The sequence below is a fragment of the Roseixanthobacter liquoris genome (assembly GCF_043195135.2).
In the GTDB taxonomy this organism is placed as follows: Bacteria; Pseudomonadota; Alphaproteobacteria; order Rhizobiales; family Xanthobacteraceae; genus NCEH01.
On sequence record NZ_CM195537.1, the window covers coordinates 2,812,628 to 2,870,298 of the forward strand.

Consider the following 57,671-nt stretch of genomic DNA (forward strand, 5'->3'; position numbering starts at 1 on the left):
CCGGAGCCGTGTCCCCGGTGGGAGCCTGCTACGGCGCGCGATGCCCCCGCGCCATGCCGCCGACGCCCTCGAATGCGCCGGGATGCAGTTCCGCCACCAGAAGCCGTCCGGGATCCACCGGGCCGGGCAGGGTGACACGACCGCTCGCCACCGGCTTGAAGCCGAACCGCTCGTAATAAGGGGCATCGCCGACGAGCAGGATCAGCCCGTGGCCCGCCTCTCGCGCGGCGGCCATGGACACCTGCATGAGCCGCGCGCCGATGCCGACCGATTGGAACGGCGGCTCGACCGTCAGCGGCCCCAGCAGCAAGGCGGCATGCCCGCCGATCTCGATGGGCGTCAATCGCACCGATCCCACCATCATGGTGCCGAGATAGGCGACGAAGGACAGGGCGGGGTCGTGCGCCGCCTGTTCCCGCAGGCGGAACGCGGTGCGGGCGAAACGGCCGGGCCCGAAGGTGCGCCGGTGCAACTTTTCAATGGCAGGGGCGTCGGCGGGGGATTCAAGCGCAACGGTGACGGGAAGTTCGGTCATGTGAGGGAAACCAGGCAGGAAGCAGGGGCCGCGCCGGCCGGGGGCCGGTCGCGCGGGCAGGCGTCAACGATCACGCGCCGGTCTGGCGCGCACCCTCAGATCGTCGTCGCTGCTGCATCTGCCTCATAAACCGTCTGGCCCGAACGAAAGGAGGCCGGCGGATAGCACGGGCGCGCCGCCCGGTCCAGCGCTCCGTCCGCACGCGTGTAAGGTTGCGACGATGCAAGGGTCCTGCGGGCAAAGCCGGATTGCATGAATGCAATGAAGTGAACGTTGAATAGAAAGCGGCTTGCTCTATTTCAAGGGAGACAGAATTTTTGCTCACAGGAGCCAGTCATGACCAACAATGGAATTCACCACGTCACCGCGATTTCCGGCCCCGCCCAGCGGAACAAGACCTTCTACACCGACACGCTCGGGCTGCGGCTTGTGAAGAAGACCGTCAATTTCGACGATCCGGGCACCTACCATTTTTATTACGGCGACGAGGCGGGTCGGCCCGGCAGCATTCTCACCTTCTTCCCGTGGGAACATGCCGCGCCCGGCCGCCTCGGCGTCGGCGAGACGCAGGAGACCGTGCTCCGCGTGCCGGAAGGCGCCATCGGCTATTGGGCGCATCGCTTCGTGGAAAAGGGCGTGGCCCATGACGCGCCGACAAAGCGCTTCGGCGAAAGCGTGCTGAGCTTCCGCGACCCGGACGGCACGCGCCTTGCCCTCGTCGGGGTGCCGGGCGCCGAAAAGGAGCCCGCCTGGAGCGCCGGCGACATCCCGGCCGAGGTTGCCATTCGCGGCTTTCACAGCGTCAGCCTGATGGTCGCCGATGCCGCGCCGACCGGGGCGATCCTGACCGATGTGCTCGGCTTTGCGGAAGCCGCCCGCGAAGGCAGCCTCGTGCGCTATTCCACCGGTGCTGCCATGGGCGGCATCGTTGACCTGCGCGTGGCGGGCGATTTCCTGCGGGGCCGGTCGGGCGCCGGATCCGTGCACCATGTGGCTTTCCGCGCCGCCGATGATGCGGTGGAGGCGGAAATGGTGAAGCGTCTGGCGGAGAACCACGGCATCCACACCACCGAGCAGAAGGACCGCAATTATTTCCGCTCGGTCTATTTCCGCGAGCCCGGCCACGTCCTGTTCGAGATCGCCACCGACATTCCCGGCTTCGCCGTGGATGAGCCGGCGGCCCAGCTGGGACAGGCGCTGAAGCTGCCGTCCTTCCTCGAACCGCGCCGCGCGATCATCGAGCAGGTGCTCCCCGCCCTGGTCTGATGCTGAAAACCATCCCGCGCCCAACCCCGTGCCCCCGCCCAGCGTCCCCACCGGCGCCAGGCATCGGCACGGGGGCAAGCCACACGAGGTCTGTCATGACCCATTCCCTTTTGAACGCAGAGTTCGAACTCGCCTTCACCCATCGCTTCGAGCCCGCCCTCCGTCCCGGTGCGGCGCCACTCCTGTTGCTTCACGGAACGGGGGGAGATGAAAGCGACCTGCTGTCGCTCGGCCGGGCGCTTTCGCCCGATGCGGCGCTGCTTTCCCCACGCGGGAAAGTGCTGGAAGGCGGCATGCCCCGCTTCTTCCGCCGGCTTGCGGAAGGCGTTTTCGACCAGGAGGACGTCAGGCGCCGCGCCAATGAGCTCGCCGATTTCGTCGGCGAAGCCCGCGCGCGCTACGGCCTCGCCGCGCCGGTGGCGGTCGGCTTCTCCAACGGCGCGAACATCGCCGCCGCGATGCTTCTGCTTCGGCCGGAAGCCTTGGCGGGTGCCGTGCTGATGCGCGCCATGGTGCCGCTCGACGCGGCGCCGGCAGGCGATCTTACGGGAACGCCGGTGCTGCTCCTCTCGGGGGCGATGGACCCGATCGTGCCGCGCGACAATGCCGGCGCGCTCGCACGAATGCTGTCGGCGGCGGGCGCCGGGGTGGAGCATGTCACGGTTCCCGCCGGGCACGGGCTGACCCAGGCGGACCTCAACACGGCGCGCGCCTGGATCGGCGCGCTGCCCGCGGGCCGCTGATCCGCGCCGATCCCCTAGGTGTTCAGTCCCACAGTGTGATGGCGTATCGTTATCTCCGTTGGAGAGGGACACGCTATGGGCCAGGTTCTTCACGGGAGCGCCAAGACCACGCACGCCGTTCGAGCGGAGCTACAGCGATCGCAAGCTTCATCCGCGGAACTCGCGCGACGCTTCGGGATCAACGAGAAGACGGTGAGGAAGTGGCGATCCCGCCGGACAGTGGCAGACGAGCCGATGGGCCCGAAGGAGCGGCACAGTTCGACCCTCTCAGCCATTGAGGAGGCGGCGATCGTCGCTCTGCGCGTGCAGGCTCGCCTGCCGCTCGACGATGTCTTCGTCGCCTTGAAGGACGTCATCCCGCGCCTGACGCGCTCATCGCTGCACCGCTGCCTTCAACGGCACGGCATCTCTCGCCTGCCTAAGGCCGATCGCGAAAAACCCAAGCGGTTCAAAGCCTACGAGATCGGCTACTTCCACCTCGACATCGCCGAACTGCGCTACGAGGGCGGCAAGGCCTATCTGTTCGTGGCCGTCGACCGCACATCCAAGCTGGTCTTCGCCAGGATCTACCGGAAGGCGACGAAGCTGGTCGCGGCGGGCTTCCTCAAGGCTCTTCTCATGGCGGTCCCCTACAAGATCCACACGGTGCTGACCGACAACGGCGTTCAGTTCGTCCAGCACGACAAGAGGGCCAAGGGCGGCTCCGTCGCCCACGTCTTCGGAAGCGTCTGTGCCGAACACGATATAGAGCACAGGCTCACCAAGCCGTATCACCCTTGGACCAACGGGCAGGCCGAACGGATGGTTCGCACCATCAAGGACGCGACCGTCCGCGCCTTCCACTACGCCTCGATCAACGATCTGAGGCGCCACGTTCGGGACTGGCTGTTGGCCTACAACTACGCCAAGCAGCTCAAGGCCCTCCGCTTCAAGACCCCGCTTGAGGCCATCAAACAAATCAGCTCCGAAAAGCCGGAACTGTTCGTCCGTCAACCAAGCCATGACATGCTGGGACTCAACACCTAGGTTCAGGCCCTGATGTCGGAGCCGCACCCGGTGTGCGGCGAAGGCGGGATCAACGGGGGGCGGCCGATCGTGTCCGCTTCCGCCTGCGGGCGCGCCTCTATTTCGGCCAAGGCGTCACGTCCGCTGCTCATCAGTACCGAGAAGGCAGCGGCGAAGAAATCCTCTATTCCGGCATGCAGCGCGGAGGTCGCCGCGATTCCGCCGTCCGGCCCCGGAAGACGGCGCAGCAGCCCTTCCGCCTCCGCCTCGCGCGCCAGTTTCAGGATGTGCGCGCGCGACACATGGCACCCGCGCGCCAGCGCCGAGATGGACACGGCGACCGGTGCTTCGCTGCCGGCGGCCTGCGCATCGCTTGCGGCCATCGCGAGGAAGAACGCCATCATCAGCCCGCCGTCCCGGTCCGCGAACAGGGCCAGCGCGGGGGCGGCTTCGAGCAGGCGAATGCCCGCCAGGTAGCGCCGGCCCAACTGGCGGACCAGCGCGCCGAAGAAGCCTGGATTTTCCAGCCCGGCGAGGATTCCGCCGCCCAGCGGATCGAGGCGCGCGAGCGCGCTGCTCAGCACCACCCAGCGCCGGGTCTGCTCGTCCACGAGGCGCTGAGTCGGCACCAGCGGACGCGTGCGCCCGCTCGGCACGCGGGTATCGGGTGCCCGTCCGACTTCCAGGAACCCCGCCCATCGCATCAGCAGGATCATCGCCTTGGCGCGCCCGCGGCTGCAAATGCCGGTGTCCTGGCACAGGTTGGTGAGCCGCGTGACGGTGAGCCCCACGCCGTTCCGGTCCGGCTCGTGATGCAGATAGAGCGTGCCCAGGGCGAGCGCCAAACGTCCGCGATCGTTGAGAATGCGGTTCGGCAGCAGATGGCCGCGATACATGCCCAGCAGGCCGCGCGCGGCCTGATCGACGGCTGCCGCGAAGCCGGGCTGCTGGCGCAGCGCCGCCATGTACATAAAAGCGTCATCAAACGTCGCGGAAGAGGCCGCTTCGCGTGATGCTCCCACAGAGGATCGCTGGTTTTCGTCCATTCCGCGCCTCGGTCTCCCGCCAGCCGCAAGTTTGAGACAAGCAGTCAGAAATACCGTCGTTTAGCACGCCTGCGTCAGGTGGCGAGGCATATCCGGGAAGATCTTCCCCCTTTATTGCCCTGAAGGGTCAAGAATCGCCATTGAGAACCTCCGTTCGCACGCCTAACCCTTAACGCCGATTTCTCTGGGAGTTGAGCCATGTCTCGCCTCGCTGTCACGCTTTCCGCAGCCGTTTTGGCATTGGCTGCCGGTGCCGCCATGCCCACTCCAAGCCAGGCCGTGGTCTATTGCACCGGCCCGGGCGTTCCCGTCGGTTGCGTGGTGCGCCCTGCACCCCGCGTGGTCCATTGCACCCGGCCCGGTTATCCGGCTGGGTGTGTCGCCAACGGCACCGGGGTTGGGGTCCGGCCCGGGGTCGGTGCTGGCGCCGCGGGTGTCGGCGTTGCACCTGGTGTTGGTGTCGGCGCGCCAGGATATGGCGTAAATGCCGGGGGACCTGTGAACCGAGTCGGCGTCCGCTGAAGCGGCCTAACGCCATCACGATGGAGAAGCCTGTGACCTTTAAAATGATCGCGGCCCTGAGCCTTTGCCTTGTCTCCACCTCGGTGTTCGCGGATCGTCCCGCCGCCAACAAATGCGCCGCCGGCCTCGGCGCCGATTCGCAGGCGATCTACGCCGCCGCGGCGCCGCAGATCAAGCCTGGCGTCGATGCGCGCGCCATCATCACCGCCCAGACCAAGAGCCTTGCCATGTCCGGCCAGATCAACGGGGGCACCGCGCGCGCCTCGGCGGAGGCTGCGGCCACCTGCCTGAAGATGATCAACTCCTGATCCTCGCGACCAAGCCCCCGCCGCTGCCGGTTTCGGCGGCGGCGGGGGAAGCGGGCACGCATTGCCAGCGCCTTCGCGCCACGCTAGAAGCATCCCAACTTACCAATTTTCGGCGGCGCGGCCTGTCGGGGGGCGCACCTCCGGCTTCGGGCCGGCGAGACATCGGGGCAAGCGAGCAATGGTGGCACGCATCTTCAAGCCGGCGCGCAATGCAATGCAGTCCGGTGTCGGCAAGACCAAGCATTGGGTGCTCGAATACGAACCCGAGCGGGCCCGTTCCGTCGAGCCGCTGATGGGCTACACCAGCTCCGCCGATATGAAGAGCCAGATTCACTTGCGTTTCGAGACCAAGGAAGAAGCGGTGGCCTATGCCGAGCGCCGCGCCATTCCTTACCAGGTGTTCGAGCCGCACGAGCCGGTGCGCCGCAAGATCGCCTATTCGGACAATTTCTCCTTCCGCCGCCTGGGCCAGTGGACGCACTGAGCATTTCGCGATCGGTGGATGAGGCCGCGCCGTGGGGCGAAACCGCCGCGCGTTCATGTTAGAACGGCTGCGCCGGCCCCGTAGCTCAGCTGGATAGAGCAGCCGCCTTCTAAGCGGCAGGTCGCAGGTTCGAGCCCTGCCGGGGTCGCCATGCGACGCCCGCGGACCCTCGCCGCCGCGCCGCGAGGCGGTCATCGGGCCGCGAATTTCGCGTGCAAATCATGCGCCCTTCCCGCCAGAGTCTATGTGGCCGGCGCATGAATAAGGGGTGCGAGCCGGCCCTGAGCGGAGAGCGCGATCGTGATCCAGCGAACCGGCAGCATCGTCCATATCGGCTTTCACAAGACCGGCACGAACTCCATTCAGCATGTGCTGGGGCACGGGCGCGAGGCGCTTCTGCGGGCGGGGTGCGCGTATTTCAGCGGGCGCCACCTCGTCGACAATCATGTGGAATTGCATGCGGCCGCCATGCGCCCGCATCGCCCGTCCACGTTTCGGCTCGGCAGCGGCCTGGTCTTTGACGAATCCTACCGCGCAAGCGTGGCGCAGGAGCTTGCTGCCTTCGGCGCGTCCCATGCCGGCCGCATCTGCCTGTTCTCCGCCGAGGGCTTGTGCCTGCTGCGCCATGAGGACGAAATCGTCTGGCTGCGGGATGTGCTCCCCCAACCGGTGCGGATCATCGCCTGCCTGCGGGAAAAGACGGCCTATATGGCCTCCTATCGCGCCCAGCTCGAAAGGGTCCGGTCTCTGTGGGGCGGCGTCATCCAGCGCGAGGAATATAATTATACCGAAGATGATTCCTGGCTCTGGGATTATGAGGCGCGCCTCGCCCCGTTCCGGCAGGTGTTTGGGACCGATTCGGTGATGGTGTTGGATTATGATTCTATCACCGAGACGCAGGGATCGATCGTGCCCGGGTTTCTCGATTGCCTCGGGCTGCGCGATGCGTTGCCGCCGGAGGCCTGGGCCGGCCTCTTCCTCAATGCCCGCGTGCCGCGCGGAACGCTATGATCACCAGCCCATTTGGCGCTAGAGTGCAGAATGATCTGTGCTGAATGCCCAAGATGCCGCCGCCGCTCCATCATTTCCTCTGAATCGCCACGGCTTCAGCCGTCGGAAGCGGAACAGGAGGGGGTGGCGCAGAGCGTGAACCTGCGCTGCGATCTCTGCGGCAGCAAGAAAGTGCGCATCTACAATTTCACATCGCCCATCGAAGCGGTGCGTTTCATGGCGAATCGCGGCTGACCGCCGATCCGCACAGGCCTCAGGCCGCCGCGATGGCCTTCGCCGTCGCCGGGCGCGGCCACACCAGGGCGACGGGCTGCGGCGGGGAAACGTGCACGCCCTTGCTCAGCAAGGGAAAGCGGCTCAGCAACTGCCCGTCCGCATCCAGCGCGAACACCGCCACGCCCGCGACAAAGGGAAGGTCGTCGCCCGCGATCTGCAAGGCCAGATCCAGATCGAAACAAACGGTATCGGGTTCCAACACGGTGGCGCCCGATGCGGTACGCAAGCACGCCCGGACCAGAAAGGCATGGGCAGCGAAATCTGACGGCATGGGTCGTATCCATCTTCGGCTGATCTGCCGCGGCACGTCTTGTTGGCCTCAGCGTCACATGGGGTTTTTATACGCCCAGCGCCGCAATCGGGCTACAGGCAAGCGCTCCCGGCCCGAGGGACTCAGACGAATGCAGGGATTCAGGCACGGATGGAAGTGATCGGCCTCTCGAATCTGGTGCTTCTGGTGTGCGCGGCCCTGGTCGTGGTCGGCACGCTGTCGAGCCTGCTGGCCGCCCGCTTCGGTGCTCCGCTGCTGCTGATCTTTCTTCTGATCGGCGTGCTCGCCGGAGAGGACGGCCCGGGCGGAATTCATTTCAGCGATTATGGGGCCACTTACATCGTGGGCTCGGCCGCGCTGGCGGTGATCCTGTTCGACGGCGGCCTGCGCATGCGGGCGACCAGCATGCGCGGCGCGCTCGGCCCGGCCTTCCTCCTGTCCACCGTCGGTGTGTTCATGACGGCGGCGCTCGTCGCCGGTGCGGCCATGCTGCTGCTGGGGCTGGGCTTTCTCGAGGGCCTGCTGGTGGGCGCCATCGTCGCGTCGACCGATGCGGCGGCCGTGCTGTTCCTGGTTCGCGCCCAAGGCCTGCGCCTCGGCCGCAGGGTGGGCGCGGTCATCGAGATCGAATCGGCCACGAACGATCCCGCTGCCGTCTTCCTGACCATCATCCTGGTGGAACTGCTGATGGCGGGCACCGCCCATGCGGGATGGGACATCCTGGCCGGCGCGGGACAGGAACTCGCCCTCGGCATCGTGTTCGGCGTCGCAGGGGGCTTCCTGCTGACCTTCATGATCAACCGCGTGGACCTCCCGGCGGGCCTGCATCCGGTGTTCGTGGTGGCCTCGGCAATCGTGATCTTCGCCTTCACCTCGGTGCTGCACGGCTCCGGCTTTCTCGCCGTCTACCTCGCCGGCCTCGTGGTGGGGAACCGACCGGTGCGGGCGCTGGCGGCGATTACCAGCTTCCACGATACGGTGACCTGGCTGTGCCAGATCGTCATGTTCGTGATGCTCGGCCTCCTGGTCTCGCCTCATAGCCTGATCGGGGCAATTCTGCCGGGGCTCGGCGTCGCCGCGTTCCTGATCCTTCTCGGGCGGCCGGCGACGGTGTTCCTGTGCTTGTGGCCGTTCGGATTTTCGCTGCGGGAAAAGCTTTTCGTCTCCTGGGCGGGCCTGCGCGGCGCGGTGTCCATCTTCCTCGCCACCATTCCCATGCTCGCAGGCCTGCCCGGGGCGCACACCTATTTCAACATCGCCTTCATCGTGGTGGTGGCCTCGCTGCTGCTCCACGGCTGGACGCTCGCCCTCGCCGCGCGGCGGCTGGATGTGGCGCTGGCCGATCCGCTGCGCGAGCCCCAGCGCTTCGAGATCGACCTTCCGGGGCAGAGCGAGCATGAGCTGGTGGCCTATCCCGTCGCGGCCGGAACCGTCGGCATCCGGGCCGATCTGCTGCCGGAATGGGCGCGCATGGTCCTGGTGGTGCGCGAGGGCAAGGTCCTCGGCCCGGAGGAGGCCGGCCTTCTGCGGGCCCGCGATTATGTCTACCTGCTGACCCCGCCGCAGCGGGTCCACCAATTGGACCGTCTGTTCATGCTGGAGGAACTGGTCTGGGGGCAGGATGCCGCATTCCCGTTCGCGGGTGACATCCGGCTGGGCGACATCGGCGAACTTTACGGCCTGCCCATCCCGCCCAAGGATCGCAACTTCACCGTGGCGGCCGCGTTCGCCGACCGCACGGACGATCGGCCCGCGCCCGGCATGCGGATCGTGTTCGGCCACGCGGCCATCGAAGTACGGCAGGTGGAAAACGGCCGCGTGACGCTGGCGGCCCTGCGCCTGGAGCGCTCGGATGCCGGACGCGGCACGCAATTCATCCAGGGATTTCTGCGCCTGGCGCGCAAAGGCCGCAATCAGTCGGACACATTTTGAGCGTCAGGTGTGCGGCGCGGCACGGCCACGGCGCAGCCAGGGAGGGACCTGATGGTGCGATTGTTCATGCGGGGACGGGGCGAGGGGGCCGGCGCGCGCGATGCGGGCCGCACGCTCGCCGAAAGCGTCCGGCGCATTCTGGGTCTCGACGATGACGCGTCGGTTTCGGTCAGCGAGATCGCCTGTGGCGATCCCGCCTGTGGTGGCGCCGAGACCGTGATCCTCGTCATGCGCGCCGGCGAGCGCACCCGCGCGGCCAAGCTGCTGAAGCCCATGTCCACCGTGACCGACGAGGAACTCGCGGCCGCGCTGGTCCCGCTTTCCGCCCCCGAGGTGAAAACCGCCTGAGCAAAGGTATCCGGCGAAAATCGCGCATGCGCCTTGACGGGCGCGGGAATTCCCGCTCTGCCACTCGCCGGTTTGAATGCCCACCCTTCAAAGAACGAACGCGTGCGTCCCATGTCCCAGCCAGCCGCCGCCCCGCTCCGTCCCGGGCGAAGCCTCAATCCGGTCTATTCCGCGCTGCCGACCACCATTTTCGAGGTGATGTCCGGTCTCGCCCGCACGCACGAGGCGGTGAATCTCGGCCAGGGATTTCCCGATGATCCGGGTCCCCTCGATGTCCGCCAGGCGGCGGCCGATGCGGTGCTGAACGGCTGGAACCAATATCCGCCCATGATGGGCCTGCCGCAATTGCGCCAGGCGGCGGCGGCGCATTATCGCCATTGGCAGGGGCTCGACCTCGATCCCGAAAGCGAGATCATGGTGACCTCGGGCGCCACCGAGGCGCTGGCGGGGGCTCTGCTCGCGCTGATCGAGCCGGGCGACGAGGTGGTGCTGTTTCAGCCCCTCTATGACGCCTATCTGCCGCTGGTGCTGCGCGCCGGCGGCGTGCCGCGCCTGGTCCGCCTGGAGCCGCCCGCCTGGCGGATCACGGCCGAGCAGCTGGCGCAGGTGTTCAGCCCTCGCACCAAGCTGGTGCTGTTCAACAATCCCCACAATCCGACGGGGGTCGTGCACAGCCGCGCTGAACTTCAGCTGCTGGCCGATCATTGCATCGCCTTCGACGCGCTCGCGGTCTGCGACGACGTGTGGGAGCACGTGGTGTTCGACGGCCGCCGGCATCTCCCGCTCATGGCGCTGCCGGGCATGCGGGAACGCACCGTCAAGATCGGGTCCGCGGGCAAGATCTTCGGCATGACCGGCTGGAAGGTCGGCATGGTCTGCGCCCCGCCGGATCTGATGCGCGTTCTGTCCAAGGCCCACCAATTTCTCACCTTCACCACCCCGCCGAACCTCCAGGCGGCGGTCGCCTATGGGCTCGGCAAGGAGGACCGCTATTTCGAGGACATGCGCGCGCAACTCCAACGCGCGCGCGATCGCCTCGCCGGCGGCCTGTCCGCGCTCGGCTTTCCGGTGCTGCCGAGCGCCGGGACCTATTTTCTGTCCATCGACCTTGCCGCCCTCGATCCGGGGCTGGACGACGAGGCCTTCTGCCTGGATCTCGTGCGCACCTATGGCGTCGCCGCAATCCCGGTCTCGGCTTTCTATGCGCAGGATGCGGTGCGCTCGGTGGTGCGCTTCTGCTTCGCCAAACGCGACGAGACGCTGGATGCCGCCCTGGAGCGGCTGGAAAAGGCGATAGCGGTATACGGGTGAGCGCCGGCTTTTCCGCGGACGCCGTGCCCGCTCGATTATCACGGATGCGTTAATGGGCGCGACGCGGGCAAAAGTCGCTTTCCTTAACGTCCATTCAGGGTCAAATGGAGGTAGGCTTACGGAAGGTCGGGTCGCATTCGCTCGATCCGGTCAGGTGCGGCTTCTGCGGTTGAGGTGTTCATGGGTGCGGGACACAGTGCGAACGGGCGCCGAGTGCTCATTCTCGTTCTCGGCTTTGCCGCGATCGGCGTGGCAGCCTATGCATGGACCCACGGTCTGATCGGCAAGACGGGCGGCACAGCGAACGCCCAGGCGCAGCAGGAACGGCGCGTGCCGGTGCTGGTGGCGCCGGCGATCCAGAAGGACATGCCGTTGCGCCTCGAGGCATTGGGGACGGTGGAGCCTCTGGTGACGGTGGCGATCCGCGCCCGCGTGACCAGCCGGGTGGAGCAGGTGCTGTTCGAGGACGGCGCGGCGGTCAAGAAGGGCGATGTCCTGCTGGTGCTTGACGCGCGCGAGGTGGATGCGCAGATCCGCCAGGCCGAAGCGACCCTCGCCAAGGACAAGGTGCAGCTTGAGAAAGCGCAGCGGGATGTGGAGCGCTACAGCGGGCTGCTCGCCCGCAGCGCGGTGTCCCAGGTGCAGCTCGACGACGCGAAGACCACCGCCGACATGCAACGGGCGACGGTGGAGCAGGACGAGGCCAATCTTCAGAACCTGCGCGTCCAGCGCACCTATTATGAGATTGCCTCTCCGGTGACGGGCCGGATCGGCATTTCCGGCGTGCGGCCGGGGGCGGTGATCCGGGTGGACGACACGCTCGCAACGGTCCGCCAGTTCAAGCCCATCTACGTCACCTTCGGCGTCCCGGAGCGCTATGTGGGCGAAGTGCGGGCCGCCATGGGCAAGGCGGACGTGGACCTGCGCCTCCAGGGCAGCAACGACCGCATCAGCGGCGGACGGGTGGTGGCGATCGACAATACGATTGACCCGCAGACCGGCACGCTGATGGTGCGAGCCCTGTTCGCCAATGATGATGAGCGCCTGTGGCCGGGCACTCTCGGCGACGTTTCCGTGACCTTGCGCATGGAGCCGGACGTGATCGCCGTTCCCGCGGAGGCGGTGCAGAACGGGCAGAATGGTGCGTTCGTGTTCGTGATCGAAAAGGGGGCGGCGGAAGTCCGCCCGGTCACGGTCGCCCGTACGGTGGACGGCGAGGCCGTGATCACCAAAGGCCTCTCCGATGGCGAGACGGTGGTGACGGAGGGCCAGCTTTCCCTTCGGGCGGGCAGTCGGGTGGACGTGAAGACCGTTCCGCCCCAGCGGCCGGCCGGGAGCTGAGCCGATGTTCGCGGAACTCTGCATCCGCCGGCCCGTCCTGACGACGCTGATGATGTTGTCGCTGATCGTGGCCGGCCTGTTCGCCTATCGCCTGTTGCCGGTGGCGGCCTTGCCGCGGGTGGACTTTCCCACCATCAACATCACCGCGACCCTCCCCGGCGCCAGCCCGGAAACCATGGCCTCCGCGGTGGCGACGCCGATCGAGCGCCAGCTTTCGACCATTTCCGGCATCACCTCGCTGACCTCGTCGAGCACCCAGGGCTCGACCTCGATCACCATCCAGTTCGACCTGTCCCGCAATATCGATGCGGCCGCCCTCGACGTGCAATCGGCGCTCTCGGTGGCGCAGCGGCAATTGCCCGACGAAATGACCACCCCGCCCAGCTTTCGGAAGGTGAATCCCGCCGACGCTCCGGTGATCCTGCTCGCCATTTCCTCCGACACGCTGCCCCTGTCATCGGTGAATGAATACGCCGATACCATCATCGGCCAGCAGATCTCCCAATTGCCCGGCGTGGCGCAGGTGCAGATTTTCGGCACCCAGAAATATGCCGTGCGCATCCGCGTCGATCCCGCCGCGGCGGCCACGCGCAACATTTCCGCCGCCGACATTCAAGGCGCGATCCAGGCTGCCGCGTCCAACACGCCCATCGGGCAATTGTCCGGCCCCAAGCAGTCGATCACCATCGACATGGGCATTCCCAAGGCCGATGCGGACGTCTATCGCCGTCTCGTGGTGGCGTGGCGCAATGGCGCGCCGGTGCGGCTGGACGAGATCGCCCGCATCACCAACGGCGTCGAGAACGAGCGCATCGCCTCCTGGTTCAATGACGAGCGCTCGATCGTGCTCGCCGTCGTGCGCCAGCCCGAAGCCAATACGGTGGCGGTGGTGGACGAAGTGCGCGCCCATCTGGAGCAATACCGCGCCCAGCTTCCGGCCTCGGTCAACATTCAGGTGCTGAACGACCGTTCTGTGTCCATCCGCGATGCCGTGGCGGACGTGCAGAAGACGCTGATGGAAGCCATCGTGCTGGTGGTCCTGGTGATCTTCCTGTTCCTGCGCAACGTGCGCGCGACCATCATCCCGGCCCTGGCGCTGCCGATCTCCATCATCGCCACCTTCGCGGCCATGTGGGTGCTGAATTTCTCCATCAACAACATGACGCTGCTGGCGCTCACCTTGTGCGTGGGCTTCGTGGTGGATGATGCCATCGTGGTGCTGGAGAATATCTACCGCCACATCGAGAACGGCATGAAGCCGTTCGCGGCGGCGATCCTCGGCGCGCGGGAAATCGGCTTCACCATCATCTCCATGACCATCTCCCTGGTGGCGGTGTTCATCCCGGTGCTGTTCATGGGCGGCGTCGTCGGGCGCGTGTTCCGCGAGTTCGCGGTGACCATCTCGATCGCCATCCTGGTGTCGGGCTTCGTCTCCCTCACCCTGACGCCGATGCTCTGCGCCCGCGTCCTCAAGCCCGTGGACCATCACAAGAAGCCCAACGCCTTCTTCCGCGTGACCGAGGCCATGTTCGAAGCCTGGCTCGGCGGCTATCGCCGCAGCCTGGATTTCGTGCTGCGCCACCGCCCGTTCATGCTGGGCGTGACGTTCGCGACCCTGTTTGCCTCCGTGGCGCTTTATATCGCGATCCCCAAGGGCTTTTTTCCAACCGAGGACACCGGCTTCATCACCGGCACGGTGGAAGCGGCGACCGACACCTCGTTCGAAGCCATGGTGGAGCGGCAGAAGCGGGTCGCGGACGTGGTGCGCGAAGATCCGAGCGTCGCCTATCTGGTCTCCACCGCCGGCGCCACGGGGGTGAGCCGCACCACCAATACCGGCCGCCTGTTCGTGGCGCTGAAGCCGCGTGCGGAGCGCAGCAAGAATGCGACGCAGGTGATCCAGGACCTGCGCAAGCGGGTCGCCGCGATCCCCGGCGTCAATGTGTTCTTCCAGCCGGTCCAGAACATCAATATCGGCGGGGTCGCGTCAAAGAGCCAATATCAATACACGTTGCAAAGCTCCGACACCGCCGCGCTCTATGCCACCGCCCCGGCGTTGCTGGACCGGCTTTCTGAACTGCCCGGCCTGCGCGACGTGACCTCTGACCTGCAGATCTCGAACCCGCAGCTCACCATCGACCTCGACAAGGACAAGGCAGCGGCCCTCGGCATCACCGAAGCCCAGCTGCGCGATGCACTCTATACCCAGTTCGGCACCCGCCAGGTGGCGACGCTCTACACCTCGACCAACCAATATGCGATCATCGCCGAGGTGCAGCCGCGCTTCCAGCGGGACGCCAATGATCTCAGCAAAGTGTACCTGCGCACCTCGAAGGGGGGCGTGGTGCCGCTGGAATCGGTGGCCGAGATCCGCCGCACGGTCGGCCCGCTCCAGATTGCCCACCAGCAGCAGCAGCCGGCGGTGACCATCTCCTTCAACCTCGCGCCGGGCACCTCGCTCGGCCAGGCGGTGGAGCAGATTCGGACGGCCGAGCAGGCGGCCAACCTGCCGGCGACGGTCACCACCGGCTTCCAGGGCACCGCGCAGGTGTTCCAGGATTCGCTCTCCAACCAGCCGCTGCTGATCCTCGCCGCGGTGGTGGTGATCTACATCGTGCTCGGGATCCTGTACGAAAGCTTCATCCACCCGCTGACGATCCTCTCCGGCCTTCCCTCGGCCGGCATCGGGGCGATTCTGACGCTGATGGTGTTCGACATGGAATTGTCGGTCATCGCCATCATTGGCATCGTGATGCTGGTCGGCATCGTGAAAAAGAACGCGATCATGATGATCGACTTCGCCCTCGGCCGGCGGCGCGAGGGTGTGGATGCGCAGGACGCCATCCGGGAAGCCTGCCTGATGCGGTTCCGCCCGATTATGATGACCACGCTGGCGGCGATCTTCGGCGTGCTGCCGATCGCGCTCGGGGCCGGGGCGGGCTCCGAATTGCGCCAGCCGCTCGGCATCGCGGTGGTGGGCGGTCTGCTGGTGTCCCAGCTGCTCACCCTCTACATCACCCCGGTGATCTATCTCTATCTCGACCGCTTCGACCGCATCGTGACCCGCGCGGTCTCCGGCGGCGAGGACCCGCAGCCGGCGCCTCCGCCCGCGCCGGCGGAATAAAGCGCCCGGGCCGCAGCACAGTTTGGTGCTGTTCCAAAGCCGGGCCGCATCGGCCCGGCGGCGTTGATTTTCCAGACCTCTCGCAAGCTCTCTTGGCCCCCTCTCGCCGCTACGCCGCGTGCGTTGCGAAACGCCTTGACGCGCCTGCGTTGATTTGCGCCACTTAATGTATTACTGAGAATTCATGTGGGGATGATCTAATATTGAATGGTTCTAAGGAGCGCATAAACTTGCTCTAAGCCGTTCATTTTGAGAATTCGATTTGGAGTAATTCAAAATGGCGAAACATGAACATGGTGGCGCGGCCTGGGGGGCGGATAGCAAGGCCCGGGCTTTGCCGATGATCGGATTGCAGCTGGACAGCCGCGACCTGTTTGCTGCCGGGCGCGTCATCACGATCGCGCATGGAGAGCAAGTGTACCAGCTGCGGCTCACCTCACAGGGCAAGCTCATTCTGACGAAATAGTGCAACGCAATAAAACAGGCGAGATGAATTCCATCCAGGCTGGATGCAATAAGCGTTAAGTCGGCTTCCGTTATCTTGGAGTCTTCGGGTAGTGTCGTTGCCTGTTGGCGCGAAAACACTGCCGGACGCTGAGGCTGAGACGGAAGACATGAAAGCCATCGACGCACGGACCCTTCATGCGGGGATAGAGACCGCGGGCGGCATCGATCTGGTGGACGCAGGCCTGCACTTGCCGGATCGCGACGCCCTTGCCGCATCCGCGCGGGATGGCGGGGAACGGTCGCAAGCCCTGGCGCGGCTTCTGATCCGGCGGATGGACCTGACCGGCACCGCGGCCGCCATGATCAGCCTGCCCGCGCCGGCGTTGCTCTGCGATGTCGAATGGGTGGTGACGCGAGCGCCGGCGCGTTTGCGTGCCGTGGTGCCTGGAAATGCCTGGCTCGATGCGGGAAGCCTGGCAGACATGGCCCGGCGCGGTGTCGCCGCGGTTTCGATCGACGGCGCGGACCTCGCCGCCGCAGGACAGACCGCCGTGGGCGCGCTGATGCGGCGGCTCGGCGCCTTTGGATTGCATCTCCAGCTTTGCGGCGCCGAGGCGCACCTCGCCTTGCCGTTCGCACTGGGGCACGCCGTGCCCGTGCTGATGGATTACCGCATCGGTGCCGAGCCGCACAATGAGGCGCCGGCCGAGATCGCGTCTGGTGGCCACGCCGATCTGTGGCTGCGCCTGCGGCTTTGCGAAGACGCCAGCCCGCCGGTCCTGGAGCGCGCGGCTCGCCGGTTGCGGGCCCATTGTCCCCAGCGCATGGTCTGGGGCGGAGGGTCTGCCGGACCGGGCGCCATCCTTGCCGCCCTGCCGATCCTGATTCCCGACGGCGCGGCGCTCGCCGGCGTGCTGGGCGGCAATGCCCGCTGGCTTGCCTTCGGTGCGGCACTCGATTGGGACGAATTCGGCGACGCGGCCTGAGGCGGCCTGAGGCGGCCTGAGGCGGAAGGGGGCGGAACGCCATTCTTCCGCCCATCTGCTCGGTCAGTGCAGGGTCAGGGGAACATGGCCGTGGCCAAGCGGGGAGGTGGCTCTTTCCGGCGCGGGCGTTTCTGCTATGGTCCCGCGCCCTGAACGACCGGACCCGACTGAACGCATGGCCATTTCCGAGCCCGCCGGCACGCGCCGCACCCGGGCCATCGATATTGGGACCTTCCTCAGCGAAGGCCTCGATCGCATGGCTGCAAGCCATGCGCGCGCCGTGCTGGCGCTGGTGGTGGTGGCCTTGCTTGCCTTCGTCCCGGGCATCTCCGGCATCTCGCCCATCGACCGGGACGAAGCGCGCTTCGCCCAGGCCACGAAGCAGATGCTGGAGAGCGGCAATTACGTGGACATCCGATTCCACGATCAGGTGCGCTACAAGAAGCCGGCCGGCATTCATTGGCTCCAGGCCGCGAGTGTGACCATCGCCGAGGCCGTGGTCGGCCCCTCGGCGCGCTCCTCCATCCTGTTTTATCGCCTGCCGTCCCTGTTCGCCGCCATCGGCGCCGTGCTGCTCACCTATTGGGCCGCGCTGAACTTCGTCTCGCGGCGTGGCGCCCTGCTGGCCGGCCTCATGATGGCGAGCTGTGTCCTGCTGGGGGTGGAAGCCCGCCTCGCCAAGACCGACGCGATGCTGCTGTTCACGACGCTCTGCTCCATGGCAGCCCTGGCGCGGGTCTATGTGCGGCCGGATGCCGACCGGAAGCATGATTTCGCCTGGGCGGCGCTTTTCTGGACCGGGCTTGGCGTCGGCATCATGATCAAGGGACCCATGGCGCCCCTGTTCGTGGGCCTGCCGATCCTGGTGCTGGGGATCATCGAGCGATCCGGCGGTTTCCTGCGCCGATTGAAGCCGCTGCCCGGGCTCGTCTGGTGCGCGCTGATCTGCCTGCCGTGGTTCGTCGCCATCTATTTCGTCACCAACGGCACCTTCTACAAGCTCGCGGTCGGCGTGGACATGCTGGGCAAGGTGACGGACGGGCAGGAGGGGCATTGGGGGCCACCGGGCACCTATCTGCTCGCCATGTGGGGCACCTTCTGGCCGGCGATCGCCGTCGTGGCGATGGCGGTGCCGTTCGCGTGGCGCGCCCGCAAGGACCGCGCGGTGCGCTTTCTGCTGGCCTGGGTCGTACCCGCCTGGATCGTGTTCGAGATCACCGCGACCAAGCTGCCGCATTATGTGCTCCCGCTCTATCCGGGCCTCGCCATCCTCGCCGCTCTCGCCATGGAGCGCGGCGCGCTGGTCGGGCAGGGGCGGCGGATGCGGGATTTCGCCAATCTCTGGCCGATCCTCGGCGGCCTGCTGTTCATTGTCCTGGCGGTCGGGTTCCACTATCTCGGCAATGGGCTTGCGCTCGCCGCCTGGCCGCTGCTCGCGGTGGCGGTTGTGCTGCTGGTGGCCGCCGCGCGCAGCATCGCCGTGCCGGGACCGCAGGCGGCCTTCCTGGTCGCGATGCTGGGCGCCCTCGTTCTGTATTGGGGCGTGTTCGGGGTGCTGCTGCCGCAGATGCGCGGCGTGTGGATTTCCCAGCGCCTCGCCGAGATCGTCCGCGAAAGCGGCTGCCCGGCGGCAAATGTCGCGACCGTCCCCTATCAGGAGCCGAGCCTCGTGTTCCTGGTGGGCACGGATATCAAGTTCACCGATCCGCATCAGGCCGGAGATCTGCTCAAGAAGGGCGGATGCGCCATCGCCTTCATCGGGGCGGACATGAAGCCGCTGTTCGAGGCGCATGCCCGGGACATCGGGCTTGCCTACCGCGCCACTGCGACGGTGGACGGCTTCACCTATAATGGCGGCCGCAAGGTGAGCATCACCGCCTATCGGCCGGCGGAGGGCCCGCAATGACCCCCGCTGCGCTGCCGGAAAGCGCGGCCAATGGCCGCCTGTCCCGCATCCTGGCCGATCTTCTGGCGGTATGCGCGAGTCTTCTGGCCGCGTGGCGCTATCTCTGGCATCGCCCCGTGCGCGGGCCGCAGCCGCGGGTCGGGCTCGCCGGGGCCGTGGAGGGGGTGTCGCTCGCCATCCTGGTCGTGAGCCTGATCGCCGCCTTGATGATCCTGGTGGATCCGCTGATTCCGGGCCTGCGGCTGCGCACGCCCATGGGCGTGGTGCATTTTTTCGAGCGCATCACCGCGCTCGGACTCGGCGGCGTGATCCTTTGGCCGCTGGGGCTTGCCCTGCTGGGCGTGCTGGCGCTCAAGCCTCGCCTTGACGACATGGGCCGGCGCATCGCCGCCGCCGTGGCGGCGCGGCTCGGCTTCGTGTTCCTCAATGTCGCCGGCGTCGGTCTGGCGGTGCTGGTGGTGAAATATCTGCTCGGCCGTGCGCGGCCTTATATGGCGCTTCATCTCGCGGGGCCGAACGCGCAGCTCACGTTCGACTGGTTCGCCATGCGGGCGAGCTTCTCCTCGTTTCCGTCCGGCCATAGCACCGTCGTGTTCGCGGTCGCCCTGGCCTTCGCGGCGCTTTATCCCCGGGCGCGCGGCGTGCTGATCGCGGTGGCGACGCTGGTGGGCATATCGCGCGTGGTGCTCGGCTCGCATTATCCCAGCGATGTGCTGGCGGGGGCCGCGCTCGCCAGTGTCTCGACCATCCTGCTGGTGAAGCTGTTCGCGGCCCGCCGTCTGGTCTTCGCCGTGGCTGCGGACGGCGCCATTCGCCCCATGGCGGGGCCGGGCGCACGCCGGCTTGCCCGCCTTATCCCTAAATCCGCACGCATGTCCGCGCTCGAAGAGGCGAGATCTTGAATTCCCCCGCGCCAAATACACCGCAAAACCCGCGCCTTTCGGTCGTCATCTCGGTCAAGGACGAGGCGGAGAACATCGCCCCCCTGGTTGCGGAGATCGACGCCGCGCTCAAGGAGCCGTTCGAGCTGATCTTCGTGGACGACGGGTCCGCCGACGACACGCTGGCACAGCTCAACGCGGTCGCCGCGACACGGCCTTATGTCCGCATCCTGCGCCACGCAAAGGCGTGCGGGAAATCCGCCGGCGTCAACACCGGCGCCTGGGCGGCGACGGGCGAGATCCTGCTGCTGCTGGATGGCGACGGGCAGAACAATCCGATCTATCTGCCGGAACTGCTGCGCGTGCTGGACGCGGGCGGCCCGCGCGTCGGCATGGCGCAGGGCGAACGGCAGGGGCGCAAGGACACCGCCTTCAAACGCGTCCAGTCGCGCATCGCGAATGCGGTGCGGGGGGGATTGCTGCAGGACGGAACCAAGGATACAGGGTGCGGCCTGAAAGTCGTGCGGCGCGAGCTCTATCTGCGCCTGCCGGTATTTGACGGGCTCCACCGCTTCACGCCCGCGCTCGTCGCGCGTGAAGGGTATGGCATCGTGACATATCCGGTGGTGGACCGGCCGCGCTGGCACGGCAAATCCAAATACGGCTTCTTCGACCGCCTTTGGGTCGGCATTGCCGATCTGCTCGGGGTCTGGTGGCTGATCCGGCGCCGTCGCGTGCCGGAACTGGTTGAGGTTGATCCGAATGCTCGTTGAACTGGTCCACGCCGCCGGGGATTATCTGCACGACGTGTTCGTCACGCAGCTTGATTGGTGGGTTGTCCTCGGCTTCGTCGCCCAGATCCTGTTCACCATGCGGTTCGTGGTGCAATGGCTTGCAAGCGAGCGGGCCGGACGATCGGTGATTCCGTTCGCCTTCTGGACCTTCTCGCTGGGCGGCGGCACGCTGCTGCTGGTCTATGCCCTGTATCGCAAGGACCCGGTGTTCATCGCCGGGCAGGCGCTCTCCACCTTCATCTATATACGCAACCTGCAATTCGCGCTGCGCGAGCGCCGGGCGGATCGCGCAGCCACCTGAGCGAATTTGCGGCTCCGTAGCCCGGCCCCCTCCCGCATGCGGGAGAGGGGAATAGAAGAATCGCGCGCTACGCCGTCGCCATCTTCGCGAATGCCTGCTCCAGGTCCGCCATGAGATCGGCCGTGTTTTCCAGGCCGATGTGCAGGCGGATCGCGGGGCCTTCGGCGTGCCATTGGGTGGCGGTGCGATAGCTGCTGCAATCGAAGGCGATGATGAGGCTTTCGTAGCCGCCCCAGGAATAGCCCATGCCGAAATGCACCAGCGCGTCGAAGAAGGCCGCGAGCGCCTGATCCGAAACCGGGTTCAGGATCGCGCTGAACAGGCCCGAGGAGCCCTTGAAGTCGCGCTTCCAGATGGCGTGGCCGGGGTCGCTCTCGAGCGCGGGATGCAGCACGCGGGAAACCTGCGGCAGGCCTTGCATCCAGCGGGCCACCTTCAGCGCCGACTCCTGATGCCGCTCAAGGCGCACCGCGAGCGTGCGCAGGCCGCGGGAGCCGAGCGCCGCATCATCGGGGCTGATACAGATTCCCATGTCGCCGTGGGTGGCGTGGACGCGCTGCCAGCTTGGCCCGACGGCGGAGATGATGCCGAGATTGAGGTCGGCATGCCCCCCGATATATTTCGTCCCCGCCTGGATGGAGATATCCACGCCAAAATCATGCGGCTTGAAAAACAGGGACGTCGCCCAGGTATTGTCGATCAGCGTGGTGATGCCGTGGGCGCGGGCAACGCCGGTGATGGCCGGGATGTCCTGCATCTCGAAGCTCTGGGAGCCGGGCGCTTCGAGGAAGATGGCGCGGGTGTTGGTCCGCAGCAGCAGCGTGCGGATGTCGGCCCCGATCAGGGGATCGTAATAGCTTGTTTCCACGCCCATTTGCTTCAGCACCGTGTCGCAGAAGCGGCGCGTGGGGAAATAGGCGGTGTCCACCATCAACAGATGGTCGCCGGCGGAAAGGGCGCTGAGCAGCGCGATGGAGCACGCCGAGAGACCCGACGGGGTCAGCACCACGCCGTCGGAGCCTTCCAGGGCTTTCAGGGCCGTCTCAAGCGCCTCGGTGGTGGGATTGCCGCGCCGCCCGTAGCTGTAGCGGCCGCGATGGGCGGCGAGATCGGCATAGGTGGGATAGAGCACGGTGGAGCCGCGGACCACCGGCGGGTTGACGAAACCGTCGAAACGAAACGGATCGCGGCCGAGGCGGACCACCTCGGTCTCTGGCGCGAAATTTGCTTTAACATCGGTGGGCGTCATCGGATGCTCCGAAATGCCTAATCCTGCATCTGCCCACGCACGCGGCATGCTATTGACCACCCGGTCGCGAGGGATTGAGATGTATCCCATACGACGTCCCGGACAACGGCGTCGATCCCGAACCGCGGGACGTTGTCCGATTCGCTTCAGGTGCAACAAGAGAAGGGACCTTCCGTGAAACGCATCCTGTGTGCAGTGGCTGGATTGATCGCGCTCGGCGTCGGCGCGGGGCATGCCGCGACGCTTGACGACGTGAAGGCGCGCGGCGCTCTCAACTGCGGCGTGACCCAAGGCTTGCCGGGATTCTCCAATCCCGACGACAAGGGCAATTGGACCGGCATCGACGTGGACTTCTGCCGCGCTGTGGCGGCCGCCATCTTCGGTGATGCCACCAAGGTGAAATTCTCTCCCCTCTCGGCCAAGGACCGCTTCACGGCGCTCCAGTCGGGCGGCATCGACGTGCTCTCGCGCAACACCACCTGGACCATGTCGCGCGACACCACCCTCGGCTTCAACTTCGCCGGCGTGATGTATTACGACGGCCAGGGCTTCCTGGTGCGCAAGTCGCTCAACCTCAAGTCCGTGAAGGACCTGGCGGGCGCCTCGATCTGCGTGCAGACGGGCACCACCAACGAGCTGAACGTCGGCGACTATTTCCGCACCAACAATCTCAAGTATGAGCTGATCGCGTTCGCCACCATCGACGAGACGGTGAAGGCCTATGATTCCGGCCGTTGCGACGCCTTCACCTCCGACCAGTCGCAACTCTATTCGGTGCGGCTGAAGCTGACCAACGCGAACGACCACGTGGTTCTGCCCGAGGTCATCTCCAAGGAGCCGCTCGGCCCCCTGGTGCGCCATGGCGACGATCAATGGTTCGATTTGATCAAGTGGACCTATTACGTCCTGCTGAATGCCGAGGAACTCGGCGTCAACAGCAAGAACGTGGAGGAAATGATCAATTCCCAGAATCCGGAGATCAAGCGTCTGCTGGGGTCTGACGGCAAGTATGGCGAAGCGGTCGGCGTGCCCAATGACTGGGTCGTCAAGATCGTGAAGCAGGTCGGCAATTACGGCGAGATCTTCGACCGCAATCTCGGCCCTGCGACCCCGCTCGCCATCAATCGCGGCCTCAACAAGCTGTGGAACCAGGGCGGCCTTCAATACGGCATGCCCGTCCGCTGATGCGGTGATCCGGCGCCCCTGCGGGCGCCGGATTTCCTTTCGCCGGGCCCGCCGGCCCCGGTACCGTCCGTGGGGCGACGGAACGACCTTTCCGAATTTTTTGCACTTTCCAAAGGGGCCGCAGAGTCCCGGATCTTGAGGGGCTAGATGACAGACGCACGCTGGTCGGAGCCCGCTCCGACGCGCCGAAAATGGTCCTGGACCGATCCGGCGCTCCGTTCCGCAGTGATCCAGATCGCATTGGGCATCGCGCTCATCTGGCTTGCCTGGTCGTTCTTCGCCAATGCCCAGGCCAACCTTGCCCGGCAGGGCATCGCCTCGGGCTTCGGCTTTCTCGACAATTCCGCCGGTTTCGGCATCACGCAGACGCTCATTCCCTATTCGGAATCCATGAGTTACGGCCGCGCCTTCCTGGTGGGCCTGCTCAATACCCTGCTGGTCGCCTTCCTCGGCATTATCCTCGCGACCATCCTCGGCTTTCTCGTGGGCGTCGCCCGCCTTTCCGAGAACGTGGTCATCAAGGCGCTGGCCTCCGCCTATGTGGAAGTCACGCGAAACCTGCCGCCGCTGTTCCAGATCCTGTTCTGGTACCTGGCGGTTCTGGCGGCCATGCCGAATCCGCGGCAGAGCTGGGGCTTCGGCCTCCAGCCGCTGTTCAATTTCCTCGCCGACAGCTTCGCGGGGATCGGCCTTGCGCCCGTCTCCTCCCTGTTCCGGGCACTGGCCGGGGACGTGGCGGGGCCGTCGGTATTCGTGAACAATCGCGGGCTCGTGGTTCCGCGCCCGGTGTTTGAGAGCGGCTTCGTCTGGGTGGTGGTGGCCTTCTTCGTCGCCATCGTCGCGTCGATCCTGATCGGCCGCTGGGCCAAGGCGCGGCAATTGGCGACCGGCCAGCAGTTCCCGGTGTTCTGGACGGGATTCGGCCTCATCGTCGGCCTGCCGATCATCACCTGCTTCGCCCTCGGCGTGCCCGTGACCCTGGAAAAGCCGGCCCTGCAGGGCTTCAACTTCGTCGGCGGCGTACGGGTGATCCCGGAGTTCGTATCGCTCCTGATGGCCTTGTCGATCTATACCGCCGGATTCATCGCCGAGATCGTCCGCGCCGGCATCCTCGCCGTCTCGAAAGGGCAGACCGAGGCGGCAAAATCGCTCGGCCTGCGCTCGGGCCCGACGCTGCGCCTGGTGGTCATCCCGCAGGCGATGCGCGTGATCGTGCCGCCGCTGACCAGCCAGTATCTCAACATCACCAAGAATTCGACCCTGGGCGTCGCGGTCGGCTATCCGGACCTGTTCGCCATCTTCGCCGGCACGACCCTGAACCAGACCGGGCAGGCGATCGAAATCATCGCCATCACCATGGCGGTCTACCTCACCATCTCCATTCTCACCTCGATGCTGATGGGCTGGTACAACAAGCGCGTCGCGCTCGTGGAACGGTGAGGGCGCCATGAACACCGCAACGCGCCCCGCACCCCAGGCGGCCTTCGTCGCCCCCAAGGACCTGCGCCCCCAGGAGCCCGCGCCGGTCTCCAATCGCGGCCTCTATGGCTGGTCCCGCGCCCATCTGTTCGGCTCGGTCGGGCAGGTGCTGCTGACCCTGCTCGGCATTTTCGTCGTCTATGTCACCATCCCCCCACTGCTGAAATTCTTCATCTTCGATGCGGTCTGGAGCGGCGCCGGGCGTGATGCGTGCCTGCCGGAAAAGATCGGCCGGCCGGTGGGAGCCTGCTGGCCCTTCATCTATGCCAAGTTCAACCAGATCCTCTACGGCTTCTATCCGGAGAGCGAGCGCTGGCGGGTGAACGTGGTCTATTTCCTGGGCGCGGCGCTGCTCGCTCCGCTGCTGTTCCCCAAGGTGCCGTACAAGCGACTGAATGCGCTGGCCTTCTTCGGCGTCTATCCGGTGGTGTGCTTCGTACTGCTCACCGGCGGCAATCTCTCGTTCAATAATTTCCTGCTGGGCGGCACCGGGCTTGAGAACATCAAGGGCTCGTTTGCGGGATTGCGCCTGTCCTATTGGGTGCAGTTCATCGTCGTGACGGGGATTGCGTGCGCAATTGCCGCCTTGGCCGCCCCCGTGTTCGGCGGCAGCCGGCGCGGAGCGGTCCAGGGGACGCTGTCCGCCTTCGGGGTGCTCGCTTTGGTGCTGCTGGCGGCGGACCTGGATTTCGGGCTTCAGGAGGTGGAAACCCGCCAATGGGGTGGTCTGCTGGTCACGCTGGTCATCGCCGTCACCGGCATTGTCGTGTCGCTCCCGCTCGGCATTCTCCTGGCGCTCGGGCGGCGATCCCAGCTGCCGCTGGTGAAGATCTCATCCATCGTCTTCATCGAGTTCTGGCGCGGCGTGCCGCTGATCACCGTGCTGTTCTTCGCCACCTACATGCTGCCGCTGTTCCTGCCGGGCCGCTTCACCATCGACGGCCTGTTGCGGGCGCTCGTGGGCGTGGCGCTGTTCGCCTCCGCCTACATGGCGGAGGTGGTGCGCGGCGGGCTCCAGGCGATTCCCAAGGGGCAATATGAGGGCGCGCAGGCGATGGGCCTGCGCTCGGGCCTGATGATGCGCCTCGTCATCCTGCCCCAGGCCCTGAAGCTGGTGATCCCTGGCATCGTCAATAATTTCATCGGCCTGTTCAAGGATACGACCCTGGTCCTGATCGTCTCGATCTTCGATCTGCTGGGCATTCTGCGCGCGTCCTTCACCGACCCATCCTGGGCGACGCCGACCACGCTGTTCACCGGCTTCGGCTTTGCCGGGCTCGTCTATTTCATCTTCTGCTACGGCATGTCCCGGTATTCGATGGCGCTGGAAAAGCGGCTCGACCGGTCCAACCGTCATTGAGGGAGAGTGTCATGTCGTCTTCCGTATCTCCCACCGATCCCCTCATTGCCGCGGCGGAGGCGGATGCGCCGGCGGTGGCCGTGGAGCTCATCGCCGTCAACAAATGGTACGGCGATTTCCACGTGCTGCGGGACATCAACCTCACCGTGAAGCGCGGCGAGCGGATCGTCATCTGCGGACCGTCGGGGTCCGGCAAATCGACCATGATCCGCTGCATCAACCGCCTGGAAGAACACCAGAAGGGCCGCATCGTCGTGGACGGGATCGAATTGACCAACGATCTCAAGCGCATCGACGAGGTGCGCCGCGAGGTCGGCATGGTGTTCCAGCACTTCAACCTGTTTCCGCACCTCACCATCCTGGAGAATTGCACGCTCGCGCCCATGTGGGTTCGCAAAATGCCCAAGAAAGAGGCGGACGAGGTGGCGATGCACTTCCTCAAGAAGGTGAAGATCCCCGAGCAGGCGAATAAATACCCCGGCCAGCTCTCCGGCGGCCAGCAGCAGCGCGTTGCCATCGCGCGCGCGCTCTGCATGCGCCCGCGCATCATGCTGTTCGATGAGCCGACCTCCGCGCTCGACCCGGAAATGGTGAAAGAGGTGCTCGACACCATGGTGAGCCTCGCCGAGGAAGGCATGACCATGCTGTGCGTGACCCATGAAATGGGATTCGCCCGGCAGGTCGCCGACCGGGTCATCTTCATGGACGCCGGCCAGATTATCGAGATGAACGAGCCCAACGCCTTCTTCTCCAATCCCCAGCACGAGCGCACCAAGCTGTTCCTCTCGCAGATCCTGCACTGAGGCATTCCGGGCGCGGCGAACCGAAACCCGCGTCCGGACGTTACATCTCCGAACGGAAAGGGAGATGTGAGATGGAAGACCGGAACGAACGGCGCGAGGAAACTGCCTTCCGCGCGGGCGACCAGCGCGGACCCGAAGGGGAAGTGGTGAAGCCCGCGCCCCAGGCCCGGCAGGGCATTTCCTCGATGCGCATCGTCACCATCCTTGCCGTGGGGCTGGTGCTGGTGGTCATCGGCTTTGCGGCGAGCTATCTGACGTCGGTATAAGAGGCGTCGGTACAAGAGGCGTCCATACAAGAGGCTTGGCACGCGCCCGCGCGCCTCAGCAAGTCGGGGCACGCAGACGAGCATGGTACGCGTCTATCTCGCAGGACCGGACGTGTTCCGGGCTGATGCCGCCCGGCATTATGACTCCCTCGTCGCGCTGTGCTCGCGGCACGGCCTGAAGGCGCTGCATCCGTTCGACGGCGGCGACCAGGACAATGCCGTGACCTCCGCCGAGATTCGCGCCCGCTGCATAGCCCAGCTGGATCGCGCCGATGGCATCATCGCGAACATCACGCCGTTCCGCGGCGCCCACATGGATCCCGGCACGGCTTGGGAATTGGGCTATGGCGAGGCGCGTGGCCTGGCCGTGTTCCTCTGGACCAACGATTCCCGCCCGATGGTCGCGCGGATCGAGGCGCTGCCGGGCGAAGGCGGGCTCCGCGATTCAGACGGCCATCTGGTCGAGGATTTCGGTCATGTGGAAAACCTGATGATCGCCCATCCCGGTGCGCCGGTGGCGGCCACCGCCGAGGAAGCGGTCGCGGCGGCGGCCGAGCATCTTCACCGCCTGGAACGGGCGCGCGGGCTGAAGCTCGGCCTGGTCCCGAAGATCGCCATCGCTCTGGTGGCGTCTTTCGTCCTCAGCTTCATCGTCAACCGCATCGTCGGATGGTAGGCCCCCGCACCGGCTTGGGTGCGGGGGCCGTTGTCTTCAGCCCTCGCGCGAGCCGACCAGGGCGAACATCGCACCCTGCGGATCGAGCGCCTGGAGGATGAAGGCGCCGCCGGGAACCGGCATCGGCCCGTTGATCACCTGTCCGCCGCCCGCGGTCACGCGTCCACCGGCGGCGTCGATATCTCCAACGACGAAATAATACAGCCAGAACGGCACCGGGACGGCCTCGGGCTTGGTGAACATGCCGCCGAGCGCCGTGCCGTCCAGGCCGAACAATTGGTAGGTGCCCATGGCGCCCATATCCACCGCCTGATCCTTCTTCCACCCGAACAACTCGGCATAGAAGGGCAGGGCGGCCTCCCAGTCGCGCGCCATCAGCTCGTGCCAGCCGACATTGCCCTTGGCCATCTGCTCGGGGAGCGGATGGGCGCTCTCGTCTTCCCATTTGAACAGGGAAATGACGGCGCCCTGCGGATCGCCGATCACCGCGAAGCGGCCGACCCCGGGGATATCCCGCGGTTCGACGTGTAGCGCGCCGCCAAGGGCCTTCGCCTTGCCCACGGTGGCATCGACGTCGTCCACGTGAACATAGCCCGTCCAGTGCGGCGGCACGCCCTGGTCGCGCAGGTCCTGCGGCAGGCTCATGAGGCCGGCGACGGGACCCGCGCCGGTCGTGAGCAGGGTGTAAGGCATTCCCGGCATGTCGAGCTTCTGCGCACCCCAGCCCACGACATCGCCATAGAAGGCGACGGCGGCGTCCATGTCGGGGGTCATCAGTTCATACCAGACGAAGCGACCGTGAGACGAAGCCATGGGGTTTCCTCCTATTGGGCATTTCGGGCGGCGGCGACGCGGCTTGCCTGAAGCGGGGTGGCCGGCGCCACAGCGGCCTTATACGCCGCCGGAACGGTGCCTTTGTGACCGGCCGGCGCGGCGCGGGTCACGGCTTGCGGATCCGACACTTGGTGGGTGAATGCTCCAGCTCCACCCCGACAGCCGCCGCGAGCTCATCGAAAGCGCGCCGCACGCCGGGGAAATTCCCATCCACGCGATAATCATCGCCAACGAGAATGCCCTTGGGCTCCAGCAGCGGCCACCATTGCAGGATATCGGTGGACACCGATCGATAATCGTGGCCGCCGTCGATATGCACCATCTGCGGGCGGAGCTTGTGACCGCGCATCAGGACGCTGGCGTTCACGCTATCCAATGGCAACGGCAGCACCAGATCCTGCAAGCCTTCATGGAGGATGTTGGTCATGAAGGTATGATACAGGGTCGGATATCCCTGCTTCAGGTGCAGGTCGGCGAACATGTTCGGAATGGCCCAGTGCTCCGCGCTGCCAAGCCAGGTGTCCACCGCCAGCACCACCCCGGGAATGCCGAGCGCGCGCAGCGTCTTCGCCATGGTGATGACGGACCGGCCCTTCCAGACCCCCACCTCCACGATGAGGATCGGGCGGATCTCATAGACGCTGGTCACAAGATAGGGGTGGGTGGAGCCCCAGCCCTGCTTGTCCACCTTGATGCCCGTGGGATCGAAGCCATCAAACGGGTCGTTGCCGTGCCAAAGTTTGCGCACCAGCTCGGCTCGCATATCGCTCATTTGGGCCTAGATCTCCCTGATTGAGCGCCAACCTATCGCCGATCGTGCCGCCTGGAAATCGGGGATGGCGGATGCGCACCATTCCGTGACCCTCGACGTTGGCGGCCGGCTTGAGGTAAGAGGCAATGGCGTGCCGCGCGTGCAGGGGAAGGGTGGCCGAGTGGTTTAAGGCAGCGGTCTTGAAAACCGCCGTGGGTGCAAGCCCACCGTGGGTTCGAATCCCACCCCTTCCGCCATGCGGCGCTCCAAAATAAGCCTGAGCTAAGCCGCGCCACCTTCCCTGAATAACCGGGCGAAGCCCGCCCTCGTGTGTGAGCCGTCCAAGGACAATGCGCGCCGCGACACCTTGGCTCCTGGATCAGCGCGTTCTGAACGATCTCTCAGACGCACCCGGTTTCGGGCGCCATGGTTGCAGCGGGTCGCAAGGCCACACCGGGGGGCTGGGTGCGGCCGTCCCCGGTCTGGTGCGCCAGTGCGGTTGAATGCGCGTCGGGAATCGATATGAGTCGCCCCATGAAATTTCCTCCGCTGACCGCAGGACGTTCGTTCCGATGACGGCGCCCGCCAAGGTGTCCATCGACCTCGGTACCCGGGCGGGCGGAGGCACGGCGGTGCTCGACCTTGAGGAACTGCTGGCCACCCGCCTGCTGGTGCAGGGGAATTCCGGTTCCGGAAAGTCTCACCTCCTGCGCCGGCTTCTGGAGCAGAGCGCGCCCTGGGTGCAGCAGGCGGTGATTGATCCCGAGGGCGAGTTTACCGCGCTGGCGGAGCGTTTCGGCCATGTGGTGGTGGATGCCCGCAGGGGCGAGGCGGATCTCCAGCGCATCGCGGCGCGGGTGCGCCAGCATCGCGTTTCCGTGGTGCTCAACCTGGAAGGCCTGGATAGCGACCAGCAGATGCGCGCCGCCGCCGCCTTTCTCGGCGGGCTGTTCGATGCCGACCGGGATGTATGGTATCCTATTCTGGTCGTGGTCGATGAGGCGCAGGTGTTCGCACCCGCCGCCGCGGGTGAAGTCTCCGATGATGCCCGCAGGGTATCGCTTGCCGCCATGACCAATCTCATGTGCCGCGGCCGCAAGCGTGGGCTGGCCGGTGTCATCGCCACGCAGCGCCTCGCCAAGCTCGCCAAGAATGTCGCCGCCGAGGCCTCCAATTTTCTCATGGGCCGCACGTTCCTGGATATCGACATGGCCCGTGCGGCCGATCTCCTGGGCATGGAACGGCGGCAGGCCGAGACATTCCGCGACCTGGAAAGCGGCAATTTCGTTGCCCTGGGACCGGCCTTGGCGCGCCGGCCGCTGCCGGTGCGGATCGGCCCCGTGGAGACGGCGGCACACACCACCAGCCCCAAGCTGGTGCCGCTGCCGGACCCGGCCGCAGCCGAGGATGCCCATGACCTGATCTTCACCCCTGGCGCGGATGAGGCGCGGCCCCTGGCGCCGCGTCGGCCGCCGGCGGTGGCGCCCACCGCAGACGTGCTGGCGCAGCTGTCCCGCAGCATCCCTGCCAGCGCCCCTGCGGCCAGCGAGCCGGTGCCGAGCGTTTCGCCCGAGCAACGCCAAGCCGCGATCGACATGGCGCTGCGTGAGATCCTCGGGGAGAGCGAGGCCGGCTTCCGCACCATCGCCGTGCTGTATCAGGATTTCCTGGTGCGCTGCCGGATCCGGCGGGTGGGCGGGGAGCCGCTCAGCCTCTCGGCCTTTCGCCGCCGGCTCGCGGTCGCCCATGCCGGCATCGACTTGGCCGAGGCGGAGGCCGAGGATTCCCCCTGGGCGGAAGTCCTGGGCATGGCGGGCGCCCTGCCGGAGGATATGCAGGGCGTCTTCCTCTCCCTGGCGCGCGCGGCCTTCGATCGCCGTCCGTGCCCGTCGGATGCGGATGTCGCCCATGCCTATGGCAGCCGCTCGCCCGGCCGCGCCCGGCGGCTTCTGGCCTATATGGAAGAGCATCGGGTGATCGTGTGCCGGCTTGACGCTCGCGGACGGCGCATCGTCGCCATTCCCGGCCTTGCCTGGGAAACCGCGCCCGGCGACCCCAATGCGGCCGCCGGCGCGGCGACGATCCCGGAGGCAACGTCTGCGGACTGAAGCGGCGCGCGACTTCCTTCAGGCCGAAGCGAGACGTCAGGTCCTCAGCGCCGTTCCGAGCGGCTGAAATTGCTGAGATGCCCTTCTCGGGCAGCTTGGGCCCGTGCCGATTTGATGATGCCGGCACTCTTGCCCTCGGGGGCGACGCGCGACATCAGCCGTTGCATGTCCGCTCCGCCGCACGAGGGGCAAAGCGGCTTTTCCGAGAAGCCGACGAGCAATTCGACATCCTTGTCGCATTGCGCACAATGGAAGCTGTAAAGCGGCATGTCCGCGCCCCTGCGTGTCGCTCGGCGACGCGGGGTCGCCGATCATTCCTTGCCGATGAGCCCTTGCGCGGTCAGGCGTCGTCGCGGAGGTGTCCGTCCGAGTTGCGTGGCCGCGCGCCCGGATCATTCCGGGCTGCAGCCACGTTGCAGAAAGCACGCCAACTTGCCGGACGGCCCGCCCGGCCGGCGGGATCGCGGCGTCAGAGGATATGATCCTGGCTGCTCTTGATGGCCAGGAAATCGAGCTGAACCACCAGATCGTTAAAGTCGGCGTCGCCGCCGCCGTAGAGATCTTCCCAGCCCCAGGTGTTGAGCCCATAGCTCCACAAATGCGCGACATGCTGCCCGCCCACGACTTCATTGGCATCGGCGAAGGCGTAGAAGGTCGAGCCGCCGGAGGACAGCTTCATGGCGATGAGGTCGTTGGCATTGATGTGGGTGAGGGTGGCTTCGGAATATTTGCCGTAGCCGCCGCCGGACACCCAGGTGCTTCCGGTGTCGGTCCGGTAGGCGTGCGCGTTGGTTGCGGCCTCGTAGCCGGCGTCGCCGGGCTTCAGGCCGTCCACGGTGCCGGCGAAATCATCCACCTTGTAGAACATCACCGAGGAAGCGTTGGCGCCGACCTGACGCATGTGGATGACCGCGCTCTGGTCGTTCGCGGCGCCCGCCGTTTCCGCCACCGCCACCGGGCGGGCGATTTCCACCGCGCTGCCGCCGTCGTCGGAAACGAATTCCCCCGCCTTCGAATCTATGGCGGACTTGGAGGCGATGGTGGCGACGCCATCCAGCTTAACGGAGAGGGCGGCGTCCTTTTCCACGAGGGCCTGGTGAAGCATGGCCTGGGATTGATGATCATACTTCGTCACCTGGTCGTCGAGCACGCCAGCGCTCAGGACCGACTGGGCGAAGGCCTTCGACCAGGCATGCTCGGCCGAGGCGGTTGCGACGAATTTCTGCATCCCGCTTCCGTCGTCGACCTGCACCTCGGTGCTGCTTTTCAGATAGCTCTGGAACAGCAGGCTCTGATCGAGGGCGCTCGTCACGGCGCCTTGCGCGTCCATCTTCGCCAGCGAAGGCGTCTTGAAATAGGTCTGCTCGTTGATGAGCACCGCCAGCGCCTTGGACAAGGCGCCGGTGTCCGGGGTCGCGGCGGTGAGGTCGAGATCGTACCCCGCCGGCGCGTGGTAGCCGCCCTTGGGGATCAGGTCGGCGGCCGTGCCCGTGGCGGAGAAAGCGGCCGGCGCAAGATAGGTCGCCTTCGCGAGCAGATCGTTCAGATTGCTGGGCTTCGACAGGCCGAGATCGCCCAGCACCTTGTCCAGCTCGGTGCCGAAGCTGGCCCAGCTTTCCACCGCCTTCACTTCGCCGATGAGCTGCGCGCTCTGCGTGCCGCCATGGTCGTCGGTGAGCGTATAGGAGAAGCGGGTGGTGCCGGAGAATGTGGCCAACGGGTTGAAGACGAGATTGCCGTCCGCCCCAAGGGAGACCGAGCCGCTGGCGAGCGCGACAGGCGCGTCCTTGGTGATCACCTTGCCGTCCACCGCGAGGACGCGCACGAGATCGCCGTCGATGTCCCGCGTGCCGGCACCGACGTCGATGCGCTGGGATTTCGCACCGGCGGCAACCGCGAAGCTCACGTCCGCCGCCTGCGGCGCATCATTGACCGGGGTCACGGTGCCGGAGGCCCGGCCGGTGACGCGGGCTCCGTGCGCGTCGGTGAACCCATAGGTGAAGGCCACGTCGCCGTTGAAATTCGCGGCCGCCTTGAACTGCAAGGTGCCGTCGGCGTTGCGGCTCAACAGGCCGCCGGCAAGCGCCGCCTGCGCCCCTTCCTTCCAGGCGATGCCGTTGACCTCGACCAGCGTCAGCGGTCCATCGCCGGTGTCGTTGGAGAGAAGGTTGAGCGCCACCGTGCCGTCCTCGGCGACGGTGAAGGTGTCGTCGGTCGCCACCGGGACGACGATGACGGGGGCGACATCGATATTGACCGTGGCGGTGGAGGTGCCGCCGTGCCCATCGGAAACGGAATAGGTGAAGCTGGTCTTGCCGCTGAAATGGGTGTTCGGCGTGAACACGACCGTGCCGTCGGCATTGAGCGCAACGGTGCCGTTGGCGACCTTGAAGGTGCTCGCCTGCGTGGAGCTGGTAGCCGTCGATGCCGCCGGCGTCGAGGTGGAGACGGCGGTGCCGTCGACCGACCTGACCGCGGCCGCATGAGCCTCCGCCTGGGTCTTCACCGGCGTGCCGTCCTGGTTGGGATTGACGGCGACGCCGTCGATGGCGACGATCTGGAGCTTGTCGCCGTCCATATCGGTATCGTTGGCCAGCAGGTTCAGCGTCGTGCCGACATCCCCGGCAACGGCGAAGCTGTCGCCGGCCGCGACGGGGGCATCGTTCACCGCCGCGACGTTCAGATGGACCGTGGCGGTATCCGTGCCGCCCTGGCCGTCCGAGACCGTGTAGGAAAAGCTCGTCGCGCCGTTGAAATTGGCCTTGGGGGTGAAGAACAGGGTGCCGTTTCCGTTCAGCGTGACGGACCCGTCGGCCACTTCGACGGGGGCCGTTGAGACGACCCCGGTGCTTCCCACGACGGCAACCAGGGGCTTGTTATCGATGGCCACCACCCGCAACGGGTCGCCGTCTGCGTCCTTGTCGTTCCCCAGCACATTGATGGTGGAAACGACGTCCTCGGTGACGCTCAAAGTGTCGTCTCCGGCGACCGGGGCTTCGTTGACCGAAACCACCGTGCCGGTGACGGTGCCGGTGCTTAGGCCGCCATGGCCGTCGGAGACGGTGTAGGTGAACGAGACGTTGCCGCCGTAATTCGCGGCTGCGGTGAAGGTGAGGTTCCCGTCGCTTGCGAGGGTCAGCGTGCCGCCGGGGACGGAGACCTTAATGCCCGCGCCGCCCGATGCGGGCAGGCTCATGCCGGCAATGCTGGTGATCCGCAGCGCGTCGTTGTCCGGGTCGCTGTCGTTTGCGAGCAGGTTGAGGACGACCGACTCGCGTTCCGTGACCGTGAACTTGTCGGTGCCGACAATCGGCAGATCGTTGACCGGGGACAGGGCGATATCGATCTGGCCATCGCCGAGGCCGCCCTGTCCGTCGCTGAGGGTATAGGCGAATTTGACCGCGCCGCTATAATTCGCGGCCGGGGTGAAGAGCAGCGCGCCCTGCGGGGTTAGCGTGACGATCCCGCCGGCCACCGCGACGCCTTCCTCGGTCGGGACCTTCCCATCCACCGCGACGACTTTCAGCGCGTCGCCGTCCGCATCCGTGCTCGCCTGGACCACATCGATGGTCAGCGGCTTGTCTTCTACTATGGAATATTTGAGGTTTACGGCTTTGGGCGCGTCGTTTACCGCGACGACATTCACTGTGACCGTCGCGGTCTGCGTGCTGCCGAATTCGTCGGCGACCGTATAGGTGAACGAGGTGGTGCCGCTGAAATCGGCGGCGGGCACGAATGTCAGGTTTCCGTCGGCGTTAACCTGAACGGTCCCGTGGTCGACATTAATGCTTTTGCTTGATGCAGTGGAAGATGACGCGCTCGAAAGCGGTGCTGAAAGGGCGCTTTCGTCAGTTGCCGCCCGTTCGACGGCCTTTTCCTTGACCGCGTCGCCCGGCGGGCTGAGCGTGACCCCGTTGATGGCGCGGATGATCAGTTGCTTGCCATCAACGTCGCTGTCGTTCGACAGCACGTTGAAGGTTCCCGAGGTATCTTCCTGGATCGAGAAGCTGTCGTTCACCGCGTGGGGCGCGTCGTTGACGGCGTGCACCTCGATCTGGCGGAGGAGCGCGCTGCTCGCGTGGGTTCCATCGCTCACGGTGAGGCTGAAGGTCCGCGGCGCGGTGTCAGGCGTATCCGAGGTGTTCTCGAACGCGATGGAGCGAAGCGCCGCCTGCCATTCGGCGAGCGTTGCGCTCGCGCCGCCGGAGGTCAGGGTGAGCGTGCCCGTGTTCGCATCGAAGCTGCTGGCGATATTGCCGATGTTGGCGGACGCCGTCATGGCGAGGGTGTCCTCGCTGGCCTTGAAATTCGCGAACACGATCGTTGCGGAAGCGAGCGAGGCACTGTCCCCGTCGCTCAGCTCCAGGTCGGCGAAGACCGAAACGGGACCGGCCTGTTCCTCATAGGAAATGGCGTCGGCATTGGGCAGGGAGAGCGCCGGCACGGGATCGGGACCGAGGGCGATGTTGCTGCTCGCGGAGAGAGATCCGGTCTCGCCCGGAACAGGGAGCACGAGCGCGACGTCGAGTCCCGTGGTCGCGGAACTGATGCGGGCGCCATTGAGCTCCAGCGCCTTCGGCCCCGCATAGCTCAGGTCCGCGGTCGTGTCGCCCGAAGCCACCGTATAGGTGAACGTCAGGACATTGGTGCCGGACCCTGAAACATATGTGGCGTAATGGTCGGTGTCGCCGGTTTCCATCAGCAGCCGCGGGGCGCCGCCGGTGGCGTCGACACTGACAGGACCCGCGAAATTGACGCTGATCGAAATCGTGCTTCCTGCGGAATAGCGGCCGTCGGCGGTAGGCGAGGAGACGGATACGATGTCCGCGCTTCCGCCGGTGGCGCCGCCGTAGATCACATAAGCCGCGCCGGCGTCCGCCTTTCCGGGCAGGACCGTGCTGTCATCGCTTGTCGTGCCGGGCACGTCCGCGCCATAGGCGCCGACGATCACGTCGGCGAAGCCGTCGCCGTTCACATCCCCGGCGGCGCTGACCGCATATCCGCTCTGATCGTTCGCGTGTGCGCCGGCGATCTTGAATCCCTGGGACGGACCGAGGGCTGCAAGATCGATGCTGGCGACACCACCGGCCCGGCCGTAGACCACATAGCTCGCGCCCGCCTTGTTTCCGCCCGCGCCGTCATAGAAAGCGCCGACGATGACGTCGTCGTAGCCGTCGCCGTTCACATCCCCCGCATCGCTCACGGAAACGCCGGTAAAAGCCTGCACGGCGGCGCCGGAGATGGTGAAGCCCTGGTTTGAGGAGAGATTGGCCAGGTCGATGCTGCCGACCCCGCCGACCTTGCCGTAGATCACATAGGCTTCACCCGCCTGGGGGCGCGCCAGCGGGCTTGCCCAATTGGACCCGACGATCAGGTCGGCGACGCCGTCGCCATTCACATCGCCGGCGCCGCTGACGCTGTAGCCGAAGAAGCCGAAGACTTCGGGGCCGGATATCACGAAGCCCGGATCATTGGCGGCGTCGACATCGTCGAACGCGGACAGATCGATGTTCGCGAGCCCGCCGTCCGCCGCGTTCTTGCCGTAGATGACATAGCTGACGCCGGCGTAGGGGAGCGTGCTGGTGTTCGCCTGCGGCGCGCCCAGGATCAGATCGTCGATTCCATCGCCATTCACGTCTCCTGCGGCGCTCACGGTGTAGCCGCTGAAGCCTTCGGCGCGCGCACCGGCGATCCTGACGCCGGGATCATTCGAGGGGTCCGCATCCTCGAACGCCGCGAGGTCGATATTGTGGAGGCCACCGCTCGCCGACGTGGCGCCAAAAATCACATAGGTGTTTCCGGCGTTTGAAACATTGGCCGGATCGGCATTGTTGGCGCCCACGAGGAGGTCGTCGATTCCGTCGCCATTGACGTCGCCGGCATTGCTCACCGAGACGCCCGTGAGGCTACCGGCGACACCGGAGATCTTGATGCCGGGAAGGTTCGCGGCCGCTTCCCCGTCGAACATCGACAGGTCGATCGTGCCGAGGCCGCCGGCCGCGGCGGTCTTGCCGAAGATCACATAGGCGTGGCCGCCATTATCGTCGTCCGCCGTCCCCACATCCGAATAGGGAACGCCGATGACGAAGTCGCCGACCCCGTCGCCATTCACGTCCCCCGCCTTGCTCACCGACCAGCCGGCGTAGTCCCCATTGTGGGCGCCGACGATCTTGACGCCGGGGTCGTTTGACGCGTCGTCATCGTCGAATGCCGCGAGATCGATGGTTCCGATCCCACCCTTGCGGCCGAAGACGAGATAGGCATTTCCCGGCTCGCTCGAACCGTTCTCGGTGCCATAGACGTTGGGGGCACCCACCAGAATGTCGTCGATGCCGTCGCCGTTCACATCTCCGGCGCCGCTCACCGAATAGCCCGCATAATCGCCCGCCAGCGCGCCAATGATGGCCGCGCCCGCCTCTGGAGCGAGGGTCCCGAGTTCGATCACATGGGTTGGAAAGACCGTCAGCGTCGTGGTCGCCACATTTCCATGCACGTCGCCGTTGGAAAGCGAGATGTCGATGAGGCGCGGTTGGGTGCTCGGGTCATCCGCACCGTTGCTGAATGTGATGCCCAGGAGCAGCGAGTGATAGACGTCAGCGCTCGCCGTTCCTGAAAGGGTCACGACGATCTGGCCTGAATTGCTGGTGTCGGTGGTCGCCGTTATGCCATCCGGCAAGGTGGGAAGGGTCAGGCTGTCGCCCTGCATGCGATTGGTCAGCGTGATGGTCGCGGACGTGAAATGGGCGGGCCCGCCAAGGGTGGCATCCATGTCCAGAATTGCCGCACCAGCGCCGCCCTGCACATAGCGGGTTGCAAAGGCGTTGCCGGTGGCCCCGCTTGAATCGTCCCCGTCCAGGTCGATGTGCGGCGTATAGACGGTCGCGGGATTGGCGATCGCAATATCACCGTCGCCGTCGTGAGAAAAAACGGCATTCTGTGTGAAGTTGTTGCTCGCGAGATTGTAGGTCACAACGAACGAACTGGCGCTCGAAAAGCTAAACCCGGCATAGGAGCTTGAGGGGGGAGGGCTGGCGGTATTGTCCTGGGTGCCGGATGCATCCACCTTGTTGTTGGATGTGTCGAATGAAATCGTCGTATCCGTGTTCGCGACAAAGGATGTCAGCGCGTCCTGAGATACGGACACGCTTTCGCGCGTGTGTGGCGCCCCTCCAATTCCGTCGATATCGCCAATCTGAAAATTGACGTCGCCAGTGATCGGCGCCTTCGAGACGGCGTCCAATACTTCCCATTTTATGGTTACGCTGGAGGCGTTGTTCAAAGCTGAACTTTTATTTCTAACCAGGACGCTAAAATCGTCGCCCGTTCCACCGAACAAAACGACGTCATCCGACTCTCCGAGCGAGATAACGGTGGCGCGCAGGCTGATCTGTTGGCCGTCGAAGCTTCCGGCGTTCGCCCAAAGAGCGGTAACACCAAGATTGTTGTTCGTCGTGCCGTAGAAATTGATCCCGTCGGTCGTCTGAAGGCCGCCAAGCGCACCTCCAGCGGCAGTGCGCACAACCGGAGCCCCGGATACGGAGAGGTTGATGGTGGACATGGGAGCCCCCTGAAAACTCAATGGCGATTGAGTGGATCCGTCCGCACGGCCGGCGGAGACGAACTGATCGAGGGGGATGGCGAAAAGCGTGCGTTCACGCCTTTCGAGCCAGTATCAACACACGGCATGCGTGTCATTGGACATCCCCTTACGCTGCGTACTGATTGCAACGCAGCAAAGAGGTAATCAAGTCCCGAAAATGACGTGAATAGGCACTTCCACAATCGCAGAACGTAAGGTTATCCGGAGAAAACGGTATTGAGATATGTCGGTTTGACGTATTCTTGGTGCAATCTACAGTTCAACCTGCTGCGCTGCATCAAGGGCGTGTAAATCTCTCCGGCTTACGGGTTTGTCTTTCAAATGTCGCGAGATAGGGAATGGCGGTGCGTTCGCTTAGGAAATCGCGACGGCCGACATCCCCATGACAGAAACGCGAGGCGAAACACCCGCACTGATTGCGTCATTTGCGAATGCCCAACAGGCGCGCATTCCCTGGCCGGGCTGCTTGCGCCCCCTGCGCCGGGGGACGGAATATATTTTTTGAAATCCCGCGATCCATGAGTGCGGTCCATGAGCGAGATCCGTGCCCGCGCGATCCATGTCCGTCAGAGATCGTCGCACCGGCCGCCCGTCCGGCGTGAGGGTGACGCTGGGAAGGTCGATGGGGCTTCTCGGGGAGATCCGCGGAGCGCGGCGGAGGCGCCATTCCGCGTCGGCGCCTTCGTCCTGTTCGTTCTGCCGCTCGGGAAGGGCAAAAAATGGCGGGGCCTTCGCCGTCTGCCGCTGAGGAAGCTTGCGGTTTCAAACCCTTGGCACATAACGTTTCATTACAGAACATTAACCATGGCCGCAGCTGCGCCGCATTTTTGCCGTGTTCCCCAGTCCAATTCTGTCATATCGAAGCCTGCCGTGACATAGTTACGGCTATCCATGGGGCGGACGACGAGTCGGGTTCGGCACGTCGGTGAGACAGGGCGCACATGACGACAGAGCAGACGATCGCATCTCGGCTCCGCATCTGGCGCGGCACTTTGAGCCTTGGCGCGGTCTGCCTTCTTCTTGCCGGTTGCAGCAGCGCGAACAAGCTCGGCTCCACCATCGATCCGAAATACGGCGTCTCCGCCAGCCCGCGTGTGGTGGCCGATGGCCAGCCGGTGCCCAAGGGCGGCGGCGCCTATCGCATCGGCAAGCCCTATGTGATCGCCGGGCGCACCTATGTCCCGGCGGAAAACCCCAATTATAAAGCCGAGGGCATCGCCTCCTGGTACGGCGACGATTTCCATGGGCGCCTGACGGCCAACGGCGAAGTCTTCGATCGCGGCTCCATCTCCGCGGCCCATCCCACGCTGCCCATGCCGTGCTATGTGCGCGTGACCAATCTGAACAACAATCACTCGATCATCGTGCGTGTGAACGATCGCGGTCCCTATCACCAGAACCGCGTGATCGACGTGTCTCATCGCACCGCCGATCTGCTCGGCTTCTCCGGCAAGGGCGTCGCGAAGGTGCGGGTGGAATATGTCGCCCGCGCGCCGCTCGACGGCTCGGACGACCGCAAGCTTTCGGCCTCGCTCAGCATCAACGAGCCGGCGCAGGTGCCGGGCGGCTCGGCCGTCATGGTGGCCTCGGCCGCTCCGTTCGTGCCCGCGCTGCCGCGCGCCGTGCCGGAGACCGCCAGTTCCGGCACCATTCCCGAGCCGCTCCAGCGCCCGTTCGATCTCGGGCATGAGGATGGCGAGGACGCCGCCACGCCGGTGCGCCAGGCCGAAGCCGAGCCGGCTCCCACCCCCGCCCCGGTGCGCACTGCCGCGGCGCCTGCGCCCGCACCGGTTCGCACCGCGTCCGCCGCTCCCGCGCCTGTCCCCGTCGCGGCTGCGCAACGTGTTGCGTTCCAGGCCCAGCCTGTGGCACGCACTGCAGCTCCTTCTTCCGGCTGGAGCGTGGGCGCGGCGCCCGTGAGCGGCCTCAGCTACGCAGGTGTGGCAACCGATGGCTCAGGGCGTTAATCTCGGCGGGCGCGACCGTCGCATCCTCACGCGCGCAATCGGCACCCTCGTTCACCTGAGCCTTTCCCTGACATCCATTGCCTCGAAGCCTGTCGCCCTGGCGGCAGGTTTTGTGATTCTCGGCGCGGCGATGATCGCCGGTCCGGCAGGAGCGCAATCCACGTTCCAGACCGTCGTGCCGAGCGCGATCCTGGTGGATTTCTCCACCGGGGCGATTTTGTTCGACAAGGATTCGGAAAAGCGGCTTGCTCCCGGCGGCATCGTCAAGATCATGACCGGCGCCGTCGTCTTCGACGAGATCCGCGCGGGCCGGATCACCCAGGACACGCTGTTCACGGTCAGCGAGAATGCGTGGCGGCGCGGCGGCGGCCCCTCGGGTGGCGCCGCCATGTTCGCGGCGGTGAAGAGCAATGTGCGCGTCGGCGATCTGCTGATCGGCGCGCTCGCCATATCGGGCAATGACGCCGCCATCGCACTGGCCGAGGGCGTGGCGGGTACCGAAGGCGAGTTCACGGCGAAGATGAATGCGAAGGCCGAGGAACTCGGCCTCGCGGGTTCCTCGTTCCGCAATTCCACGGGCTTTGCCGATCCCGGCCAGGTGACCACCGCGCGGGACATGGCCCAGCTCTCGCGCTACATCATCCGCACCTTCCCGACCCTCTATCCGATCTTCGCGGTGCCGGGCATCGAGTGGAGCAAGATCAAGCAGCGCAATCGCAATCCCCTGCTGGACGCGGGCGTGGGGGCGGATGGACTGCATGCGTCCTGGGTGAAGGACGTGGGCTATCACCTCGTCGGCTCGGCGGTGCAGAACAATCAGCGCCTGATCGCCGTAGTGATGGGCGCATCCTCCGAGAAGGTGCGCCTGGAAGAGATGCGCCGGTTGCTGGACTGGGGCTTTCATTCGTTCGAGCATCGCGCCCTGTTCGCCGCCGACGCGGAACTCGCGCGCGCGGCGGTGTTCGGGGGCGAGATCGGTTCGGTCGGCCTTGCGGCGCGCGAACCCATTTCCCTCCTCATGCCGCGCAACAGCCAGGACAAGCTGGTGGCGCGCATCACCTATCGCGGCCCGCTGCGGGCCCCGGTTGCGAAGGGCACGGAGGTGGCGCAGCTGGAGATCACGCGCGGCCAACTCAAGGTGCTCGACGTGCCCCTGGTCACCACGGCCGACGTACCCGTGGGCACCATGTGGCAGCGCGCCATGGACGGGGCCGGCGTCCTGGTCGGCGACACGGCCCGCGACCTCGGCGCCAAGCTCATGGCCAAGATCCAGAAATGACCGCCACGCGCGGCCGGTTCATCTCGCTGGAAGGCGGCGAAGGCACGGGAAAGTCCACGCAGGCCCGCATCCTCGCCGCGGCGCTCGAAAAGCGGGGCCTGCGGGTGCGCGTGACGCGCGAGCCCGGCGGCTCGCCCCTGGCGGAGCAGGTGCGCGAGGTCTTGCTGTCCGGCCTTGCCCAGCCCCTCGGTCCGCAAGGCGAGGCGGCCTTGTTCGCGGCCGCCCGCGCAGATCATGTGCGCGAAACCATCGCACCGGCGCTTGAGGCGGGCGAATGGGTGATCTGCGACCGCTTCACGGATTCAACCCGCGTCTATCAGGGCGCGGTCGGCAAGGCGGATGCCCGTCTGCTGCGCGCCCTTGACCGCATCAGCGTCGGGCCGTGCATGCCGGACCTGACCCTGGTGCTGGACGTGCCGCCGGAGATCGGCCTTGCCCGTGCGGTGGCACGCGGAAAGGGCGCCGCGGCCGACCGGTTCGAGCGCGAAGGCGCGGACTATCACGCCGCCATCCGCGCCGCGTTCCTGTCGCTTGCCGCCGCCGAGCCGGAGCGCTGCGTGGTGATCGACGCGCAGGGCGAGGTGGACAGCGTGGCCGCGCAGGTCCTGGCGAGCGTCACCTCCCGCCTTGCTCTGCCCGCGACCGCCGAAGGCGTGCCGGCATGACCGCGCCGGTCGAAGGCGACCGGCTCGCGGGGGCGCTGCATCCGCGCGAACAGCCGCTTCTTTTCGGCCATGAGGCGGTCGAGGCGGAGCTTCTCGGCGACTGGCGCTCGGGGCGGTTTCCGCATGCCCTGCTGCTCGGCGGCGCCGAAGGCATCGGCAAGGCGACCTTGGCCTATCGCATCGCCCGCTTCGTGCTCTCCGGCGCGCAGGCGGGACCGGACCGCCACGATTTTTCCGTCGATCCGCGCCATCCCGTCGCCCGGCAGGTGGCGGCATTGACCCATCCGGATCTGCTCGCCATCCGCCGCGTGCCGGAAGCGGGGGAAGACAAGATCCCCACCCTGATTCCCGCCGAGATGGTGCGGCGGGTGCGCACCTTCTTCGGCGCAACGGCCTCGTCCGGCGGCTGGCGGGTGTGCATCGTGGATGCGGTGGACGACCTCAACGCCGCCGGCGCCAATGCCTTGTTGAAGACCCTGGAGGAGCCGCCGCCGCGCTCCCTGTTCCTGCTGGTGTCGCACGCGCCGGGGCGGGTGCTGCCCACGATCCGCTCGCGCACCCGCCTCGTGCGGCTGCGGAGCCTCGGGCCGCAAGAGGTTCTGGCCGCGCTCGATCATCTCAAGGAGGAGATCCCAGAGCTTGACGCCGCGCGCCTGCCCCAGGCGGCGGAAGCCAGCGGCGGCAGCGTGCGGCGCGCCTTGATCCTGGCGCGGGGCGAGGGGATGGAGGTGCGGGCCGCGACCTTGCGGCTGCTGGACCAATTGCCGAAGGCGCGGCCCGAGGAAATGCATGCGCTGGGCGCCCGCCTCCAGGGCGACCGGGGTGACGGCTTCGACCTGTTCGTGGAAGCGGTCAGCGATTGGATCGCGCAAACCGCGACCGGCGGGCAATGGGAACGCGGGCGCCTTGTCCGCTTGGGTGAGGTGTGGGAGAAGGTTCGGCGCGCGGCGGGCGAGGCGGACACGTTCAATCTCGACCGCAAGGCGTTGGTCTTTCGCATTTTCACCGAGCTGGCCGAGGCCGCGCGCGCCTGAGCGCGAACCAAGGCGAGCCTCCTCGCGCATTCAAGCGGGCCGCCATGTCGTCGAAGCCGAAGTTCTACATCACCACCGCCATCGCCTATCCCAATGGCGTGCCCCATATGGGCCATGCCTATGAGGCGATCGCCACCGATTGCATCGCCCGTTTCAAGCGGCTCGACGGCTATGACGTGCGCTTCCTCACAGGCACCGACGAGCATGGCATCAAGATGCTCCAGACCGCGCAGAAGGCGGGCTTGACGCCGCGCGAGCTGCTGGACCGCAACGTTCCGCGCTTCCAGGCCATGGTGGAGGCGTTCGGCCTCTCCATCGACGATTTCATCCGCACCACGGAAGAGCGCCACAAGAAAGCCTGCCAGGCGATCTGGGAAAAGATGGCGGCGAACGGGGACATTTATAAGTCCACCTACGCCGGCTGGTATTCGGTGCGCGACGAGGCCTATTACGCCGAGGATGAGACCCAGCTGAATGCCGACGGCGTGCGCCTCGGCCCCCAGGGCACGCCGGTGGAATGGGTGGAGGAGGACAGCTATTTCTTCCGCCTCTCGGCCTATCAGCAGAAGCTGCTCGACCATTACGCCGCCAATCCCGATTTCATCGCCCCGGACGCGCGGCGCAACGAGGTGGTCAGCTTCGTGTCGGGCGGCCTTCAGGATCTCTCGATCTCGCGCACCACGTTCGACTGGGGCATTCCCGTGCCGGGCGATCCCAAGCACATCATGTATGTGTGGGTGGATGCGCTGACGAACTACATCACCGCGCTCGGCTATCCCGATACGCAGGGCGAATTGTTCACCCGCTACTGGCCGGCGGACGTGCATGTGATCGGCAAGGACATCACGCGCTTCCACGCGGTCTATTGGCCGGCCTTCCTCTGGTCGGCGGGCCTCGCCGCCCCGCAGCGGGTGTTCGGCCATGGCTTCCTGTTCAACCGCGGGGAGAAGATGTCCAAGTCGGTGGGCAATGTGGTCGATCCGTTCGACCTCGTGAAAGCCTATGGCGTGGACGCGGTGCGCTATTTCTTCCTGCGCGAGGTCTCGTTCGGCCAGGACGGCTCCTACAGCCATGAATCCATCGTCACCCGCATGAATGCGGATCTCGCCAACGACCTCGGCAATCTCGCCCAGCGCTCACTCTCCATGATCTCGAAGAATCTGGACGGGGTGGTGCCCGCGCCCGGCCCGCTTTCGGCCGAGGACGAGGTGATCCTCGCGGCGGCGGACGAGATGATCGCGAAAGCCCGCGAGGCCATGGACGTGCAGGCAATCCACCTTTATCTGGCGGCCGTGTGGGCGGTCGTGGCGGACGCAAACCGCTATTTCGCCGCCGCCGCTCCCTGGGCGCTGCGCAAGACCGATCCGGAGCGCATGAAGACCGTGCTCTGGACCACTGCCGAGGTGATCCGGCAAGTGGCGATCCTCGCCCAGCCGGTGATGCCGGACAGCGCCGGGCGGATGCTGGACCTGCTGGTGCTGCCGGCGGACGCGCGCGATTTCTCCCGCCTCGGCGGGGCACACCGGCTTGCCGGCGGCATCGTCATTCCCCCGCCGGTGGGGATTTTTCCACGCTATGTGGAGCCGGAAGGCGAGGCGGGTACGCCGGCCTGAGCCGGCAGCGTCAGGACGGAACGGCCGCCGCTTGAACGCGGCGGCCATGGGTGAAACGCTCGCCCTACGGGCGGCGTGTCATGGACCCTCGCCGGTGCCGGGCCGGCGCGGGTGCCTGTGAACCGAACAAGGCGACGATCCAGGATGAACATCTCGCTCACCCTCCTCAATCTCGCCGGTGCCATCGCCTTGCTGCTGTGGGGCACGCACATGGTGCAGTCCGGCATCCAGCGCACCTTTGGGCCGAAGCTGCGGAGCGTGCTCGGCAATGCGCTGAAGAGCCAGCCGCGCGCCTTCCTCGCGGGCCTTGGGGTGACCGCCGTGCTTCAATCCAGCACCGCAACCGGGCTGATGGTGTCAGGGTTCGCCGCCGCCGGTCTGGTGGACCTCGTGCCGGCGCTCGCGGTGATGCTGGGCGCGAACGTGGGCACCACGCTGATTGTGCAGGTGCTCTCGTTCGACGGCGCGGCCTTCTCTCCGGCCCTGATCCTGGTGGGCGTGATGATGTTCCGGCGCGGCAGCGTCGAGCGCACGCGGGATATCGGCCGGGTGTTCATCGGCCTCGGCCTGATGCTGCTGGCGCTGCATCAATTGCTGGAACTCATGACGCCGTACGAGGATGCCCCGAGCCTGCGCATGTTCCTCGGCGCGGTCGCCACCATGCCGCTGATCGACGTGCTGCTCGCGGCCGTGGTGACCTGGGCCGCCCATTCCAGCGTCGCGGTCATCCTGCTGATCATGTCGTTCGCCAGCAAGGGCGTGGTGCCGCCGGAGGCGGCCTTCGCTTTGGTGCTGGGGGCGAATATCGGCTCGGCCATCAATCCGGTTCTGGAAGGTGCTTCAGGCGGCGGAGCGGCGGCGCGCCGGCTGCCGGTGGGCAATCTGCTCAACCGCATCCTCGGCACCCTCATCGCCTTGGCCTTCCTCGGCCCGATCGGCGAGCTGATGGTCGTGCTTCAGCCGGACAACGGCCGCGCCGTGGCGGATTTTCACACGCTGTTCAATCTGGTGCTGGCGGTGCTGTTCTTCCCGATCCTGGGCCCGTTCGCCAAGCTGCTGGAAAAGCTGATGCCAGCCCATGTGGATCTCGCCGATCCCGCCCGCCCGCTCTATCTCGATCCGGCCGCGCGGGAGGTGCCGGTGGTGGCGCTGGGCGCCGCCGCGCGCGAGGCCATGCGCCTCGCCGATTTGCTGGAGGACATGCTGAAGGATGCGCAGGCGGCGGTGGTGGACGGCGATCTCAGCCATGTGGCGCGCATCAAGCGCAACGAGGACATCATCGACAGCCTCAACTCGGCGATCCGCGGCTATCTCATGGGGCTCGACCCGCACGATCTGTCGGAGGCCGACCAGGCCCGGCTTCAGCGGGTGCTCAGCTTCTCCACCCAGATGGAGCAGGCCGGCGACATGGTGGAGAGCAATCTCCTGATCCACGCCGACAAGCGGGTGAAGCGCGGGCTCGCCTTCTCTCCGCAGAGCGAAGCGGAAGTGCGCACGCTCATGGAGCGGCTGACCACCAATCTGCGCCTCGCCTCCTCCTTGTTCATGACCGAGGACCCGCGCGCCGCCCGCATCCTGGCCGAGGAGAAATCAGTGTTCCGGAATGCCGAGGCGGAGGGCACGAAATCCCATCTGGAGCGCATGCGCGACGGCCAGACGGATTCCATCGAGACCTCCTCGCTGCACCTCGACCTGCTGAGCGACATGAAGCAGATCAACAGCCACATCGTGGCGGCCGCCGCCTATCCCGTGCTGGAACAGAGCGGCGACCTGCTGCCGAGCCGGATCGCATCGGACCCGGCCTGACCGGGCCTCAATAAAGCCCGGTCAGGTAATAGAAGCCGATCACGAAGAACACGGCCAGCGTCTTCACCAGCGTGATGGCGAAGATGTCGCCGTAGGATTGGCGATGGGTCAGGCCGCACACGGCGAGCAGGGTGATCACGGCGCCGTTGTGGGGCAGGGTGTCCATGCCGCCGGAGGCCATGGCCGCGACACGATGCATCACTTCCATGGGGATGCCGGCGGCATTGGCCGCGGCGATGAATTGCTCCGACATGGCCGCAAGGGCGATCGAGAGGCCGCCGGATGCGGAGCCGGTGATGCCCGCCAGCGCCGTGATCGAGATCGCCTCGTTGATCAGCGGGTTCGGGATGGCGGTGAGCGCGCTCTTGATGACGAGGAAGCCCGGCAGGGCGGCGATCACCGCGCCGAAGCCATATTCCGAGGCGGTGTTGAGCCCGGCGAGCAACGCGCCGGCGACCGCCGCTTTCGAGCCGTCCGCGAACTGCGCCGCCACCCGGCGGAAGGAGAAGACGAAGACGGTGAGAATGCCCAGCAGCAAGGCGCCGGCGACCGACCAGATCGCCACCACCGAATTCACCGCAAGGCTGATTTCCGGCGTGCCCGGCGTCAGCGCGGCGCGGGCCGTGTCGCCATAGGCGTGCGGGATCGCCCAGCCGATCAGCAGGTTGGAGACGCCCACCACGACCAGCGGCGAGATGGCGATGAAGGGGTTCACCAGCGGCTCGTCGGCACGGATCGTGGGCTCGTTGGAATGGTTGTCGCCATAGGTCTCCCCCGCCTTCGCGGCCTGCCGGCGCCGGAAGTCGAGATAGGCAAGTCCCACCGCCAGCATGAAGACCGCGCCCACGAGACCAAGGATCGGCGCCGCATAGGCCGTGGTGTGGAAAAAGGTGGTGGGGATGATGTTCTGGATCTGCGGCGTGCCCGGCAGCGTATCCATGGTAAAGCCGAAGGCGCCGAGGGCGATGGCGGCGGGCAGCAGGCGCTTCGGGATTCCCACCTGGCGGAACAGTTCCGCGCCGAAGGGATAGACCGCGAACACCACGACGAACAGCGAGACGCCGCCATAGGTGAGCACCGCGCCCACCAGCACGATGGCCAGCATCGCCTGGCCCGCGCCGAGGATGCCGATGATGGCGGACACGATGGCACGGGAGAAGCCGGACAGCTCGATCACCTTCCCGAACACCGCACCGAGCAGGAACAGGGGGAAGTAGAGCTTGATGAAGCCCACCATCTTATCCATGAACAGGCCGGAATAGATGACGGGCACGGCGGCCGGATCGGTGAGCAGCACCGCGCCGAGCGCGGCGACCGGCGCAAACAGGATCACGCTGAAGCCGCGATAGGCGACGAACATCAAGAACGCGAGCGCGCCCAAACAGATGAGGAAACTCATCGTCTATCCCTTAAGCCCTGAGGACAACGGCCGGCCGCCAGCCCCCTGGCGCGCCGGCGATGGTGTGCGGGTACGATTGTTCGCACCTGCACACCAATCACTAGCGGGCTAACCTGACCGGCGTGCGACATCTGCGCAAGCCCGCGCCAGGATGGAGCGCGGGGCGCCTGTCGCCGGTTTGGCGCGCGTTGGGGAAGGGGAGCGGCAGGCGCGTGCGCTGCGATCCATCGGCCTTCATGGGCTGACGCCATTGCAGCGGAGCATCGTCATGCACGGGCTTGACCCGTGCATCCACGCGGCACCGCTGGGACCCGCATTTCAAGGCCCGCGCGGGCGGCCCGGCTTGGATGGCCGGGACGAGCCCGGCCATGCCAATGGTTCAAAGAAGGCAGGTGCGCGCACCTGCCGTCAGCGCCTCGTCGATCCACCCCGCGGGTCGATCGGTCCTGAGCCCGGTGCTGAGCCCCTTCGCTCCAAGGCCTCAATGCGACCGGCCTTGGACCGGCCCTAACGTGGACAGGCGCGGGAGCTGGTCGGCAGTTTGGAAACCGCGTTCGCGGTGATCCGGCTCCGCTGCACGGTTTCCGACGGCCAGTCGTTGCATTTCAGCTCTCCCCGCACCTGGAAGCTGGTCCGCCGGCCGTCGCAGGTCACCGGGAAGGTCCAGGTCACATAACTGCCCGGCCCGAATACATTGTTGCAGTTATGACAATATTGGACTGTATCGCGAGACTTATTCCCGTTCCGACAGAAATAATTCAGGCGTTCGCCGATGCGCCATGAGCCGGCTTCCGCAAGGCCGGTCGAAGCGAACAACAGGACGGCGGCAAGCGCAGCGCCGGCACCGGGCAGGACGCGCCGATGCGCGCCGATCATAACGCGGGACATGGTTGGTCTCCCAATTTGCGATGGTCACGAGCGGAGCGGGTCAGGAATCCAGGAGGCTGGATTTGAGCGTGACGGGGCTGCCGGACGGGTTGTTCCAATAGTCGAAGCCGTGGAACAGGTTCAGCGAGACCCCGCTCGCCGGCGTTTTCGGCTCGATGCGATAGATCTCGGCTTCCCGGTCGCCGACGCGAACCGCCCCGCCGACATCCCCGGCGCTCAACATGCGCCATCCGGACCCCCAGAGATTGGTGCCGGTGGTGAGGAAATTGATCTTGCCGATGCTGTTGGACCAGACCGAGTCGCCATAGCGCGCCAACTCGGTATCCACTTCGCGGACGCAGCGGAAATCGTCCAGCGGCGGCGCTTTCCAGGAGGGCGAGATGATGTGCCCGAGCGCCACATAGCCGTCCGGCGCCACCATTCTCCAGATGCTGAACTCGCGGAACCCGCTGCCCACCGACGACCAGATCTGGATGCAGCCGACCGGAGGCTTGAGCAGAGTCTGGTTCGGGCTCGGGTCCTTCACCAGATAGGTGGTGCCGCGCGCATGGCCGTAATGGTTCTCCACCATGTGGCCGAGCAGAAAGAAGTCCTTCTGCTGCGCGGTCCGCACCGGCACGAAGACCGACATGTCGCTCTTCGTGCCCATGCCCTTGTCGGTCAGAAGGGTCGTGAAGGTCTCGCACTTCGCCAGTTTCAGCCGGCTCTCGGTCGCATAGATGATGCCGGCGTTGCGCTGTTTCAGAAACTGCCGGGCCAGCGCTTCGACCTTCTGGGCGCGCTTGGGCGAGGTGCACAAGGTCCAGATCGGCAACAGGGCATTGCGCGTTTCGAAGCCGCAGAGGGTGGGGGCCTCGTCGATGCTGGCGGCCCATTCGGGAATCTGATCCTGGTTCAGAACGGCGCTCTTGCCGCCGACGGAGAGCCAGGCGACGGATTCCGTCTCCTTCTTGAAGGTCTCGCTGGTTTCCTTATTGCGTTCCGCGCGTGCCGTGACCGACCCGGTCTTGACCTTGGGCGCGCCCTCCACGCCCTCGCCGAGGCCGGCCGCGCTGTCGAACGAGGCCTTGATGGAGGATTCCACCTTCTCCACGCGCGAACTCTCGGCGGATTTGAGGACGCTCGTGCATTCGCAATAGCCCCCATAGAGGCTCTGGCGGACGAAATGGGTGCCGTACTGGTCGAAGAATTCGGTCAACGCTTCCTCGTCGCCATTCAGGATCGCCGCCACTTCCGGCCGCACGAAGGGTTTGAAATTGGCCGGCAGCTCGACCCGCGCGATGGTGCGCACGAAGCGCAGCGTCAGCAGGCTGCTGGTGGTCTTCAAGGTGCGTGTATCGGTGACGGAATTGGAGATCGCGCCGGAAAATCCGCCGTAGGAGGCATCCAGGCCCAGTTTCTCCGACACTTCCGAGGTGTATTGATCGGCGGTCGAGCCGAAGATGCGGTTGAACCCCTGTGTCGGCAGGACGGTCCATTCCAATTGGGAACGCGCCGTCACGGTTCCGTCGGGGCCGCGCTTGACGATGACGAATTCGAAATCATCGTCGCCCGTGGATTCGACTTGCAGGTCGAACAGCTGGCCACGCAGCGCCTGCTGGAGGTTGAGGCCCCGGCTCACATCGTAGCCGTGGCCCACACCGGCGTCGTTCTTCTTATTGGCGATCTGGGAGAGGCGGTTCGTGCCGCCCGAGCCCGCACCGCTGCCGCCCTTGGATTTGGTCTTCGCGTCATTTTTCTCAGCCCCGATGGGCTCAAGATCTCCGTTCGCCATAGATCCCTCCTGAGATGTCGGAGCATCGACCGGCGGCCAGGCAGCAGAGGGCATTCTCAGACCACACCCGTCCTCGCGGGTGTGCGGCAATGCAGAACCCGCCGAGACGAACGGCGGGCGGTTTCTGACGTGGTCCGGGCGAGCGATGTCCGTGGCAGGACTATGCGAGATACACCAAAAACGTGCAATAAATAATATCCACAACCAAATAGGTTGTGGCGCGTGCATCCTTCGCCACTCTTAGGCCGGTGACGCAGCGGCACTTAACTGGCGGCTGACAGGAATTCTAGGACCGTTCGCGCACGTAGCGGCCGGGGGCGTCCTCGATGGGTTGCAGAACGCCGCCGCCGGGCTCGCGGGCCGGGACCTCTTCCTGATGCATGGCGCTGAACCATTGCATCCAATCCGGCCACCAGGAGCCGGGGTGCTCCTGCGCCGCGCCGAGCCAATCCTCATAGGCCCCGCCCACCGCGCCGCCGGTCCAGTGCTGGTATTTCACCTTGGCCGGCGGGTTCACAACCCCTGCTATATGCCCCGAGCCCGCCAGCACGAACCGGACCGGGCCGCTGAGGAGGCCGGCGCCGATGAAGGCGGATTTCGGCGGGGCGATATGATCCTCGCGCGTGGCGAGCGCATAGACCGGGATATTGACCTTGTGCATGTCGATGGGCACGCCGGCGATCCGCGCGAGCCCCTTGGCGATGTTGTTTTCCAGGTAGCAATTGCGCAGGTAATAGGAATGGTTGGCCGCCGGCATGCGGGTGGAATCCGCATTCCAATAGAGCAGGTCGAACGGGAAGGGCTGCTGGCCCTTCATGTAATTGTTCACCACATAGGGCCAGATCAGATCATTGGACCGGAGCATGTTGAAGGCGGACGCCATCTTGCGGCCTTCGAGATAGCCGGTCTCCTGCATTTTGCGCTCGATCACCGCAAGCTGCTCTTCATCCACGAACACCTTCAGGTCGCCCGCATGGGTGAAGTCGATCTGGGTGGTGAGGAAGGTGGCGCTCGGAATGCGCGTATCGCCGGCGGCGGCCATATAGGCCAGCGTCACCGCGAGCAGCGTGCCGCCGACGCAATATCCGATGGTGTGGGCCTGCTTCTCCCCGGTCGCCTTCTCGATCGCATCGAGGGCGGCCATGATACCCTCGCGCATGTAATCGTCGAACCCTTTCGCGGCGAGGCGCGCGTCGGGATTGACCCAGGAAATGACGAACACCGTCAATCCCTGGTCCACCAGCCATTTGATGAAGGATTTTTCCGGGTTCAGATCGAGAATGTAGAACTTGTTGATCCACGGCGGCACCAGCAGCACCGGCAGTTTCTTCACGTTCGGCGTGGTCGGCGCATATTGGATGAGCTGCATCAGATCGGTTTCGAACACCACCTTGCCCGGCGTGGTCGCGAGATTGCGGCCGACCTCGAAGGCGGAAAGGTCGGTCTGGCGAATACGCAGGTCGCCGTTCCCCTCGATCAGATCCTCGGTGAAGTGCTTCATGCCCCGCACGAGGTTTTCGCCGTTGGAGTTCAGCGTCTCGCGCAGCAGCTCGGGATTGGTCAGGATGAAATTGGACGGGGAGATGGCGTTGGTGAGCTGGCGCACCAGGAACTCGGCCTTGTGCTTCACATGGGGGTCGAGGCCGTCGGCCTCCTTCACCATGGAATCGGCCCAGTGGGTGGTGACCAGATAAGTCTGCTTCAGCGCGTCGAAGAACGGGTTGGAATTCCACTCCGGGTCCTTGAAGCGCCCATCCTTCGGGTCGGGGGCGGTCACCGTTTCGGCGGGTTCGCCGGACATTTTCTTCAGCGCCGCCGACCAGACGGAAATATAATTGGTCATCAGGCGGGATTGCGCCTCGGCCGTGCGCTGGGGGTCGGCCATCCAATATTCCGCGACCTGGCCGAACGTCTTGAAGGCGTCGGCGATGTCGTCGGCCATGTCGTCTTTTTTGGTGCCGGCCTCGCGCGGGCGGATATAAGCCGCCATCGCCTTGCCGCCTTCCTCGATCAATTGAGCAAGGTTATGGGCGAAGGCGTCCATATCGAGCCGGCCGGAGCGGGTTGCGGGTGTGAGGTCCTTTGGCGCGGACATGGTCAATCCTTGGGCGGCGCCCCGCCAAATGTCGGATCTTTGTCGGAGATCGTGACGGGGCCTGTTTCGCGTTTCCTGCTTCGGGCATATTAGCGAGCCGCATGGCGAGGGGCGAGGTGCTTCGTCTGCGGCGGATGAGCGGTATGGAAGATTTATGCGGGGAAAAGATGAATAGCGCAGGGCGCCAGACATTTTCGGCCGTGCGCCGGCGCGCCGCGCCGTCCCCGCGTGCCTGGGCGCGGGCGTCCGTCCTGATGCTGGGGCTTGCGCTCGCGGGCTGCGCCGGCGAATCGAGCATTCCGTTCCTGGAACCCAAGGTGCCCGACGTGCCGAAGGTGGAAGCGGGGAATTTCCCCAATTTCAGCGTTCCGCCCACGCCCCGCCCGCCGGCGATGTCGCCGGACCAGCTCGCCAAGGTGCAGGCGGAACTGGAGAATGCGGCGAATGACGCCCAGCGCCGGCTTCAGCAGGCCGATGCGGATGCTCAGAAGGGTCAGCCGTGAGCCTTCCCACCCGGACGCCGCCTGCCGAGGGCGAAGGGGGCGGCGCGGCATTCCTGATCGCGGGCTTCGGCGGGATCGGCGATCACGTCCGCTGTTTCGCGCTGGCGCGCCACGTGGCGCGGCGGTTTCCCGGCGTCGCGATCGATTTCCTGTGTCGCAGCCCCACGGACCGGCTGGTCCGCTTCGTGCCGGAACTGCGCAAGGCCTGGGTGGACGACACGCCCCATCGCGCGCTCGGCCTGCGGCAGAAGCTGGACCTGGCCCGGCGCCTGCGCAACGAGCGGTATCGCCGGGTCTATGTGGTGAGCCGCACCTATAAGGCCGCCATCGTGCCGTTCCTCGCCGGCATCCCCGAGCGGGTCGGCTGGTTCGGCGAGGGGCGCCTTTTCCTCATCAACCAGGTGCGCTGGGGCGAGGGGCAGATCCATGGGGAGACCCAGAAGGTCTGTGCCCTGGCGCGCGAGCCCGACGAGGTGATGGAGGCGATTCTTCCGCCGCGCCTCAAGGTCGAGCCGACCGATCTCTATGCCTGGCAGAAAAGCGCCCAGGCGGTGCCGGACGGCCGGCCGGTGCTCGCCCTTGCGCCCGGGGCTTATAATGTGAAGCGGCTCTGGCCGGCGGAGCGCTTCGCCGAGATCGCCGCCGCCTTCGCCGCGCGTGGCTTTGCCGTGTGGGTGCTCGGCGGCCCGGCGGAGGCGGAGGCCGCCCGCATCATCGCCGCCGCGACCCCGGTGCGCGATTTTACCGCGACTCCGCTGGAGGAGGCGGTGTTTCAGGCGGCGAGCGCCAACGTGCTGCTGGGCAATGATTCGGGCATCCTGCACATGACGGCGGCGCTGGACGTGCCCTGCGTCGGCCTTTTCGGGCCCACCGTGTGCGCCATCACAGGCCCGAGCAATGCCTGCGTGCGAGAGGTGCGCCCGCCGCATGGCAGCCTTGACCTTGCGCAAATCTCGACCCGGACGGTGGAAGACGCGCTTTTGATGCAAATCTCGCACTTGCAGCATTCGATGAGCACTTTTTCCTTCACCGAACAGTGGTAGAACGCTCGTTCGCCGCGCCGGGAGAAGAAGGGCACGCGGCTTGGGAGCTTGACTGAGATGACCGATTTCCACCGCATTCGCCGGCTGCCGCCTTACGTGTTCGAGCAGGTGAATCGTGTGAAGGCCGCCGCCCGCAACAATGGCGCGGATATCGTCGACCTCGGCATGGGCAATCCGGATCTCGATGCGCCGGCCCATGTGATCGAGAAGCTGAAGGAAACCATCGGCAAGCCGCGCACCGACCGTTATTCCGCCTCCAAGGGCATTCCCGGTTTGCGCCGCGCCCAGGCCGCCTATTATGCGCGCCGGTTCGGCGTGAAGCTGGATCCGGATCGCCAGGTGGTGGCCACCCTCGGCTCGAAGGAAGGCTTCGCCAATATGGCGCAGGCGATCACCGCGCCGGGCGATGTCATCCTGACGCCCAATCCGAGCTATCCGATCCACGCCTTCGGCTTCCTGATGGCGGGCGGCGTGATCCGCTCGGTGCCGGTGGAGCCGGACGCCGGCTTCTTCCATGCCATGGAACGGGCAGTGCAGCATTCCATCCCGAAGCCCATCGCGGTGGTGCTGTGCTATCCCTCGAACCCCACCGCAACGGTTGCGAGCCTGGATTTCTATCGGGATGTGGTGGCCTTCGCGAAGAAGAACGACCTCATCATCCTCTCCGACCTCGCCTATGCGGAGCTCTATTTCGACGACAACCCGCCGCCCTCCGTGTTGCAGGTGCCGGGCGCCATGGACGTGACGGTGGAATTCACCTCCATGTCCAAGACCTATTCCATGGCCGGCTGGCGCATGGGCTTCGCGGTCGGCAACGAGCGGCTCATCGCCGCCCTTTCGCGCGTGAAATCCTATCTCGACTACGGCGCCTATACCCCGATCCAGGTGGCGGCGACGGCGGCGCTGAACGGTCCGCAGGATTGCGTGGCGGAGATGCGGGAAACCTACAAGCGGCGGCGCGATGCGCTCGTGGAGAGCTTCGGCCGTTCCGGCTGGACCATTCCGGTGCCCGAGGCGTCCATGTTCGCCTGGGCTCCCATTCCCGAGCCGTTCCGCGCCATGGGCAGCGTGGAGTTCGCCAAGCTCCTGATCGAAAAGGCCGAGGTCGCGGTCGCGCCGGGCGTCGGCTTCGGCGAGCATGGCGATGATTTCGTCCGCATCGCCGTGGTGGAGAATGAGCAGCGCATCCGCCAGGCGGCCCGCAATGTCCGCCGCTTCTTCGAGACCGCCGGCACCACCTTGCACAATGTCGTGCCGCTGAGCGCCGCCCGCTGATCCAACAGGAAACCCGATTTCCCATGAGTGACTTGAACGTGGGGCTGGCTGGCCTCGGCACCGTCGGCGTCGGCGTCGTGAAGATGCTGGAGCGCCAGTCGGCAGAGATCGCGGCCCGCACCGGCCGCACGGTGAAAGTGGTCGCGGTCAGTGCACGCGACCGGGCCAAGGATCGCGGCATCGATCTGTCGGGCGTGCGCTGGCACGACGATCCGGTGTCGCTCGCGAACGATGCCGGCATCGACGTGTTCGTGGAGCTCATGGGCGGCGAGGGCGACCCGGCCAAGGCGGCGGTCGCCGCCGCCCTTGCTGCCGGCAAGCCGGTGGTCACGGCCAACAAGGCCCTGCTGGCGAAGCACGGCATGGCGCTCGCCGCCGGTGCCGAGGCCTCCGGCGTCGCGCTCGATTTCGAAGCGGCGGTGGCGGGCGGCATTCCCATCGTGAAGACCCTGCGCGAGGCCCTGGTGGGCAATCGCATCGCCCGCGTCTCCGGCATTCTCAACGGCACCTGCAATTACATCCTCACCCGCATGGCGGACGAGGGCCTCTCCTTCGAGACCTGCCTGGCGGAGGCGCAGCGCCTCGGCTATGCGGAGGCGGACCCGACCTTCGACATCGACGGCTACGACACCGCCCACAAGCTCGCGCTCCTCACCTCGCTCGCGTTCGGCACGCAGGTGGACGCGGACGCGATCTATGTGGAAGGCATCCGCTCGCTGACCCTGGCCGATCTCCAGGCGGCGGACGAGCTGGGATACAAGGTCAAGCTGCTCGGCGTCGCGGTGCGCACCGAGGATGGCATCGAGCAGCGCGTGCACCCCACCATGGTGCCCAAGCACTGGCCCATCGCCCAGGTGGCGGGCGTGACCAATGCCGTCGCCGTGGACGGCGATGCGGTCGCCCTCACGCTGGTCGGCCCCGGGGCGGGCGGCGCCGCGACGGCCTCCGCCGTGGTGGCGGATCTGGTGGATCTGGCGCGGGGCGTGCGGGGCTATCCGTTCGGCCTGCCGACCGCGGCGCTCCAGGTGCCGCGCCGGGCACCGATGCAATTGCACGAGGGCGGCTATTACATCCGGCTTGCGGCGGTCAACAAGCCGGGCACCGCCGCCACCATTGCCGGCCGCATGGCGGATGAGGGGATCTCGCTGGAATCCATCGTCCAACACCGCCCCACGCGCATG

At 66.0% G+C, this 57,671-nt stretch carries 47 protein-coding genes and 2 tRNA genes (1 of these 49 cut by a window edge); 37 read left to right on the plus strand and 12 right to left on the minus strand.

The features are described from left to right. Nucleotides 1–28 precede the first annotated feature (28 nt). On the minus strand, nt 29–535 hold the full coding sequence (locus V5F84_RS12575) for a GNAT family N-acetyltransferase (protein ID WP_394045649.1): 507 nt from the start codon (nt 533–535) through the stop codon (nt 29–31). 336 nt (nt 536–871) lie between these two features. Between V5F84_RS12575 and V5F84_RS12580 the strand changes: the two genes are divergently transcribed. The 3 genes from V5F84_RS12580 to V5F84_RS12590 all read left to right on the plus strand — a co-directional run bounded on the left by V5F84_RS12580 (nt 872) and on the right by V5F84_RS12590 (nt 3,570). Then, nucleotides 872–1,801 (plus strand): ring-cleaving dioxygenase, encoded by a 930-nt coding sequence (locus tag V5F84_RS12580; protein ID WP_394045647.1) that lies wholly within the window; start codon nt 872–874, stop codon nt 1,799–1,801. A 95-nt stretch (nt 1,802–1,896) separates the two neighbouring features. Continuing rightward, nucleotides 1,897–2,544 carry an alpha/beta hydrolase gene (locus V5F84_RS12585; protein ID WP_394045645.1) on the plus strand — a complete coding sequence of 216 codons (648 nt, stop codon included), beginning with the start codon at nt 1,897–1,899 and terminating at the stop codon, nt 2,542–2,544. A gap of 75 nt (nt 2,545–2,619) precedes the next feature. After that, nucleotides 2,620–3,570 carry an IS481 family transposase gene (locus V5F84_RS12590; RefSeq protein ID WP_394046900.1) on the plus strand — a complete coding sequence of 317 codons (951 nt, stop codon included), beginning with the start codon at nt 2,620–2,622 and terminating at the stop codon, nt 3,568–3,570. Between the two features lie 2 nt (nt 3,571–3,572). Here V5F84_RS12590 and V5F84_RS12595 read toward each other — a convergent pair whose 3' ends face one another. After that, nucleotides 3,573–4,520: a hypothetical protein gene (locus tag V5F84_RS12595; protein WP_394043542.1), complete on the minus strand. Its 948-nt coding sequence runs from the start codon at nt 4,518–4,520 to the stop codon at nt 3,573–3,575. A gap of 629 nt (nt 4,521–5,149) precedes the next feature. Here V5F84_RS12595 and V5F84_RS12600 point away from each other — a divergent pair. The 5 genes from V5F84_RS12600 to V5F84_RS12620 all read left to right on the plus strand — a co-directional run bounded on the left by V5F84_RS12600 (nt 5,150) and on the right by V5F84_RS12620 (nt 7,154). After that, complete coding sequence (locus V5F84_RS12600; RefSeq protein ID WP_394043541.1) at nt 5,150–5,425, plus strand: hypothetical protein; 276 nt, start codon at nt 5,150–5,152, stop codon at nt 5,423–5,425. Between the two features lie 178 nt (nt 5,426–5,603). Beyond that, nucleotides 5,604–5,909, plus strand: a complete 306-nt coding sequence (locus V5F84_RS12605) for an ETC complex I subunit (RefSeq protein ID WP_394043540.1) — start codon at nt 5,604–5,606, stop codon at nt 5,907–5,909. Between the two features lie 74 nt (nt 5,910–5,983). Continuing rightward, nucleotides 5,984–6,060 (plus strand) — tRNA-Arg (locus V5F84_RS12610). A 149-nt stretch (nt 6,061–6,209) separates the two neighbouring features. Next, nucleotides 6,210–6,920 carry a hypothetical protein gene (locus V5F84_RS12615; protein ID WP_394043539.1) on the plus strand — a complete coding sequence of 237 codons (711 nt, stop codon included), beginning with the start codon at nt 6,210–6,212 and terminating at the stop codon, nt 6,918–6,920. A 30-nt stretch (nt 6,921–6,950) separates the two neighbouring features. Then, complete coding sequence (locus V5F84_RS12620; protein ID WP_394043538.1) at nt 6,951–7,154, plus strand: hypothetical protein; 204 nt, start codon at nt 6,951–6,953, stop codon at nt 7,152–7,154. A 19-nt stretch (nt 7,155–7,173) separates the two neighbouring features. On the opposite strand, the gene V5F84_RS12625 is transcribed toward V5F84_RS12620, so the two are convergent. Beyond that, nucleotides 7,174–7,467 carry a hypothetical protein gene (locus V5F84_RS12625; RefSeq protein WP_394043537.1) on the minus strand — a complete coding sequence of 98 codons (294 nt, stop codon included), beginning with the start codon at nt 7,465–7,467 and terminating at the stop codon, nt 7,174–7,176. A gap of 150 nt (nt 7,468–7,617) precedes the next feature. Between V5F84_RS12625 and V5F84_RS12630 the strand changes: the two genes are divergently transcribed. From V5F84_RS12630 to V5F84_RS12680, 11 genes are all read left to right on the plus strand, one after another. Beyond that, complete coding sequence (locus V5F84_RS12630; RefSeq protein ID WP_394043536.1) at nt 7,618–9,399, plus strand: potassium/proton antiporter; 1,782 nt, start codon at nt 7,618–7,620, stop codon at nt 9,397–9,399. Between the two features lie 51 nt (nt 9,400–9,450). Continuing rightward, nucleotides 9,451–9,747: a hypothetical protein gene (locus V5F84_RS12635; RefSeq protein WP_394043535.1), complete on the plus strand. Its 297-nt coding sequence runs from the start codon at nt 9,451–9,453 to the stop codon at nt 9,745–9,747. Nucleotides 9,748–9,858: 111 nt separating this feature from the next. Further along, on the plus strand, nt 9,859–11,058 hold the full coding sequence (locus V5F84_RS12640) for an aminotransferase (protein ID WP_394043534.1): 1,200 nt from the start codon (nt 9,859–9,861) through the stop codon (nt 11,056–11,058). Between the two features lie 213 nt (nt 11,059–11,271). Then, nucleotides 11,272–12,399, plus strand: a complete 1,128-nt coding sequence (locus V5F84_RS12645; protein WP_394043533.1) for an efflux RND transporter periplasmic adaptor subunit — start codon at nt 11,272–11,274, stop codon at nt 12,397–12,399. A 4-nt stretch (nt 12,400–12,403) separates the two neighbouring features. Next, the gene (locus V5F84_RS12650; RefSeq protein ID WP_394043532.1) at nt 12,404–15,523 is read left to right on the plus strand and encodes an efflux RND transporter permease subunit; all 3,120 of its coding nucleotides are present in this window, start codon (nt 12,404–12,406) and stop codon (nt 15,521–15,523) included. 277 nt (nt 15,524–15,800) lie between these two features. Next, entirely contained in the window at nt 15,801–15,989 is a 189-nt protein-coding gene (gene hemP, locus V5F84_RS12655; protein ID WP_394043531.1) for a hemin uptake protein HemP, read from the plus strand. A gap of 148 nt (nt 15,990–16,137) precedes the next feature. Continuing rightward, nucleotides 16,138–16,956, plus strand: coding sequence for a hypothetical protein (locus V5F84_RS12660; protein ID WP_509277108.1), 819 nt, complete (start codon nt 16,138–16,140; stop codon nt 16,954–16,956). Between the two features lie 175 nt (nt 16,957–17,131). Continuing rightward, the gene (locus V5F84_RS12665; protein WP_394043529.1) at nt 17,132–18,862 is read left to right on the plus strand and encodes an ArnT family glycosyltransferase; all 1,731 of its coding nucleotides are present in this window, start codon (nt 17,132–17,134) and stop codon (nt 18,860–18,862) included. Continuing rightward, nucleotides 18,859–19,764 (plus strand): phosphatase PAP2 family protein, encoded by a 906-nt coding sequence (locus V5F84_RS12670; protein WP_394043528.1) that lies wholly within the window; start codon nt 18,859–18,861, stop codon nt 19,762–19,764. Before V5F84_RS12665 ends, V5F84_RS12670 begins: the two co-directional genes overlap by 4 nt. After that, nucleotides 19,761–20,516 carry a glycosyltransferase family 2 protein gene (locus tag V5F84_RS12675; protein WP_394043527.1) on the plus strand — a complete coding sequence of 252 codons (756 nt, stop codon included), beginning with the start codon at nt 19,761–19,763 and terminating at the stop codon, nt 20,514–20,516. Before V5F84_RS12670 ends, V5F84_RS12675 begins: the two co-directional genes overlap by 4 nt. Further along, nucleotides 20,506–20,838 (plus strand): lipid-A-disaccharide synthase N-terminal domain-containing protein, encoded by a 333-nt coding sequence (locus V5F84_RS12680; protein ID WP_394043526.1) that lies wholly within the window; start codon nt 20,506–20,508, stop codon nt 20,836–20,838. Before V5F84_RS12675 ends, V5F84_RS12680 begins: the two co-directional genes overlap by 11 nt. 67 nt (nt 20,839–20,905) lie before the next feature. Here the strand turns inward: V5F84_RS12680 and metC are convergent, their stop codons facing one another. Then, a complete protein-coding gene (gene metC / locus V5F84_RS12685) occupies nt 20,906–22,087 on the minus strand; it encodes a cystathionine beta-lyase (RefSeq protein WP_394043525.1) in 1,182 nt (393 codons plus the stop codon). A 174-nt stretch (nt 22,088–22,261) separates the two neighbouring features. Here metC and V5F84_RS12690 point away from each other — a divergent pair, with 174 nt between their 5' ends. The 6 genes from V5F84_RS12690 to V5F84_RS12715 all read left to right on the plus strand — a co-directional run bounded on the left by V5F84_RS12690 (nt 22,262) and on the right by V5F84_RS12715 (nt 27,856). After that, on the plus strand, nt 22,262–23,272 hold the full coding sequence (locus V5F84_RS12690; RefSeq protein WP_394043524.1) for an amino acid ABC transporter substrate-binding protein: 1,011 nt from the start codon (nt 22,262–22,264) through the stop codon (nt 23,270–23,272). 147 nt (nt 23,273–23,419) lie between these two features. After that, nucleotides 23,420–24,712: an amino acid ABC transporter permease gene (locus tag V5F84_RS12695; RefSeq protein ID WP_394043523.1), complete on the plus strand. Its 1,293-nt coding sequence runs from the start codon at nt 23,420–23,422 to the stop codon at nt 24,710–24,712. A gap of 7 nt (nt 24,713–24,719) precedes the next feature. After that, complete coding sequence (locus tag V5F84_RS12700) at nt 24,720–26,111, plus strand: amino acid ABC transporter permease (RefSeq protein ID WP_394043522.1); 1,392 nt, start codon at nt 24,720–24,722, stop codon at nt 26,109–26,111. An 11-nt stretch (nt 26,112–26,122) separates the two neighbouring features. Next, nucleotides 26,123–26,914: an amino acid ABC transporter ATP-binding protein gene (locus tag V5F84_RS12705; RefSeq protein ID WP_394043521.1), complete on the plus strand. Its 792-nt coding sequence runs from the start codon at nt 26,123–26,125 to the stop codon at nt 26,912–26,914. A 71-nt stretch (nt 26,915–26,985) separates the two neighbouring features. Further along, the gene (locus V5F84_RS12710; protein WP_394043520.1) at nt 26,986–27,180 is read left to right on the plus strand and encodes a hypothetical protein; all 195 of its coding nucleotides are present in this window, start codon (nt 26,986–26,988) and stop codon (nt 27,178–27,180) included. Nucleotides 27,181–27,262: 82 nt separating this feature from the next. Further along, entirely contained in the window at nt 27,263–27,856 is a 594-nt protein-coding gene (locus V5F84_RS12715) for a nucleoside 2-deoxyribosyltransferase (RefSeq protein WP_394043519.1), read from the plus strand. Nucleotides 27,857–27,892: 36 nt separating this feature from the next. On the opposite strand, the gene V5F84_RS12720 is transcribed toward V5F84_RS12715, so the two are convergent. Together V5F84_RS12720 and V5F84_RS12725 are read right to left on the minus strand one after the other, a co-directional pair. Beyond that, on the minus strand, nt 27,893–28,669 hold the full coding sequence (locus V5F84_RS12720; RefSeq protein WP_394043518.1) for a VOC family protein: 777 nt from the start codon (nt 28,667–28,669) through the stop codon (nt 27,893–27,895). Nucleotides 28,670–28,796: 127 nt separating this feature from the next. Continuing rightward, nucleotides 28,797–29,462: a class I SAM-dependent methyltransferase gene (locus V5F84_RS12725; RefSeq protein ID WP_394043517.1), complete on the minus strand. Its 666-nt coding sequence runs from the start codon at nt 29,460–29,462 to the stop codon at nt 28,797–28,799. 146 nt (nt 29,463–29,608) lie between these two features. Between V5F84_RS12725 and V5F84_RS12730 the strand changes: the two genes are divergently transcribed. Together V5F84_RS12730 and V5F84_RS12735 are read left to right on the plus strand one after the other, a co-directional pair. After that, a tRNA-Ser gene (locus V5F84_RS12730) sits at nt 29,609–29,698 on the plus strand. A gap of 315 nt (nt 29,699–30,013) precedes the next feature. Then, nucleotides 30,014–31,549, plus strand: coding sequence for a helicase HerA domain-containing protein (locus V5F84_RS12735; protein WP_394043516.1), 1,536 nt, complete (start codon nt 30,014–30,016; stop codon nt 31,547–31,549). Between the two features lie 44 nt (nt 31,550–31,593). Here the strand turns inward: V5F84_RS12735 and V5F84_RS12740 are convergent, their stop codons facing one another. Further along, nucleotides 31,594–31,818, minus strand: a complete 225-nt coding sequence (locus tag V5F84_RS12740) for an FmdB family zinc ribbon protein (RefSeq protein ID WP_394043515.1) — start codon at nt 31,816–31,818, stop codon at nt 31,594–31,596. A gap of 200 nt (nt 31,819–32,018) precedes the next feature. Further along, the gene (locus tag V5F84_RS12745; RefSeq protein WP_509277109.1) at nt 32,019–39,107 is read right to left on the minus strand and encodes an Ig-like domain-containing protein; all 7,089 of its coding nucleotides are present in this window, start codon (nt 39,105–39,107) and stop codon (nt 32,019–32,021) included. 983 nt (nt 39,108–40,090) lie between these two features. On the opposite strand from V5F84_RS12745, the gene V5F84_RS12750 reads away from it, so the two are divergent. The 6 genes from V5F84_RS12750 (at nt 40,091) to V5F84_RS12775 (ending at nt 47,513) form a co-directional block, all read left to right on the plus strand. Then, nucleotides 40,091–41,116, plus strand: a complete 1,026-nt coding sequence (locus V5F84_RS12750; protein ID WP_394043513.1) for a septal ring lytic transglycosylase RlpA family protein — start codon at nt 40,091–40,093, stop codon at nt 41,114–41,116. Beyond that, on the plus strand, nt 41,100–42,395 hold the full coding sequence (locus V5F84_RS12755; protein WP_394043512.1) for a D-alanyl-D-alanine carboxypeptidase family protein: 1,296 nt from the start codon (nt 41,100–41,102) through the stop codon (nt 42,393–42,395). The genes V5F84_RS12750 and V5F84_RS12755 overlap by 17 nt, the downstream gene beginning before the upstream one ends. Beyond that, on the plus strand, nt 42,392–43,060 hold the full coding sequence (gene tmk / locus V5F84_RS12760; RefSeq protein WP_394043511.1) for a dTMP kinase: 669 nt from the start codon (nt 42,392–42,394) through the stop codon (nt 43,058–43,060). The genes V5F84_RS12755 and tmk overlap by 4 nt, the downstream gene beginning before the upstream one ends. Continuing rightward, nucleotides 43,057–44,094: a DNA polymerase III subunit delta' gene (locus V5F84_RS12765; protein WP_394043510.1), complete on the plus strand. Its 1,038-nt coding sequence runs from the start codon at nt 43,057–43,059 to the stop codon at nt 44,092–44,094. The genes tmk and V5F84_RS12765 overlap by 4 nt, the downstream gene beginning before the upstream one ends. Nucleotides 44,095–44,138: 44 nt before the next feature. Further along, nucleotides 44,139–45,707, plus strand: a complete 1,569-nt coding sequence (gene metG / locus V5F84_RS12770; RefSeq protein ID WP_394043509.1) for a methionine--tRNA ligase — start codon at nt 44,139–44,141, stop codon at nt 45,705–45,707. Nucleotides 45,708–45,851: 144 nt separating this feature from the next. After that, nucleotides 45,852–47,513: a Na/Pi cotransporter family protein gene (locus tag V5F84_RS12775; protein ID WP_394043508.1), complete on the plus strand. Its 1,662-nt coding sequence runs from the start codon at nt 45,852–45,854 to the stop codon at nt 47,511–47,513. 7 nt (nt 47,514–47,520) lie between these two features. Here the strand turns inward: V5F84_RS12775 and V5F84_RS12780 are convergent, their stop codons facing one another. The 4 genes from V5F84_RS12780 to V5F84_RS12795 all read right to left on the minus strand — a co-directional run bounded on the left by V5F84_RS12780 (nt 47,521) and on the right by V5F84_RS12795 (nt 53,669). After that, nucleotides 47,521–48,912: a GntP family permease gene (locus V5F84_RS12780; protein ID WP_394043507.1), complete on the minus strand. Its 1,392-nt coding sequence runs from the start codon at nt 48,910–48,912 to the stop codon at nt 47,521–47,523. 507 nt (nt 48,913–49,419) lie between these two features. After that, nucleotides 49,420–49,800: a hypothetical protein gene (locus V5F84_RS12785; protein WP_394043506.1), complete on the minus strand. Its 381-nt coding sequence runs from the start codon at nt 49,798–49,800 to the stop codon at nt 49,420–49,422. Between the two features lie 40 nt (nt 49,801–49,840). Beyond that, nucleotides 49,841–51,574, minus strand: coding sequence for a Vps62-related protein (locus tag V5F84_RS12790; RefSeq protein ID WP_394043505.1), 1,734 nt, complete (start codon nt 51,572–51,574; stop codon nt 49,841–49,843). A 286-nt stretch (nt 51,575–51,860) separates the two neighbouring features. Continuing rightward, entirely contained in the window at nt 51,861–53,669 is a 1,809-nt protein-coding gene (locus V5F84_RS12795; RefSeq protein WP_394043504.1) for a class I poly(R)-hydroxyalkanoic acid synthase, read from the minus strand. 167 nt (nt 53,670–53,836) lie between these two features. Between V5F84_RS12795 and V5F84_RS12800 the strand changes: the two genes are divergently transcribed. The 4 genes in view from V5F84_RS12800 to V5F84_RS12815 are tightly spaced (at most 57 nt apart) and all read left to right on the plus strand, a layout consistent with a single transcriptional unit that may run on beyond the window. Next, entirely contained in the window at nt 53,837–54,172 is a 336-nt protein-coding gene (locus V5F84_RS12800; protein WP_394043503.1) for a hypothetical protein, read from the plus strand. Beyond that, the gene (waaF, locus tag V5F84_RS12805; RefSeq protein ID WP_394043502.1) at nt 54,169–55,215 is read left to right on the plus strand and encodes a lipopolysaccharide heptosyltransferase II; all 1,047 of its coding nucleotides are present in this window, start codon (nt 54,169–54,171) and stop codon (nt 55,213–55,215) included. The genes V5F84_RS12800 and waaF overlap by 4 nt, the downstream gene beginning before the upstream one ends. Before the next feature lie 57 nt (nt 55,216–55,272). After that, nucleotides 55,273–56,490 carry an LL-diaminopimelate aminotransferase gene (locus V5F84_RS12810; protein ID WP_394043501.1) on the plus strand — a complete coding sequence of 406 codons (1,218 nt, stop codon included), beginning with the start codon at nt 55,273–55,275 and terminating at the stop codon, nt 56,488–56,490. A gap of 23 nt (nt 56,491–56,513) precedes the next feature. Continuing rightward, nucleotides 56,514–57,671, plus strand: partial view of a homoserine dehydrogenase gene (locus V5F84_RS12815; RefSeq protein WP_394043500.1) — the 5' portion only. 138 nt of this gene lie beyond the right edge of the window; only the first 1,158 of its 1,296 coding nucleotides appear in the window; it begins with the start codon at nt 56,514–56,516; its stop codon lies off the right edge, out of view.

Bases quoted from the DNA above. Each gene is read 5' to 3' on its own strand.
- tmk (WP_394043511.1), top strand. From the start codon at position 42,392: ATGACCGCCACGCGCGGCCGGTTCATCTCGCTGGAAGGCGGCGAAGGC.
- V5F84_RS12650 (WP_394043532.1), top strand. From the start codon at position 12,404: ATGTTCGCGGAACTCTGCATCCGCCGGCCCGTCCTGACGACGCTGATG.
- V5F84_RS12800 (WP_394043503.1), top strand. From the start codon at position 53,837: ATGAATAGCGCAGGGCGCCAGACATTTTCGGCCGTGCGCCGGCGCGCC.
- V5F84_RS12790 (WP_394043505.1), bottom strand. From the start codon at position 51,574: ATGGCGAACGGAGATCTTGAGCCCATCGGGGCTGAGAAAAATGACGCG.
- V5F84_RS12745 (WP_509277109.1), bottom strand. From the start codon at position 39,107: ATGTCCACCATCAACCTCTCCGTATCCGGGGCTCCGGTTGTGCGCACT.
- V5F84_RS12715 (WP_394043519.1), top strand. From the start codon at position 27,263: ATGGTACGCGTCTATCTCGCAGGACCGGACGTGTTCCGGGCTGATGCC.
- V5F84_RS12735 (WP_394043516.1), top strand. From the start codon at position 30,014: ATGACGGCGCCCGCCAAGGTGTCCATCGACCTCGGTACCCGGGCGGGC.
- V5F84_RS12700 (WP_394043522.1), top strand. From the start codon at position 24,720: ATGAACACCGCAACGCGCCCCGCACCCCAGGCGGCCTTCGTCGCCCCC.
- V5F84_RS12755 (WP_394043512.1), top strand. From the start codon at position 41,100: ATGGCTCAGGGCGTTAATCTCGGCGGGCGCGACCGTCGCATCCTCACG.
- V5F84_RS12750 (WP_394043513.1), top strand. From the start codon at position 40,091: ATGACGACAGAGCAGACGATCGCATCTCGGCTCCGCATCTGGCGCGGC.
- V5F84_RS12665 (WP_394043529.1), top strand. From the start codon at position 17,132: ATGGCCATTTCCGAGCCCGCCGGCACGCGCCGCACCCGGGCCATCGAT.
- V5F84_RS12795 (WP_394043504.1), bottom strand. From the start codon at position 53,669: ATGTCCGCGCCAAAGGACCTCACACCCGCAACCCGCTCCGGCCGGCTC.
- V5F84_RS12710 (WP_394043520.1), top strand. From the start codon at position 26,986: ATGGAAGACCGGAACGAACGGCGCGAGGAAACTGCCTTCCGCGCGGGC.
- V5F84_RS12660 (WP_509277108.1), top strand. From the start codon at position 16,138: ATGAAAGCCATCGACGCACGGACCCTTCATGCGGGGATAGAGACCGCG.
- V5F84_RS12705 (WP_394043521.1), top strand. From the start codon at position 26,123: ATGTCGTCTTCCGTATCTCCCACCGATCCCCTCATTGCCGCGGCGGAG.
- V5F84_RS12810 (WP_394043501.1), top strand. From the start codon at position 55,273: ATGACCGATTTCCACCGCATTCGCCGGCTGCCGCCTTACGTGTTCGAG.
- V5F84_RS12775 (WP_394043508.1), top strand. From the start codon at position 45,852: ATGAACATCTCGCTCACCCTCCTCAATCTCGCCGGTGCCATCGCCTTG.
- V5F84_RS12595 (WP_394043542.1), bottom strand. From the start codon at position 4,520: ATGTACATGGCGGCGCTGCGCCAGCAGCCCGGCTTCGCGGCAGCCGTC.
- V5F84_RS12670 (WP_394043528.1), top strand. From the start codon at position 18,859: ATGACCCCCGCTGCGCTGCCGGAAAGCGCGGCCAATGGCCGCCTGTCC.
- V5F84_RS12625 (WP_394043537.1), bottom strand. From the start codon at position 7,467: ATGCCGTCAGATTTCGCTGCCCATGCCTTTCTGGTCCGGGCGTGCTTG.
- V5F84_RS12605 (WP_394043540.1), top strand. From the start codon at position 5,604: ATGGTGGCACGCATCTTCAAGCCGGCGCGCAATGCAATGCAGTCCGGT.
- V5F84_RS12765 (WP_394043510.1), top strand. From the start codon at position 43,057: ATGACCGCGCCGGTCGAAGGCGACCGGCTCGCGGGGGCGCTGCATCCG.
- V5F84_RS12630 (WP_394043536.1), top strand. From the start codon at position 7,618: ATGGAAGTGATCGGCCTCTCGAATCTGGTGCTTCTGGTGTGCGCGGCC.
- V5F84_RS12680 (WP_394043526.1), top strand. From the start codon at position 20,506: ATGCTCGTTGAACTGGTCCACGCCGCCGGGGATTATCTGCACGACGTG.
- V5F84_RS12635 (WP_394043535.1), top strand. From the start codon at position 9,451: ATGGTGCGATTGTTCATGCGGGGACGGGGCGAGGGGGCCGGCGCGCGC.
- metG (WP_394043509.1), top strand. From the start codon at position 44,139: ATGTCGTCGAAGCCGAAGTTCTACATCACCACCGCCATCGCCTATCCC.
- V5F84_RS12785 (WP_394043506.1), bottom strand. From the start codon at position 49,800: ATGTCCCGCGTTATGATCGGCGCGCATCGGCGCGTCCTGCCCGGTGCC.
- metC (WP_394043525.1), bottom strand. From the start codon at position 22,087: ATGACGCCCACCGATGTTAAAGCAAATTTCGCGCCAGAGACCGAGGTG.
- V5F84_RS12740 (WP_394043515.1), bottom strand. From the start codon at position 31,818: ATGCCGCTTTACAGCTTCCATTGTGCGCAATGCGACAAGGATGTCGAA.
- V5F84_RS12580 (WP_394045647.1), top strand. From the start codon at position 872: ATGACCAACAATGGAATTCACCACGTCACCGCGATTTCCGGCCCCGCC.
- V5F84_RS12780 (WP_394043507.1), bottom strand. From the start codon at position 48,912: ATGAGTTTCCTCATCTGTTTGGGCGCGCTCGCGTTCTTGATGTTCGTC.
- V5F84_RS12575 (WP_394045649.1), bottom strand. From the start codon at position 535: ATGACCGAACTTCCCGTCACCGTTGCGCTTGAATCCCCCGCCGACGCC.
- hemP (WP_394043531.1), top strand. From the start codon at position 15,801: ATGGCGAAACATGAACATGGTGGCGCGGCCTGGGGGGCGGATAGCAAG.
- V5F84_RS12720 (WP_394043518.1), bottom strand. From the start codon at position 28,669: ATGGCTTCGTCTCACGGTCGCTTCGTCTGGTATGAACTGATGACCCCC.
- V5F84_RS12695 (WP_394043523.1), top strand. From the start codon at position 23,420: ATGACAGACGCACGCTGGTCGGAGCCCGCTCCGACGCGCCGAAAATGG.
- V5F84_RS12640 (WP_394043534.1), top strand. From the start codon at position 9,859: ATGTCCCAGCCAGCCGCCGCCCCGCTCCGTCCCGGGCGAAGCCTCAAT.
- V5F84_RS12620 (WP_394043538.1), top strand. From the start codon at position 6,951: ATGATCTGTGCTGAATGCCCAAGATGCCGCCGCCGCTCCATCATTTCC.
- V5F84_RS12585 (WP_394045645.1), top strand. From the start codon at position 1,897: ATGACCCATTCCCTTTTGAACGCAGAGTTCGAACTCGCCTTCACCCAT.
- V5F84_RS12590 (WP_394046900.1), top strand. From the start codon at position 2,620: ATGGGCCAGGTTCTTCACGGGAGCGCCAAGACCACGCACGCCGTTCGA.
- V5F84_RS12725 (WP_394043517.1), bottom strand. From the start codon at position 29,462: ATGAGCGATATGCGAGCCGAGCTGGTGCGCAAACTTTGGCACGGCAAC.